The sequence below is a fragment of the Streptacidiphilus sp. PB12-B1b genome, assembly GCF_014084125.1.
GTDB lineage: Bacteria > Actinomycetota > Actinomycetes > Streptomycetales > Streptomycetaceae > Streptacidiphilus.
The window spans coordinates 4954928-5012598 of the sequence record NZ_CP048405.1 but is presented as its reverse complement, the minus strand read 5'-3'; the positions used below and the strand labels follow the sequence as shown (position 1 = coordinate 5012598).

Annotated in this window: 37 protein-coding genes (2 of these 37 running past the window's edge); 17 read left to right on the top strand and 20 right to left on the bottom strand. The window is 73.8% G+C overall.

Annotation, left to right across the window (positions count from 1 at the left end; translation table 11 throughout):
* The 11 genes from GXW83_RS22040 to GXW83_RS21990 form a co-directional block, all read left to right on the top strand.
* Positions 1-5711: the 3' portion of a non-ribosomal peptide synthetase gene (locus tag GXW83_RS22040; RefSeq protein ID WP_182444769.1), read on the top strand. It extends 2509 nt beyond the left edge of the window; only the last 5711 of its 8220 coding nucleotides appear in the window; the start codon falls outside the window, past its left edge; it ends in the stop codon at positions 5709-5711.
* Complete coding sequence (locus GXW83_RS22035; RefSeq protein ID WP_182444767.1) at positions 5708-13591, top strand: non-ribosomal peptide synthetase; 7884 nt, start codon at positions 5708-5710, stop codon at positions 13589-13591. The genes GXW83_RS22040 and GXW83_RS22035 overlap by 4 nt, the downstream gene beginning before the upstream one ends.
* Positions 13588-19200 carry a non-ribosomal peptide synthetase gene (locus tag GXW83_RS22030; RefSeq protein WP_182444766.1) on the top strand — a complete coding sequence of 1871 codons (5613 nt, stop codon included), beginning with the start codon at positions 13588-13590 and terminating at the stop codon, positions 19198-19200. The genes GXW83_RS22035 and GXW83_RS22030 overlap by 4 nt, the downstream gene beginning before the upstream one ends.
* Before the next feature lie 203 nt (positions 19201-19403).
* The gene (locus tag GXW83_RS22025) at positions 19404-21977 is read left to right on the top strand and encodes an amino acid adenylation domain-containing protein (RefSeq protein WP_304940971.1); all 2574 of its coding nucleotides are present in this window, start codon (positions 19404-19406) and stop codon (positions 21975-21977) included.
* 73 nt (positions 21978-22050) lie between these two features.
* Complete coding sequence (locus GXW83_RS22020) at positions 22051-23016, top strand: TauD/TfdA family dioxygenase (protein WP_182447495.1); 966 nt, start codon at positions 22051-22053, stop codon at positions 23014-23016.
* 35 nt (positions 23017-23051) lie between these two features.
* Complete coding sequence (sbnB, locus tag GXW83_RS22015; protein ID WP_182444764.1) at positions 23052-24083, top strand: 2,3-diaminopropionate biosynthesis protein SbnB; 1032 nt, start codon at positions 23052-23054, stop codon at positions 24081-24083.
* A 45-nt stretch (positions 24084-24128) separates the two neighbouring features.
* A complete protein-coding gene (gene sbnA, locus GXW83_RS22010; protein ID WP_182444763.1) occupies positions 24129-25127 on the top strand; it encodes a 2,3-diaminopropionate biosynthesis protein SbnA in 999 nt (332 codons plus the stop codon).
* Positions 25128-25173: 46 nt separating this feature from the next.
* Positions 25174-25389: an MbtH family protein gene (locus GXW83_RS22005; RefSeq protein WP_182444761.1), complete on the top strand. Its 216-nt coding sequence runs from the start codon at positions 25174-25176 to the stop codon at positions 25387-25389.
* On the top strand, positions 25379-25909 hold the full coding sequence (locus GXW83_RS22000; RefSeq protein ID WP_370466749.1) for a YbaK/EbsC family protein: 531 nt from the start codon (positions 25379-25381) through the stop codon (positions 25907-25909). Before GXW83_RS22005 ends, GXW83_RS22000 begins: the two co-directional genes overlap by 11 nt.
* Before the next feature lie 18 nt (positions 25910-25927).
* A complete protein-coding gene (locus GXW83_RS21995; protein ID WP_182444759.1) occupies positions 25928-26983 on the top strand; it encodes a TauD/TfdA family dioxygenase in 1056 nt (351 codons plus the stop codon).
* An 87-nt stretch (positions 26984-27070) separates the two neighbouring features.
* Positions 27071-27844, top strand: coding sequence for a response regulator transcription factor (locus GXW83_RS21990; protein ID WP_182444757.1), 774 nt, complete (start codon positions 27071-27073; stop codon positions 27842-27844).
* A gap of 91 nt (positions 27845-27935) precedes the next feature.
* Here the strand turns inward: GXW83_RS21990 and GXW83_RS21985 are convergent, their stop codons facing one another.
* From GXW83_RS21985 to GXW83_RS21975, 3 genes are read right to left on the bottom strand one after another with little or no spacing between them, the layout of a single operon-like run.
* Positions 27936-28487 carry a hypothetical protein gene (locus GXW83_RS21985; RefSeq protein WP_182444756.1) on the bottom strand — a complete coding sequence of 184 codons (552 nt, stop codon included), beginning with the start codon at positions 28485-28487 and terminating at the stop codon, positions 27936-27938.
* Between the two features lie 58 nt (positions 28488-28545).
* The gene (locus GXW83_RS21980; protein ID WP_182444754.1) at positions 28546-28860 is read right to left on the bottom strand and encodes a chorismate mutase; all 315 of its coding nucleotides are present in this window, start codon (positions 28858-28860) and stop codon (positions 28546-28548) included.
* Between the two features lie 2 nt (positions 28861-28862).
* Complete coding sequence (locus GXW83_RS21975) at positions 28863-29285, bottom strand: hypothetical protein (RefSeq protein WP_182444753.1); 423 nt, start codon at positions 29283-29285, stop codon at positions 28863-28865.
* A 560-nt stretch (positions 29286-29845) separates the two neighbouring features.
* Here GXW83_RS21975 and GXW83_RS21970 point away from each other — a divergent pair.
* Positions 29846-30055 (top strand): hypothetical protein, encoded by a 210-nt coding sequence (locus tag GXW83_RS21970; RefSeq protein WP_182444751.1) that lies wholly within the window; start codon positions 29846-29848, stop codon positions 30053-30055.
* Between the two features lie 29 nt (positions 30056-30084).
* On the opposite strand, the gene GXW83_RS21965 is transcribed toward GXW83_RS21970, so the two are convergent.
* The 6 genes from GXW83_RS21965 to GXW83_RS21940 form a co-directional block, all read right to left on the bottom strand.
* Positions 30085-30885, bottom strand: coding sequence for a CHAP domain-containing protein (locus tag GXW83_RS21965; protein WP_182444749.1), 801 nt, complete (start codon positions 30883-30885; stop codon positions 30085-30087).
* A 144-nt stretch (positions 30886-31029) separates the two neighbouring features.
* On the bottom strand, positions 31030-32751 hold the full coding sequence (locus tag GXW83_RS21960) for a hypothetical protein (protein WP_182444747.1): 1722 nt from the start codon (positions 32749-32751) through the stop codon (positions 31030-31032).
* Entirely contained in the window at positions 32748-33641 is an 894-nt protein-coding gene (locus GXW83_RS21955) for a nucleic acid/nucleotide deaminase domain-containing protein (protein WP_182444746.1), read from the bottom strand. Before GXW83_RS21955 ends, GXW83_RS21960 begins: the two co-directional genes overlap by 4 nt.
* A gap of 186 nt (positions 33642-33827) precedes the next feature.
* On the bottom strand, positions 33828-34262 hold the full coding sequence (locus GXW83_RS21950; RefSeq protein ID WP_182444744.1) for a hypothetical protein: 435 nt from the start codon (positions 34260-34262) through the stop codon (positions 33828-33830).
* Positions 34263-34377: 115 nt separating this feature from the next.
* Positions 34378-35352: an alpha/beta hydrolase gene (locus GXW83_RS21945; protein ID WP_182444742.1), complete on the bottom strand. Its 975-nt coding sequence runs from the start codon at positions 35350-35352 to the stop codon at positions 34378-34380.
* A 126-nt stretch (positions 35353-35478) separates the two neighbouring features.
* A complete protein-coding gene (locus GXW83_RS21940) occupies positions 35479-35955 on the bottom strand; it encodes a MarR family winged helix-turn-helix transcriptional regulator (RefSeq protein ID WP_182444740.1) in 477 nt (158 codons plus the stop codon).
* A 176-nt stretch (positions 35956-36131) separates the two neighbouring features.
* Here GXW83_RS21940 and GXW83_RS21935 point away from each other — a divergent pair, with 176 nt between their 5' ends.
* The 5 genes from GXW83_RS21935 to GXW83_RS21915 all read left to right on the top strand — a co-directional run bounded on the left by GXW83_RS21935 (position 36132) and on the right by GXW83_RS21915 (position 40850).
* Positions 36132-36959, top strand: a complete 828-nt coding sequence (locus GXW83_RS21935; RefSeq protein WP_182444738.1) for a LytTR family DNA-binding domain-containing protein — start codon at positions 36132-36134, stop codon at positions 36957-36959.
* Positions 36960-37140: 181 nt separating this feature from the next.
* Positions 37141-37410, top strand: coding sequence for a hypothetical protein (locus GXW83_RS21930; RefSeq protein WP_182444736.1), 270 nt, complete (start codon positions 37141-37143; stop codon positions 37408-37410).
* 173 nt (positions 37411-37583) lie between these two features.
* Positions 37584-37865, top strand: coding sequence for a hypothetical protein (locus GXW83_RS21925; RefSeq protein WP_182444735.1), 282 nt, complete (start codon positions 37584-37586; stop codon positions 37863-37865).
* A gap of 34 nt (positions 37866-37899) precedes the next feature.
* Positions 37900-39636 (top strand): cation acetate symporter, encoded by a 1737-nt coding sequence (locus GXW83_RS21920; protein ID WP_182444733.1) that lies wholly within the window; start codon positions 37900-37902, stop codon positions 39634-39636.
* On the top strand, positions 39633-40850 hold the full coding sequence (locus GXW83_RS21915) for a sensor histidine kinase (protein ID WP_182444731.1): 1218 nt from the start codon (positions 39633-39635) through the stop codon (positions 40848-40850). The genes GXW83_RS21920 and GXW83_RS21915 overlap by 4 nt, the downstream gene beginning before the upstream one ends.
* A gap of 8 nt (positions 40851-40858) precedes the next feature.
* On the opposite strand, the gene GXW83_RS34335 is transcribed toward GXW83_RS21915, so the two are convergent.
* The 11 genes from GXW83_RS34335 to eccB form a co-directional block, all read right to left on the bottom strand.
* Positions 40859-41599: a MinD/ParA family protein gene (locus tag GXW83_RS34335; protein ID WP_225447166.1), complete on the bottom strand. Its 741-nt coding sequence runs from the start codon at positions 41597-41599 to the stop codon at positions 40859-40861.
* Positions 41596-42063 carry a hypothetical protein gene (locus GXW83_RS34330; protein WP_225447165.1) on the bottom strand — a complete coding sequence of 156 codons (468 nt, stop codon included), beginning with the start codon at positions 42061-42063 and terminating at the stop codon, positions 41596-41598. Before GXW83_RS34330 ends, GXW83_RS34335 begins: the two co-directional genes overlap by 4 nt.
* Positions 42064-42189: 126 nt before the next feature.
* Complete coding sequence (locus GXW83_RS21905) at positions 42190-53010, bottom strand: hypothetical protein (protein ID WP_182444714.1); 10821 nt, start codon at positions 53008-53010, stop codon at positions 42190-42192.
* Between the two features lie 71 nt (positions 53011-53081).
* Positions 53082-53381: a hypothetical protein gene (locus GXW83_RS21900; RefSeq protein ID WP_182444712.1), complete on the bottom strand. Its 300-nt coding sequence runs from the start codon at positions 53379-53381 to the stop codon at positions 53082-53084.
* Between the two features lie 68 nt (positions 53382-53449).
* The gene (locus GXW83_RS21895; RefSeq protein WP_182444710.1) at positions 53450-53896 is read right to left on the bottom strand and encodes a YbaB/EbfC family nucleoid-associated protein; all 447 of its coding nucleotides are present in this window, start codon (positions 53894-53896) and stop codon (positions 53450-53452) included.
* A 99-nt stretch (positions 53897-53995) separates the two neighbouring features.
* On the bottom strand, positions 53996-55423 hold the full coding sequence (locus tag GXW83_RS21890; RefSeq protein WP_182444709.1) for a hypothetical protein: 1428 nt from the start codon (positions 55421-55423) through the stop codon (positions 53996-53998).
* A 21-nt stretch (positions 55424-55444) separates the two neighbouring features.
* On the bottom strand, positions 55445-55870 hold the full coding sequence (locus GXW83_RS21885; protein WP_182444708.1) for a hypothetical protein: 426 nt from the start codon (positions 55868-55870) through the stop codon (positions 55445-55447).
* 60 nt (positions 55871-55930) lie between these two features.
* Positions 55931-56353: a hypothetical protein gene (locus GXW83_RS21880; protein ID WP_182444707.1), complete on the bottom strand. Its 423-nt coding sequence runs from the start codon at positions 56351-56353 to the stop codon at positions 55931-55933.
* Between the two features lie 8 nt (positions 56354-56361).
* Positions 56362-56676, bottom strand: coding sequence for a WXG100 family type VII secretion target (locus GXW83_RS21875; RefSeq protein ID WP_182444706.1), 315 nt, complete (start codon positions 56674-56676; stop codon positions 56362-56364).
* Between the two features lie 72 nt (positions 56677-56748).
* On the bottom strand, positions 56749-57102 hold the full coding sequence (locus GXW83_RS21870; protein ID WP_182444705.1) for a WXG100 family type VII secretion target: 354 nt from the start codon (positions 57100-57102) through the stop codon (positions 56749-56751).
* A gap of 85 nt (positions 57103-57187) precedes the next feature.
* On the bottom strand, positions 57188-57671 hold the 3' end of the coding sequence (gene eccB / locus GXW83_RS21865) for a type VII secretion protein EccB (protein ID WP_182444704.1). 950 nt of this gene lie beyond the right edge of the window; 484 of the gene's 1434 nt are visible here — the last part of the coding sequence; its start codon lies beyond the right edge, outside the window; its stop codon occupies positions 57188-57190.

Here is a 57671-nt window from a genome sequence, read left to right as displayed (position 1 = left end):
GCGACGGCGGCTCGGTCCGCTTCACCCTGGACGCCGGGCTGCAGCAGCGCCTCACCGCACTGGCCCTGAGCACCGGCAGCACCCTGTTCATGGCCGTCCAAGCCGCCCTGGCCGCGCTGTTCACCCGCCTCGGAGCGGGCACCGACATCCCCCTGGGCACCGCCGCCGGCGGCCGCTCGGACGAGGCGCTCGACCAACTGGTGGGCTGCTTCGTGGACACCGTGGTCCTGCGTACCGACACCAGCGGCGACCCCAGCTTCCGCGAGGTGCTGCGCCGGGTCCGCAGCGGCGACCTGGCCGACTTCGCACACCAGCGACTGCCGTTCGAACGGCTGGTGGAGCACGTCAACCCGGCCCGCTCGCTCGCCTACCACCCGCTGTTCCAGACCATGCTGACCTTCCAGGGCGCCGAGCGCGCCGAGTTCCGGCTGCCCGGACTGGACGTCCGACTCAGCACCGCCGACAAGCAGGCCGCCAAGGTGGACCTGTCCTTCCTGTTCCACGAACGCGCCCGACCCGGCGAGGCCGACGCCGGACTGGACGGCACACTCGAGTACGCCGCCGACCTCTTCGACGCCTCCACCGCCCAGGCACTGGCGGACCGGCTGGTCCGGCTGCTGGAGGCCGCAGTCGCCCGCCCGGACCTGCCGATCGGCGATCTCGACCTGCTCGCCCCCGAGGAACGGCGGCAACTGCTGGTCGAGTGGAGCGGCCCCGCCCGCACCCTCGCCGACGCCACCCTGCCGCAGCTGTTCGAGGCCCAGGTGCGGCGCACGCCCGACGCCACGGCCGTCGCCCACGCCGGGGCCACCCTCAGCTACGCGGAACTCAACCGCCGGGCCAACCGGCTGGCCCGGCGGCTGCTCCGGCGCGGCCTCGGCCCGGAGCGGTTCGCCGCCATCGCCGTCCCGCCCTCGCTCGACCTGGTCGTGGCGCTGCTCGCGGTGCTCAAGACCGGCGGCGCCTACCTGCCGCTCGACCCCGGCCACCCCGCCGACCGCCTCGCCGCCCTGCTGGCCGAGGTCCGACCGGAGGTGCTGCTGACCGTCCCCGCCCTCGCCGGGACACTGCCACAGACCGTCCCGCAGCTGCTACTGCCCGCCGACGGCAGCGACCCGGCCGACGAAAGCGACCTGGACGACGAACGCGACCTGGACGACGCCGAGCGGACCGCGCCGCTGCGCCCCGAGCACGCCGCCTTCGTCATCTACACCTCCGGCTCCACCGGCCGCCCCAAGGGCGTCGTCGTGGAACACCGCTCGGTCAACCTCTACCTGGCCTGGGCCCGGCAGGCGTACGACAGCGTCTCCGGCCGCGCCCTGGTCCACTCCCCGGTCTCCTTCGACCTCACCGTGACCGGCCTGTACGCCCCGCTCACCTCCGGCGGCTGCGCCCACCTGCTCGCCGTGGACGGCAGCGCCCCCGCCGCCGAGGTCACCGGCCCGGCCCGGCCGACCTTCGTCAAGGCCACCCCCAGCCACCTACCGCTGCTGCTGGAGCTGGACGGCGGCTTCTCGCCCACCCGGCAGCTGGTGCTCGGCGGCGAGTCGCTCATGGGCGAGGTGCTGGACGAGTGGCGGCAGCGCAACCCCGACGCCGCGGTGATCAACGAGTACGGCCCGACCGAGACCACCGTGGGCTGCACCGAGTTCCGCATCGAACCCGGCGATCCGGTGCCGTCCGGCGTGGTGACCATCGGCCGCCCGGTCTGGAACACCCGCATGTACGTGCTGGACGCCCGGCTGCAGCCGGTCCCGGTCGGCGTCACCGGCGAGCTGTACATCGCCGGCGAGCTGGTCACCCGCGGCTACCTCGGCCGCCCCGAGCTGACCGCGGCACGCTTCGTGGCCGACCCGTTCGGCCCGCCGGGGGCCCGCATGTACCGCTCCGGCGACCTGGGCCGGTGGAACCCGTCCGGGCTGCTGGAGTTCGTCGGACGCGTCGACCACCAGGTCAAGCTCCGCGGGTTCAGGATCGAGCTCGGCGAGGTGGAATCCGTGCTCGGCACCCACCCCGATGTGCTGCAGGCCGCCGCCGTGGTCCGCGAGGACCGGCCCGGCGACCGGCGGCTCGTCGCCTACGCCGTCCCGGCGCGCCCCGGCCTGGACCCCGGCGAGCTGCGCCGCCACGCCGCCGCGCACCTGCCGGACTACATGGTCCCGGCCGCCGTCGTGCTGATCGACCGGTTCCCGCTCACCGCCAACCGCAAGCTCGACCGCGACGCCCTGCCCGCCCCCGAGGCGGTCACCGTGCAGGAGAGCGGTCGGCCGCCGCGCACCGCCCGCGAGGAGATCCTGTGCGGCCTGTTCGCCGAGGTGCTGGGCCTGGAGCGGATGGGGGCGGACGAGAACTTCTTCGACCGTGGCGGCCACTCGCTGCTGGCCACCCGGCTGAACGGCCGCATCCGCTCGGTCCTGGGCGTCGAGAGCTCGCTGCGCGCGCTGTTCGAAGCACCCACTCCGGCGCAGCTCAGCGCCCGCCTGGACGAGGCGCGGACCGCCCGCACCCGGCTGGACCCCCGGCCCCGCCCGGCACGCATCCCCCTCTCCCCGGCCCAGCAACGGCTCTGGTTCCTGCGCACCCTGGACGAGTCGGCCGCCACCTACAACGTGCCGATGGCCGTCCGGATCGACGGCACGCTGGACGAGACCGCCCTGCGGGCCGCCCTCGGCGACCTGCTCGACCGCCACGAGAGCCTGCGCACCCGCTTCCCCGAGGCCGACGGCGAGCCCGTCCAGGAGATCCTCCCGGCCGGCCGCACCACCGCCCCACTGGACGTGGTGGACCTGTCCGAAGGGCAGTTGGACGACGCCCTGGCGTTCGGTTCCCGGTACGGGTTCGACCTGGGCGGCGAACTGCCGTGGCGGGTGACGTTGTTCCGGGTGGCTCCGGGGCGTCAGGTGCTGCTGTTGGTGTTGCACCACATTGTTGCGGACGGGTGGTCCACGGCGCCGCTGTTGGGTGATCTGTCGGCGGCGTATGCGGCGCGGTTGGGCGGTGTGGCGCCGAACTGGTCGGCGCTGCCGGTGCAGTATGCCGACTATGCGTTGTGGCAGCGTGAGCTGCTCGGTGAGCCGTCCGACCCGGACAGCCTGTTGTCGCGGCAGACCGACTACTGGCGCGAGCAACTGGCCGGTCTGCCGGAGCTGTTGGAACTGCCCCTGGACCGGCCGCGTCCCGCCGTCGCCGACCACCGCGGCGCCCAGACCCAGTTCACGCTCCCGGTGGGTGTGCATGCGGGGTTGGTGGGGTTGGCGCGTGGGTGTGGTGCGTCGTTGTTCATGGTGGTGCAGGCGGGTTTGGTTGCGTTGTTGTCGCGGTTGGGTGGTGGTGTGGATGTGTCGGTGGGGACGGCGGTGGCGGGTCGTGGTGATGAGGCGTTGGACGGGTTGGTGGGGTTCTTCGTCAATACGTTGGTGTTGCGTGCGGATGTGTCGGGTGATCCGGGGTTCCGTGCGTTGGTGGAGCGGGTGCGGGAGGTGGATCTGGCGGCGTTCGGACAGGCGGACGTGCCGTTCGAGCGGTTGGTCGAGGCCGCCAACCCGGTTCGGTCACTGGCTTACCACCCGCTGTTCCAGGTGATGTTGGTGTTGCAGAACGCCAGCGGCGGGCTGTCGTTGCCGGGGGTGTCGGCTGCGGCGGTCGAGGATCTGAGCGCGGGGGCGGCGAAGTTCGATCTCACGTTCAACCTGCAGGAGGGCCCTGAGGGGATCTCGGGGACGCTGACGTACGCCACCAGCATCTTCGACCGCAGTACGGCCGAGGGTCTGGTCGACCGCCTGGTGCGGCTGCTGGAGGCGGTGGTTGCTGACCCGGAGCTGCCGGTCAGTCGACTGCCGGTGCTGGGCGCGCCCGAGCGCGAAGCGGTACTGGTGAAGTGGAACGCCACCGACACGGCTGTCCCTGCGGCCTCGCTGCCGGAACTGTTCCGCGTCCAGGCCGCCCGCACCCCGCAGGCGATCGCCCTGCGGCTCGGCGATGCCACCCTCAGCTACGCCCAACTGGACAGCCGCGCCAACCGGTTGGCGCACCGGCTGATCGCGGCCGGCGTCGGCGCGGAAACCCGGGTCGTCCTGCTCCAGGAGCGTTCCTTCGACGCCGTCGTCGCCATCCTCGCCGTACTGAAGGCTGGCGGGACCTACCTGCCGATCGACTCGCGCTATCCCGCCGAACGCATCCAGATGATCCTTGAACAGAGCGGGGTCGACCTGGTGCTGACCGACCGGAGCACCGAGGCGGTCGCCCTGCCCGCAGGCGTGACGGTGCTGGACGTCCCGGCGTTGACCGCTGACGCCGAGGGGCCCGACCACGACCCCGGCCTGCCGATCCAACCGGATCGGCTCGCCTACGCCATGTTCACCTCCGGCTCCACCGGCGTCCCCAAGGGCGTGGCGGTGACCCACCGCAACATCGTCGCCCTGGCCAACGACACCGCCTTCCGCGCCGACGCCCACCGGCGGGTCCTGCTGCACTCGCCGCTGGCCTTCGACGCCTCGACCTACGAGCTGTGGATTCCGCTGCTCTCCGGGGGCGAGGTGCTGATCGCACCTCCCGGCCCGGTGGATCTGGACGCACTGCGCGACCTCCTGCTGACCCAGCGGCCGACAGCGGTCTTCCTCACCACCGCACTGTTCAACCTGCTGGCCGAGGACGCGGCCAGGCCGCTCTCCGCCCTGCGCGAGGTGTGGACCGGCGGCGAGGCAGGCTCCCTCCCCGCCCTGCGCAGCGCCGTGGAACAGCACCCCGAGCTGCTCGTCCGGCACGTCTACGGACCGACGGAGACCACCACGTTCGCCACGTTCCACGCGCTGGCCCGGCCCTTCGACTACCAGGCCGTCCCACCCATCGGCGCCCCCATGGACAACACCACCGCCTACGTCCTCGACCAGCACCTGCAACCCGTGCCGGTCGGCGTCCCCGGCGAGCTGTACCTCGGAGGCCACGGCGTGGCCCGGGGCTATCTGGGGCGTTCGGCGTTGACGGCGGGCCGGTTCGTGGCCGACCCCTTCGGCGGGCCGGGGTCGCGGTTGTACCGGACCGGGGATGTGGTCCGGTGGCGTGGCGAAGGCGGGTTGGAGTTCGTCGGGCGTGCGGATCACCAGGTGAAGGTGCGGGGGTTCCGTATCGAGTTGGGTGAGGTGGAGTCGGCGCTCGCGGCGGTGGCGGGTGTGGGTCAGGCGGTGGTGGTGGTCCGGGAGGACCGTCCCGGTGACCGGCGTCTGGTCGGCTACCTGGTCCCGGACCGTGCGGACGCGGATGTCGAACTGTCGATGGTGCGGTCGGTGGTGGCTGCTCGGCTGCCGGAGTACATGGTGCCCTCGGCTCTGGTGGTCCTGGAGGCGCTGCCGCTGACTCCCAACGGCAAGACCGACCTCAAAGCCCTGCCGCTTCCCGATACCGCCCCGCACGAGGTCGGCCGCCCCCCGCAGAACGCCCAGGAGGAGATCTTGTGCGGCCTGTTCGCAGAACTCCTGGGCCTGGAGCGGATCGGGGCGGACGAGAACTTCTTCGACCGTGGCGGTCACTCGCTGCTGGCCACCCGGCTGATCAGCCGGATCCGCGCGGTGTTCGACGCCGAACTGTCGATCCGCGCCCTGTTCGAGAACCCCACGGTGGAGGCCCTGGCCGGCCGCCTGGTGGGAGCAGAGAAGGCACGCCCGAAGCTCAGGCCGATGCGTCGGCCCCAGAACACCCCTGAGGAGACGTCATGATCCCGCTCTCGTACACGCAGCAGCGCCTGTGGTTCCTGCACCGGATGGAGGGTCCGAGTGCGACGTACAACGTGCCTTTGGCGGTGCGTTTGGCGGGTGAGGTGGATGAGGGGGTGATGCGGGCTGCGTTGGGTGATCTGGCTGGGCGGCATGAGGTGTTGCGGACGGTGTTTCCCGAGGTGGACGGCGTGCCTCGGCAGGTGGTGCTGCCGGAGGGGGAGTGGGAGCCCGTCTTCGACGTGGTGGACGTGTCGGAGGACCAGCTTGAGCATGCCCTGGCGGCCGGTGCGCGGTACGGGTTCGTGCTGGGCGGTGAGGTGCCGTGGCGGGTGACGCTGTTCCGGGTGGCTCCGGGGCGTCAGGTCTTGCTGCTGGTGTTGCACCACATCATTGCGGACGGCTGGTCGGTGGGTCCGCTGTTGGGGGATCTGTCGGCGGCGTACGGGGCGCGGTTGGGTGGTGTGGCGCCGGGATGGTCGCCGCTGCCGGTGCAGTACGCCGACTATGCCCTCTGGCAGCGGGAGGTGTTGGGGGAGGAGTCCGACCCTGAGAGCTTGCTGTCGCGGCAGTTGGGTTTCTGGCGTGAGCAGTTGTTGGGTGTGCCGGAGTTGTTGGAGTTGCCGTTGGATCGGGCGCGTCCGGTGGTGGCTGATCATCGGGGTGCTGAGGTGGGGGTGCGGTTGTCGGTGGGTGTGCATGCGGGGTTGGTGGGGTTGGCGCGTGGGTGTGGTGCGTCGTTGTTCATGGTGGTGCAGGCGGGTTTGGTTGCGTTGTTGTCGCGGTTGGGTGGTGGTGTGGATGTGTCGGTGGGGACGGCGGTGGCGGGTCGTGGTGATGAGGCGTTGGACGGGTTGGTGGGGTTCTTCGTGAATACGTTGGTGTTGCGTGCGGATGTGTCGGGTGATCCGGGGTTCCGTGCGTTGGTGGAGCGGGTGCGGGAGGTGGATCTGGCGGCGTTCGGGCAGGCCGATGTGCCGTTCGAGCGGTTGGTCGAGGCGGTGAATCCTGCGCGGTCGTTGGCGTACCACCCGCTGTTCCAGGTGATGTTGGTGTTGCAGAACGCGGGTGGTGGTGGGTTGTCGTTGCCGGGGGTGTCGGCTGCGGCGGTGGAGGATCTGAGTGCGGGGGCGGCGAAGTTCGATCTGACGTTCAACCTGCAGGAGGGGCCTGAGGGGATCTCGGGGACGCTGACGTACGCCACCAGCATCTTCGACCGGAGCACGGCCGAGGGTTTGGTTGATCGTCTGGTGCGGTTGTTGGAGGCGGTGGTTGCTGATCCGGAGCTGCCGGTGAGTCGTCTGCGGGTGTTGGGTGCGTCGGAGCGTGATGCGGTGCTGGTGGAGTGGAACGCTACTGAGACGGCTGTGCCTGTGGCTTCGTTGCCGGTGTTGTTCGAGCGGCGGGTTGCGTTGTCGTCGGGTGCGGTGGCGGTGGAGTTCGGTGGGGTGTCGTTGTCGTATGGGGAGGTGAATGCGCGGGCGAATCGGTTGGCGCGGGTGTTGGTGGGGTTGGGGGTGGGGCCGGAGCGGTTGGTTGCGGTGGCGTTGCCGCGTTCGGTGGAGTGGTTGGTGTCGGTGTTGGCGGTGGTGAAGGCCGGTGGTGCGTATCTGCCGGTGGATCCGGCGTATCCGAGGGACCGGATCGGTTACATGCTGGACGACGCCCAACCCGTCTGCGTCCTCACCAACGCGAACGCCGTCGGGGTGCTGCCCGACACCGTAACCCCGCTGCTGGTCGACAGCCAGGAGACGGCGGACCGGCTGGCCGGCCTCTCGGAGGTGGACCTGTCGGATGCCGACCGGTTGGCGCCGTTGCTGGTGGCGAATCCGGCCTGGGTGATTTACACCTCCGGCTCGACCGGACGCCCCAAGGGCGTGGTCGTCACCCACGAGGGCTTGGCCAGCCTCTCCCTGTCCCAGATCAACGCCCTGCGGGTGACTTCCGAGAGCAGGGTGCTGCAGTTCGCCTCACCCAGCTTCGACGCGGCCTCCTGGGAAGTGGTCATGGCGTTGTTGTCGGGGGCGCGGTTGGTGTTGGCGTCGGCGGAGGAGCTGCTGCCGGGTGAGGGTCTGGCGGGGGTGTTGGCGCGGCACGGGGTGACGCATGCGACGTTGCCGCCTGCGGTGCTGTCGGTGCTGCCGGAGGACGGTCTGCCTGCCGGGATGACGTTGGTGGTGGCGGGTGAGGCGTGTGCACCCGGGTTGGTGGAGCGGTGGTCGGTGGGTCGGCGGATGGTGAATGCGTACGGGCCGACGGAGACGACGGTGTGCGCGACCATGAGCGGTGCGCTCTCGGGGGCGGTGGTGCCGCCGATCGGTGGTCCGATCGTCAATGCGCGGGTGTATGTGCTGGACGACCGGTTGCAGCCGGTGCCGGTCGGGGTTCCTGGTGAACTGTATGTGGCGGGCGCGGGGTTGGCCCGGGGCTACCTGGGGCGTTCCGCGCTGACGGCGGGCCGGTTCGTGGCCGACCCCTTCGGCGGGCCGGGGTCGCGGTTGTACCGGACCGGGGATGTGGCCCGGTGGCGTGGCGAAGGCGGGTTGGAGTTCGTCGGGCGTGCGGATCACCAGGTGAAGGTGCGGGGGTTCCGTATCGAGTTGGGTGAGGTGGAGTCGGTGCTCGCGGCGGTGGCGGGTGTGGGTCAGGCGGTGGTGGTGGTCCGCGAGGACCGTCCCGGTGACCGGCGCCTGGTCGGCTACCTGGTCCCGGACCGTGCGGACACGGATGTCGATCTGTCGACGGTGCGGTCGGCGGTGGCCGGTCGGCTGCCGGAGTACATGGTGCCCTCGGCCCTGGTGGTCCTGGAGGCGCTGCCGCTGACTCCCAACGGCAAGACCGACCTCAAGGCGCTTCCCGCACCGGACACCTCGGCGCGTCCGGCCGGGCGGGCACCGCGCAGTGCACGGGAGGAGGTGCTGTGCGGTCTGGTCGCCCAGGTGTTGGGCGTGACCCAGGTCGGTCCCGACGACGGCTTCTTCGAACTCGGCGGTCACTCGCTGCTGGCCACCCGGCTGATCAGCCGAATCCGGGCGGTGTTCGGCGTCGAACTGCCCCTCCGCACCGTCTTCGAAGCGCCGACCCCGGCCGCCCTGGCCGAGCGGCTGGACAGCGCGGACCAGGCCCGTACGTCGCCCCGAGCCGTTCGCCGGCCGGACGTACTCCCGCTGTCCCACGCCCAGAACCGCCTGTGGGTGCTGAGCCAGGTCGAGGGTCCGAGTGCGACGTACAACGTGCCGTTGGCGGTGCGTTTGGCGGGTGAGGTGGATGAGGGGGTGATGCGGGCTGCGTTGGGTGATCTGGCTGGGCGGCATGAGGTGTTGCGGACGGTGTTTCCCGAGGTGGATGGTGTGCCTCGGCAGGTGGTGCTGCCGGAGGGGGAGTGGTCGCCGGTCTTCGACGTGGTGGATCTGTCCGAAGGGCAGTTGGACGACGCCCTGGCGTTCGGTTCCCGGTACGGGTTCGACCTGGGCGGCGAACTGCCGTGGCGGGTGACGTTGTTCCGGGTGGCTCCGGGGCGTCAGGTGCTGCTGTTGGTGTTGCACCACATTGTTGCGGACGGGTGGTCCACGGCGCCGCTGTTGGGTGATCTGTCGGCGGCGTACGGGGCGCGGTTGGGCGGTGTGGCGCCGAACTGGTCGGCGCTGCCGGTGCAGTATGCCGACTATGCGTTGTGGCAGCGTGAGCTGCTCGGTGAGCCGTCCGACCCGGACAGCCTGCTGTCGCGGCAGACCGATTACTGGCGCGAGCAGTTGGCGGGTGTGCCGGAGTTGTTGGAGTTGCCGTTGGATCGGGCGCGTCCGGTGGTGGCTGATCATCGGGGTGCTGAGGTGGGGGTGCGGTTGTCGGAGGGTGTGCATGCGGGGTTGGTGGGGTTGGCGCGTGGGTGTGGTGCGTCGTTGTTCATGGTGGTGCAGGCGGGTTTGGTTGCGTTGTTGTCGCGGTTGGGTGGTGGTGTGGATGTGTCGGTGGGGACGGCGGTGGCGGGTCGTGGTGATGAGGCGTTGGACGGGTTGGTGGGGTTCTTCGTGAATACGTTGGTGTTGCGTGCGGATGTGTCGGGTGATCCGGGGTTCCGTGCGTTGGTGGAGCGGGTGCGGGAGGTGGATCTGGCGGCGTTCGGACAGGCGGACGTGCCGTTCGAGCGGTTGGTCGAGGCCGTCAACCCGGCTCGGTCACTGGCCTACCACCCGCTGTTCCAGGTGCTGTTGACCCTGCAGAGCCACACCCCCGGCGACCTTGCCTTCCCCGGGATCACCGCCGAGGTGACTGACCTGGACCCGGCCGCCGCCAAGTTCGACCTGGGCCTCAGCCTGCGCGAACACCGGGACGCCGACGGCGAGCCCAGCGGCATCACCGGCAGCCTGGTCTTCGCCACCAGCATCTTCGACCGCAGTACGGCCGAGGGTTTGGTTGATCGTCTGGTGCGGTTGTTGGAGGCGGTGGTTGCTGATCCGGAGCTGCCGGTGAGTCGTCTGCCGGTGTTGGGTGCGTCGGAGCGTGATGCGGTGCTGGTGGAGTGGAACGCTTCTGAGACGGCTGTGCCTGTGGCTTCGTTGCCGGTGTTGTTCGAGCGGCGGGTTGCGTTGTCGTCGGGTGCGGTGGCGGTGGAGTTCGGTGGGGTGTCGTTGTCGTATGGGGAGGTGAATGCGCGGGCGAATCGGTTGGCGCGGTTGTTGGTGGGGTTGGGGGTGGGGCCGGAGCGGTTGGTTGCGGTGGCGTTGCCGCGTTCGGTGGAGTGGTTGGTGTCGGTGTTGGCGGTGGTGAAGGCCGGTGGTGCGTATCTGCCGGTGGATCCGGCGTATCCGAGGGACCGGATCGGTTACATGCTGGACGACGCCCAACCCGTCTGCGCCCTCACCGATTTGTCGCACAGCGCGGCCATCGGCGAGCACGTCGCCCAGGTGCTCGCGGTGGACGCACCCGAACTGTCGGACGCCCTGGTAGGCCTCTCGGAGGCGGACCTGTCGGATGCCGATCGGTTGGCACCGTTGCTGGTGGCGAACCCGGCCTGGGTGATCTACACCTCCGGCTCGACCGGACGCCCCAAGGGCGTGGTCGTCACGCACAGCGGTATCTCCAGCCTGGCTGCCGGACAGATCGAGCGCTTTGGTGTCACCCCCGAGAGCAGGGTGCTGCAGTTCGCCTCACCAAGTTTCGATGCCGCTGCCTCCGAGGTCTGCATGGCGTTGTTGTCGGGGGCGCGGTTGGTGTTGGCGTCGGCGGAGGAGCTGCTGCCGGGTGAGGGTCTGGCGGGGGTGTTGGCACGGCACGGGGTGACGCATGCGACGTTGCCGCCTGCGGTGTTGTCGGTGCTGCCGGAGGACGGTCTGCCTGCCGGGATGACGTTGGTGGTGGCGGGTGAGGCGTGTGCACCCGGGTTGGTGGAGCGGTGGTCGGTGGGTCGGCGGATGGTGAATGCGTACGGGCCGACGGAGACGACGGTGTGCGCGACCATGAGCGGTGCGCTCTCGGGGGCGGTGGTGCCGCCGATCGGTGGTCCGATCGTCAATGCGCGGGTGTATGTGCTGGACGACCGGTTGCAGCCGGTGCCGGTGGGTGTGTCCGGTGAACTGTATGTGGCGGGCGCGGGGTTGGCCCGGGGCTACCTGGGGCGTTCCGCGTTGACGGCGGGCCGGTTCGTGGCCGACCCCTTCGGCGCGCCCGGGTCGCGGTTGTACCGGACCGGGGATGTCGTCCGGTGGCGTGGCGAAGGCGGGTTGGAGTTCGTCGGGCGTGCGGATCACCAGGTCAAGGTGCGGGGGTTCCGTATCGAGTTGGGTGAGGTGGAGTCGGCGCTCGCGGCGGTGGCGGGTGTGGGTCAGGCGGTGGTGGTGGTCCGCGAGGACCGTCCCGGTGACCGGCGCCTGGTCGGCTACCTGGTCCCGGACGGTGACGCGGATGTCGATCTGTCGACGATGCGGTCGGCGGTGGCCGGTCGGCTGCCGGAGTACATGGTGCCCTCGGCCCTGGTGGTCCTGGAGGCGCTGCCGCTGACTCCCAACGGCAAGACCGACCTCAAGGCGCTTCCCGCACCGGACACCTCGGCCCGTCCGGCCGGGCGTGCACCGCGCAGTGCACGGGAGGAGGTGCTGTGCGGGCTGGTCGCCGAGGTGTTGGGCGTGACCCAGGTCGGCCCCGACGACGGCTTCTTCGAACTCGGCGGGGACAGCATCCTCTCCATCCAACTGGTCAGCCGGGCCCGGCGCGCCGGGCTGCGCTTCAGTGCGCGGGACGTGTTCACGCACCAGTCGCCGGCCGCTCTGGCCCAGATCGCCGAGGAGGTGGGCGCGGCGTCCGAGCCCGCGCTCGAACCAGACTCGGGCGACCCGGTGGCCACGCCGATCATGCACTGGTTGCGCGAACTGGGCGGTGACCACGACGGGTTCAACCAGTCGATGGTGGTGCACACCCCCGTCGGCGCGGACCTGCCCCGTCTCGCCGCCGCGCTCCAGATGCTGGTGGACACCCACGAGGCCCTGCGCACCCGCTGCACGCTCGACCACGACCACGACCACGACCACAACGGCCGTGCTGGCTGGCGGCTGACCGTGGCCGAGCCCGGTGCCGTCAGCGCCGGGGACTGGCTCCGCCGGGTGGACGTGGCGGGCCTCGGCTCCGCCGACCTGGACGCGGCCGTCGCCGAGGCGGGCCGCCAGGCGCAGGCCGAACTCGCCCCCGGCGCAGGCGTCCTGGCCCGGTTCGTCTGGTTCGACGCCGGTCCCGACCACACTGGACTGCTGCTGCTGGTCATGCACCACCTCGCCGTGGACGGCGTGTCCTGGCGCATCCTGCTGCCCGACCTGGCCACCGCCTGGCAGGCCGTGACCGACGCGGACGCGGCGAACCCCGACGCAGCCGGCCGCGCAGGGCTGGAGCCCGTGCCGACCTCCTTCCGGCGCTGGTCCCAGCGGCTCGCCGAGGCCGCGTCCGATCCGGCGCGCACGGTCGAACTCCCGCTGTGGCAGGGCATCCTGGACACCCCGGACCCGCTGCTCGGCCGACGGCCGCTGGACCCGGAGCGGGATCTGGCGCGGACGGTGGAGTCGCTCACGCTGCGGCTGCCCGCCGAACTCACCGAGGCACTGCTGACCAGCGTCCCGGCCGCCTTCCACGCCGGGGTGAACGATGTGCTGCTCACCGGGCTGGCCCTGGCGGTGCACCAGTACCGTCGGCGGCGCGGGATCGGCGGCGGCTCCGCGCTGCTGCTGGACCTGGAGGGGCACGGCCGCGAGGAGGTCGTGCCCGGGCTGGACCTGTCCCGGACGGTGGGTTGGTTCACCGCGCTGCACCCGGTCCGGCTGGACCCGGGCGACCCTGCCGACGACGAACTGTCCGCTGCCGGACCGGCGTTCGGGAACGCGCTGAAGCGGATCAAGGAGCAGCTGCGGGAGTTGCCCGACCACGGCCTGGGCTACGGGCTGCTGCGCCACCTCTGCCCGCAGACCGCGTCCGTTCTCGCCGGGCGCGCAGCACCGCAGTTGGGCTTCAACTACCTCGGCCGCTTCCCCGCCGCCGCGAAGCCCGACCCCGGCTCGATGACGACCCCGCAGGCAGTGGCCTGGGAGGTGGCGCCCGGCGTGAGCGGGCCGCCGCCATTCGACCCGGGGCAGCGGGTCGGTCACGCGCTGGAGGTCAACGCGATCACCGAGGATCTGCCGCACGGTCCGGAGCTCAGCGCCTGCTGGAGCTGGCCCCGGGAGTTGTTCGACCACGCCGAGGTGGAGGAGCTGGCGTCCGGCTGGTTCCGGATGCTGCGGCTGCTCGCCGACCACGCCGAGGCCCCCGACGCCGGTGGCCACACCCCGTCCGACCTGTCGCTGGTCTCCCTGAGCCAGGACGAAATCGACGACCTTGAAGCCGAATTGAGGGACATCGCATGAAGACATCCGGTATTGAGGACATCCTGCCGCTGGCACCCCTGCAGGAGGGGCTGCTGTTCCACACGCTGACCGACGAGTCCGACGCCGAGGTCTACAACACCCAGCTGGTCATGGAGTTGGAGGGGCCGCTGGACGCCGGGCGGCTGCGGGGCGCGGCGCAGGCGCTGCTGCGGCGCCACGCGAACCTGCGGGCGGCCTTCCGGCAGCGCAAGAACGGCCAGGCGATCCAGGTGATCGCCCGGGACGTGCCGCTGCCGTGGTCCGAGACCGATCTGAGCGGGCTCCCGGCCGGGGAGCGCGAACCCGGGCTGATCGAAATGCTGGAGGCCGACCGGGTGGCCCGGTTCGACCTGGCCGCCGCCCCGGCGCTGCGGTTCACCCTGGTCCGGCTCGGTGAGACCGACCACCGGCTGGTCATGACGGCCCATCACATCCTGATCGACGGCTGGTCCGCGCCGCAGCTCCAGCGCGAGCTGCTGACGCTGTACGCCGATCGCGGGGACAGCGGCGGGCTGCCGCCGGTCACCCCCTACCGCGACTATCTGGGCTGGCTGAGCCGCCAGGACCCGGAGGCGACCAGGGAGGCGTGGCGCCGGGCGCTCGAGGGCCTGCCCGGTCCGAGCCTGGTGGTCGGCCCGGGCCAGGACCGGCCGCCGGTGCTGCCCGGACTGCTGGCCGAGGACCTCCCGGAGCAGCTGACCGACACGCTGCTGAGTGGCGTCCGGGGGATCGGCGTCACGGTGAACACCCTGCTCCAGGGCGTGTGGGCGCTGGTGCTGGCGGAGCTGACCGGGCGCACGGACGTGGTGTTCGGCTCGGTGGTCTCCGGCCGTCCGCCGGAGCTGCCCGGTGTGGAGACCATGGTCGGGATGTTCATCAACACCGTTCCGGTCCGGGTCAGGCTGGAGCAGCAGGAGACGCTGGCCGCCAACCTGGTTCGGCTCCAGCGGGAGCAGGCGCTGCTGCTGGGGCACCAGCACGCGCGCCTGGGCGACGTGCAGCGGCTGGTGGGCCGGGGGGATCTGTTCGACACGGTGCTCACCGTCGAGAACTACCCCGGCGGAGAGGCGGCGCGCGCCGAGTACGGCGGGCTGCGGGTCGCCGGGGTGTCCGGCCGGGACGCGGCGCACTACCCGCTGCGGCTGATCGCCGGCCTGGCCGGTCGGCGTCTGCTGCTGCGGCTGGAGTACCGCCCCGACCACTACTCCGAGGCCGCCGCACGGACCGTGCTGGACCAGGTCGTCCGGCTGCTGGAGGCCGTGGCCGAGCGGCCCGGCTCCGCGCTGGGGGCGCTGCCGGTGTTTCCCGCCGAGCAACAAGCAGCGCTCCGGGCCCCCGCCCTGGCTGCCGCACCCGCGCCCGCCGACGCGCCCGCCGCCACGGCGCCGCAGGCGCCGACCCGGGACGCGCCGCAGGCGCGCGAGCTGAGCCCCCGGGAGGAGATCCTCTGCGGCCTCTTCGCCGAGGTGCTGGGCCACCCGCAGGTCGCCCCCGACGACGACTTCTTCGCGCTCGGCGGCCACTCGCTGTCCGCGATCAAGCTGCTGGGGCGGGTGCGGGCCGCCTTCCAGGTGGCGCTGCCGGTCCGGGAGCTGTTCGAGGCGCCCACGGTCGCCGCCCTGGCCCGCAGGCTGGAGCGGGCGGTCGGCGGCCCGCAGACCCGGCCGCTGCGCGCCGCCGACCGCCCCGAGCTGGTGCCGCTCTCCTACGCGCAGCGGCGGCTGTGGTTCCTGCACCGGATGGAGGGGCCCAGCCCCACCTACAACATCCCCATGCCGCTGCGGCTCACCGGGCAGCTGGACCTGGACGCGCTCACCGCCGCCCTGGGCGACCTGACCGACCGGCACGAGATCCTCCGCTCGGTCATCCGCGAACAGGACGGCGTCCCCTACCAGTTCGTCCGCCCGGCCGAGTCGGCCCGGCCGGTGCCGGTGCTGCTGGAGGCCGCCCCGCAGGACGGGCCCGGGCTGCTGCTGGAGGCGTCCCGGCACTGCTTCGACCTGTCCGAGGAGCTGCCGCTGCGGGCGACCGTGCTGCGGCTCGGCCCGCAGCAGCACGTCCTGCTGCTGCTGGTGCACCACATCGCCGGGGACGGCGCCTCGGTCGCCCCGCTGCTGCGGGACCTCGCCCGCGCCTACAACGCCCGGCAGGCCGGCGGCCCCCCGCAGTGGGAGCCGCTGCCGGTGCACTACGCCGACTACGCCCTGTGGCAGCGCGAGCAACTCGGCGACGAGCAGGACCCGGACAGCCCGCTCGGCCGCCAACTCGCCTACTGGCGTCAGGCCCTGGACGGTGCGCCGGAGCTGCTGGAGCTGCCCGGCGACCGGCCGCGCCCGGTGGTCGCCGACCACCGGGGCGGCACGGTGGAGTTCGCCCTGGACGCCGAGGCGCACCGGGGGCTGGCGGAGCTGGCCAGGGCCGCCGACTCGACCCTGTTCATGGTCGTCCAGGCAGGGATCGCGGCGCTGCTCAGCCGCCTGGGCGCGGGGGCGGACATCCCCCTGGGGGCGGCCGTCGCGGGCCGCTCCGACCCGGCCCTGGACGAGCTGGTCGGCTTCTTCGTCAACACCCTGGTGCTGCGCACCGACACGTCCGGCGACCCGTCCTTCCGGGCGCTGCTGGAGCGGGTCCGCGAGAGCGACCTGGCCGCCTACGCCCACCAGGACGTGCCCTTCGAGCGCCTGGTCGAGGAGCTGAACCCGGTCCGCTCCGCCGCGGCCCACCCGCTGGTGCAGGTGATGCTGACGTTCCAGAACAACGCCGAGCCGCAGATGCGGCTGACCGGCCTGGACGTCGGCTTCGAGGAGTTCGGGGTGGGGGTGGCCAAGTTCGACCTGTCCTTCAGCATCGCCGAGACCCGGGCGGCCGACGGCACCCCGACCGGGCTGCGCGGGGTGGTCGAGTACGCCGCCGCGCAGTTCGACCGCGACGGCGCGGCGGCCGTCGCCGACCGGCTGTCCCGGCTGCTGGCCGCTGCGGCGGCCGATCCGGCGCGCCCGATCGGCTCGCTGGAGCTGCTCTCCGAGCAGGAGCGGCGCGCCCTGGCCGCCGACTGGCAGGGCGAACCGGCCCCGGCGCCGCGCACCCTGCCGGAGCTGTTCCAGGCGCAGGCGGCGGCCGTCCCGGACGCCCCGGCGGTGCAGTGCGGCGCGGAGACCGCCAGCTACGCCGCGTTGAACGCCCGCGCCAACCGGCTGGCCCGCAGGCTGATCGCGGCCGGGGCCGGGCCGGAGACCTTCGTCGCCATCGCGCTGCCCCGCTCGGTGGACATGGTCGTCGCGGTGCTGGCGGTGGCCAAGGCGGGCGCGGCCTACCTGCCGCTGGACCCGGCCTACCCGCCCCGGCGGCTGGCGCTGATGCTGCAGGACGCCGCGCCGATCGCCGTCCTCAGCACCGCCCAGGTCGCCGCCGACCTGCCCGGCACCGATGCGCCGGTGCTGCTGCTCGACCACCCCGGCACCGCCGCCGAGGTCGGCGGGTACCGCAGCGAGGACGTCACCGACGCCGAACGCCGCACACCGCTGCGGCCGGACCACCCCGCCTACGTCATCTACACCTCCGGTTCGACCGGCACGCCCAAGGGCGTCGTGGTCACGCACCGCGGCCTGGCCGGGCTGACCGCCAACCGTGCGGCCGCGCACGGCGCGGGCCCGGGCAGCAGGGTGATCCAGTTCGTCTCGCCCAGCTTCGACGTCTCCGTCTCCGAGCTGGCCATGGCGCTGTTCACCGGGGCCTGCCTGGTGGTGCCCGAACACGCCCCGGTGGGTGCGGAGTTGGCGTCCTTCCTGGCCGAGCAGCAGATCACCCACGCGCACATGCCGCCCGCGGTGCTGGCCGGGGTGCCGCCGGTGGAGCTGCCCGCGCTGGCCACGCTGATCACCGGCGGCGAGGCGTGCGCGCCGCAGTTGGTGGAGCGCTGGGGCCGGGGCCGTCGCCTGGTCAACGGCTACGGCCCGACCGAGACCACGGTCGAGGCGGCCTGCGCGCTGAGCGACCCGGACGCGGGTCTGGTCCGGCAGCCCATCGGACGGCCGCTGCCGGGCGTGCGCGTGTACGTGCTGGACGAGCGGCTGCGGCCGGTGCCGCCGGGCGTGCCCGGGGAGATGTTCCTGGCCGGGGCCGGGGTCGCCCGCGGCTACCTGAACCGCGCGGCGGTGACCGCCGGCCGGTTCGTGGCGGACCCGTTCGGACCGGCCGGGTCGCGCATGTACCGCACCGGCGACCTGGGCCGGCGCCGCCGCGACGGGCAGCTGGAGTTCCTCGGCCGGACCGACGGGCAGCTGAAGCTGCGCGGCTTCCGGATCGAGCCGGGCGAGGTGGAGGCCGCGCTGCTGGGCTGCCCGGGGGTGGCCGCCGCCGCCGTCGTCGTCCGCGAGGACCGCCCGGGCGACCGTCGGCTGGTCGGCTACGTGGTGCCGCAGGGGGCCGACCTGGACCCGGCGGAGCTGCGCGAGCTGGTCCGGGCCGAACTGCCCGACCACATGGTCCCCTCGACCGTGGTGCAGCTGCCCGGCCTGCCGCTGACCCCGACCGGCAAGACCGACCTGAAGGCCCTGCCCGCGCCGCAGCAGGCGGCCGCCGCCGGACGGCCGCCGCGCTCCGCCCGCGAGCAGGTGCTGTGCGCCCTGTTCGCCGAGGTGCTGGGGGTGGCGGAGGTCGGTGTGGACGACAACTTCTTCGACCGCGGCGGCCACTCGCTGCTGGCGTCCAGGCTGACCGCCCTGGCCGGGCCGGTGCTCGGCGCGGACATACCGGTGCGGGCCGTGTTCGAGGCGCCGACCCCGGCCGCGCTGCTGCGGCGGCTGGACGGCGAGGGCGCGGCCGGCGGCTTCGACGCGGTGCTGCCGCTGCGGACCACGGGCTCGCTGCCCCCGCTGTTCTGCCTGCACCCGGTCGGCGGCCTCAGCTGGTGCTACTCCGGCCTGCTGCGCACCCTGGACCCGGACCGGCCGGTGTACGGGCTGCAGACGCGCGGCCTGGACGGCGCCGACGCGTTCGCCGGGTCGCTGCCGGAGCTGCTGGCCGACTTCACCGCCCGGATCCGCTCCGTCCAGCCGACCGGCCCGTACCACCTGCTGGGCTGGTCGCTGGGCGGCGGCCTGGCCCAGGCGCTGGCGGCCGAACTGGAGCAGCAGGGCGAGAAGGTGGGCCTGCTGGTGCTGCTCGACTCCTACCCGGTCGCCGCCGAACTGCGCCGGACGCAGTCCGTGCAGCAGGTGCTGGCCGACATGTACGAGGCGTACACCCGCATCCACGGCGATCCGCAGCAGCTGCCGGACGACCCGGCCGTGGTCCGCGCCAGGATCGTGGACTACCTCGGGCGCAGCGACGGCGAGACCCGTCACCTCAGCGCCGACCAGCGCGGCCTGGTGCTGGACGCCACGGTCAACAACGTCCGGCTGCTCCAGGCGGCCGAGCCGGTGCCGGTGGTGGCGCCGACCGTGCTGGTCCGGGCCACCGAGAACGTCCGGGACTGGGCCGATCCGGAGTCCTGGGAGCCGTACCTGGTCGGCGGGCTGCGGATGCATGAGGTGGCCGCGACCCACGAGGGCATGATGGCGCCGGAACCGGCGGCGCTGATCGGCAGGCTGCTCAGCGGCCTGCTCTGAGCGGTCCGGCCCCGGCCGGTCCGTGCCCGTCTGGCGGCTTCCCCCTGGGGAGGCCGCCAGACGCGTGTCCGGGCACCCGCGCACGGGCCCGGAAGTCGATCGATACTCCGACAATAATCCGCCTCCCTAGGGTCGGTCTCGAAACTCCGGGTGGGCCAGTGACCCATCGGACCGACCGATTTCCAAGGTGGAGGGTGGGGCTCGTGACGGACGCGATGGACCAGGACGGAGCCGTCGGCCGCCGCTACTGGCGCGAGATCCTCGACGCCGCCGGCTGCACCCGACTCCCGCGGCCGGTCAGGGTCGTGGACACGCCCCGGGCGGCAGCGGCAGCGGCAGCGGCAGCGGCCGAGAGCCGGGTGCCGATCCCGGAGCGGGTGCTGGCCGGGCTGAGCGAGCCGCTGCTGCTCGCCGCGCACGCCAAGGTGGTCGCCGCGCTCACCGGGGACGGCGAGACCGTCACCGGCTGGCTGCCGACCGCCCCCGCGCCAACTGCCCCCGCGCCAGCGGCGTCCGCGCCCACCGCGTCCGGGCCGCAGGCCGAGCCGCTGCCGGTGCGGATCACCGTGGCCGACGGCAGCTGGCAGCAGCTGGCCGCCGCCGCCGGGAACGCCCGGGAGCAGGTGCTGCGTCATGCCGCCGCCGCGCCCACCGCGGCCATCCGGGACCGGGTCCGCACCGACGGGCTGTTCGAGAGCGTGCTCTCCCGCGCCGAGGGCCTGCCGCCGGCTGGAGCCCTCCCCGAGGGCGTCCTGCTCTGGATCGCGGTGGACGGCGCCGAGTTGGTGCTGCGCTACCGGCCGGACGCCCTGGACGGACCGGCCGTGGACCGGATCGCCGGCTACTGCCTGCGGGCGCTCGGCCATGCGGTGACCGGCCCCAACCGTGGCCACCACACCCGCAGCCTGCTCTCCGAAGCCGAACTGCACTACCAGCTGCACGAGTTGGCCGGGCCGGTGCGCGAACTGCCGGAACGGCCGTTCCACCAGCTGTTCGAGGAGCAGGCGCGGCTGCGCCCGGACGCCGTCGCCGCGGTCCAGGGCGGCCGCAGCTGGACGTACGCCGAGCTGAACCGGCGCGCCAACCAGGTCGCCTGGGCCCTGTGCCAGGACGGCCCGCAGCACGAGCAGCCGGTGGCGGTCGTCGCCGAACGCAGCCTGGAGTGGCTGGCGGCGGTCGTCGGGGTGTTCAAGGCGGGCGCGGTCTACCTGCCGGTCGAGCCGCACTTCCCGGCCGCCCGGATCGCCTCCATGCTGCGCCGCAGCGGCTGTTCGCAGGCGCTGACCGGCACCGGGACCGCGCCGGGCCTGGCCCCGGCCCTGGCCGAGCTGGGTCCGGAACAGGAGGTGACGGTGCGTCAACTGACGTCCCTGCTGGCCGGGGACGGCCGTCAGGACGATCCGGGCATCCCGGTCGGGCCGGACCAGTCGGCCTACATCTACTTCACCTCCGGCTCGACCGGCGAGCCCAAGGGCGCGGTGTGCGAGCACGCCGGCTTCCTGAACCACCTGCTGGCCAAGATCGAGGACCTGGGCGTCACCGAGGGCACGGTGGTGGCGCAGACCGCCCCGCAGTGCTTCGACATCTCGCTGTGGCAGCTGGTGGCCGCCCTGCTGGTCGGCGGGAGCACGCTGATCGTGGAGCAGGAGGCGGTGGCGGACATCGCCCGCTTCGTGGAGACGGTCCGGGCCGGCCGGGTCGGGGTGGTCCAACTGGTGCCCTCCTACCTGGAGGTGCTGCTGACCTACCTGGACGGCGACCCGGCCCGGCTGCCCGGGCTGCGCTGCGTCTCCACCACCGGCGAGGTGCTCAAACGGGAGCTGGCACAGCGCTGGTTCGCCGCCTTCCCCGGGGTGCGGCTGGTCAACGCCTACGGGCTGACCGAGACCAGCGACGACACCAACCACGAGGTGCTGACGGCGGTTCCCGCCTCCGGCGGCATCCCACTGGGGCGGCCGGTACGCAACGTCCGCGCCTACGTGGTGGACGCGTGGCTGCGGCCGGTGCCGCTGGGCGCGCCGGGGGAGATCGTCTTCTCCGGGGTCTGCGTCGGGCGCGGCTACGTCAACGACCCGGAGCGGACCAGGGCGGCGTACTGCGCCGACCCCCACCGCCCCGGCGAACGGCTGTACCGCACCGGCGACTTCGGCCGCTGGTCGGCCGAGGGCAAGCTGGAGTTCCACGGCCGCCGGGACGCCCAGCTGAAGATCCGCGGCTTCCGGATCGAGATCGGCGAGATCGAGGACCGGCTGCTGCGCGCGCCCGGGGTCCGCGACGGCGCGGTGGTCACCGCCGGGGCGGGCGAGGGCCGGCACCTGGTCGGCTTCTTCAGCGGCCCCGCCGACCCGGAGCAGGTGCGCGGCGTGCTGGACGCCTCGCTGCCCGCGTACATGGTGCCCACCCGGCTGGTCCGCCGGGAGAGCCTGCCGCTGACCGCGAACGGCAAGACCGACAAGAAGGCGCTGACCCGGCTGGCCGAGGCGGAGCTGTGCGCCCTGCCCGCCGCCGACGCCGAGGGGAGCGCCGCCGAGCTGCGGCTGGCCGCCCACTGGGCCGAGGCGCTGAAGACGCCGGTGGACCGGATCGGCCGCCGGTCGCACTTCTTCGAGCTGGGCGGCACCTCCCTGTCCGCCATCCGGCTGGCGATCCTGCTGGACCGCGCGGTCAGCGTCAAGGACATCACCCGGACCCCCGTCCTCGCCGACCTGGCCGCGCTGCTCGAACAGCGCTCCGGCGGCGGGGCGGACGCCACCGCCCCGGCAGCGGCCGTCGGCTGACCGCCGCGCGCCAGGGCCAACCCGACCGCCGCCAGGACCGAACCCGACCGCGACCCAAGGAGACACCGTGACCATGACCACCCTGCTCACCGACGACACCCTGCGGGTGGAGCACGCCCACGGCGTGAGCGGACCGGGCGCGGGCGCCCGCTGGGCCGCCGCCGAACGCGTCCGCGTCCGCTCGCTGCTGGCCGAGCACGGCGCCGTGCTGCTGCGCGGCCTGGGCATACGCTCCGCCGCCGAGGTGGCGCAGTACGCCCTCGCGCTCGGCATCACCCCGATGGCCGAGCGGGAGCGCTTCGCCACCCGCCGGGAGTACCCGGACGGCGGCCAGTCCGCCTCCGAGTGGCCCCCCGACGAGCAGCTCTGCCTGCACCACGAGCTGAGCTACGCCGCCGAGGTCCCCTCGGTGCTGCTGTTCGGCTGCCTGACCGCCCCGGCGGCCGGCGGCGCCACCGTGGTCGCCGACGGCGCCGAGGTGCTGCGGCTGCTGCCGCCCGAACTGGCGGCCCGGTTCCGCGCCAAGGGCTGGCAGCTCACCCGCAACTACCGCGAGGTCGGCGTATCCCTCTACGAGTCCTTCGGCACGGAGGACCCGCAGGCCATCGGCGCCTACTGCCGGGCCGAGGCCATCGGCTTCGAGTGGCTGCCGGACGCGGTGCTGCGCACCCGCCAGCGCCGGGCCGCGGTGCTGACCCATCCGGCCACCGGCGAGGAGGTCTGGTTCAACCAGGCCGCCTTCCTCAACGAACTCACCCTCGACCCGATGATCCGCGCCTACCTGACCGAGGTGTACGGCCCGGACGCCATGCCGTTCACCACCGCGTACGGGGACGGCACGCCGATCCCGCCGCAGGACGTCGCCGCCGTCAACGAGGCGTACCGGCTGGCGACCCGCCGCGAACCGTGGCAGCAGGGCGACCTGCTGCTGGTCGACAACCTGCGTACCGCGCACGGCCGCGAGCCGTACGAGGGCGAGCGGGAGGTGGCGGTGGTCCTCGGCGATCCGGTGCGACTGCCCGACCACGTCCTGAACTGACTGTCCATCACCTGACATCCGTTGTGGAGTCCGCTATGCCTCCCGCCCAACTCCCTTCCTTCGCCGTGATTCCCGGCGCCCAGGTGCACCGCACCCTCGAGGGTCGGCACCGCGAGGTGGTCGCCCTGATCGAGGACGCCTACCGCATCCACGGCGCGGGCGACACCGTCAACCCGCCCTCCTACTTCCTGCGCTTCCCCGACCGCCCCAGCGCGCGCATCATCGCCCTGCCGGCCTCCATCGGCGGCGACGTCCGCACCGACGGGCTGAAGTGGATCTCCAGCTTCCCGGAGAACGTGGCCTCCGGGCTGCCGCGCGCCTCCGCCGTGCTCATCCTCAACGACCACGACACCGGCTATCCGCTGGCCTGCCTGGAGAGTTCCATCATCAGCGCCGCGCGCACCGCTGCCTCGGCGGCGCTGGCCGCGGACCGGCTCAGCGCCGGGCGCGAGCGCCCGACGCGGATCGGCTTCGTCGGCACCGGCCTGATCGCCCGCTACATCCACCAGTTCCTGCGCGGCACCGGCTGGACCTTCGCGGAGACCGGGGTGTTCGACCTGTCGGCCGAGCACGCCGAGGGCTTCGCCGGCTACCTGGCCGGCGCGGACACCGACACCGCCGTCGTCGTCCACGACAGCGCGGAGAAGCTGATCCGCGGCTCCGACCTGGTGGTCTTCGCCACCGTCGCCGGAACCCCGCACATCAGCGACGCCTCCTGGTTCGACCACCACCCGCTGGTGCTGCACATCTCGCTGCGCGACCTCGACCCCGGCCTGGTGCTGCGGAGCTTCAACATCGTCGACGACGTGGAGCACTGCCTGAAGGCCGACACCTCGGTGCACCTGGCCGAACAGCGGTCGGGCCACCGGGAGTTCATCGACGGCACGCTCCACGACGTGCTCACCGGGACGGTCCGCGCGCCGGCCGACCGCACGGTGGTGTTCTCGCCGTTCGGCCTCGGCGTGCTGGACCTCGCCCTCGGCAGACACGTGTACGACCGCGTGCTCGCCGAGGGCGAACTGGCCGTTGTCGACGGCTTCTTCCACGAGACCCGCCGCTACGGATGAGCGTCCGGCCTCACCTCATCGCCCACCGCGGACCCGGGAGGACGCGTGCCGATCATCTCGGCCCCACATGAATTCAACGAGGACGACCTCTTCGTCGACCTCACCGACACCCTCGGCGCCTCCCTCTACCTCAAGTGCGAGGGCTTCAACTTCTCCGGGTCGATCAAGCAGAAGGCGGCCCGCGCCATGGTCGAGGCCGCCGAGCGCAGCGGCACGCTGCGACCGGGATCGGTCCTGGTCGAGTCGTCCTCGGGTAACCTCGGCGTCGCCCTGGCGGTGATCGCCGCCAGCAAGGGCTACCGCTTCCTGTGCGTCACCGACTCCCGCTGCAACCTGGCCACCCGCCGACTGATGGAGGCCCTCGGCGCCGAGGTGCACGTCGTCACCGACCCCGACCCGGAGGGCGGCTTCCTCGGCGCCCGGCTGGCCCAGGTGCGCCGGCTCTGCGCGAGCGACAGCCGCTACCTGTGGCTCAACCAGTACGTCAACGCCGACAACTGGCGCGCCCACTACCGGTGGACCGCCCCCGCCATCGCCCGCCGCTTCCGCGACCTCGACCTGCTGTTCGTCGGCGCCGGAACCACCGGGACGCTGATGGGCTGCGCCCGCTGGTTCCGAGAGCACCGCCCCGGCGTGCGGATCGTCGCCGTGGACAGCATCGGCTCGATCACCTTCGGCGGCCCGCCGGCCCCGCGGATGATCCCCGGCCTGGGCTCCGCGGTCCGGCCGGAACTGCTCGACCCGAGCTATGTGGACGACGTGGTGCGGATCGCCGAGGCCGACACCATCCGCACCTGCCACCGGCTCGCCGCGCGCGGGTTCGTCTTCGGCGGCTCGACCGGCACCGTCGTCGCCGGGGCGCTGTCCTGGCTGGAGGCGGACGCGGCCGAGCGGGGCGGCCTGGCCGCCAGGACCGCCGTCGCCATCTCGCCCGACCTGGGCGAGCGCTACCTCGACACCGTCTACCACCGCAACTGGGTCCAGGGCGTCTACGGCGCCGAGGCCCTGGAGCAGACCGGCCCGCTGATGGCCGAGACCGCCTGACCACCGAACCGCACCATCCACACCCTGTACCGGGAGGAACCCCGTCATGGCCAACCCCTTCGAAGACCCCGAGGGCCGCTACCTCGTCCTTGTCAACGACGAGGGGCAGCACTCCCTCTGGCCCACCTTCGCCGACGTCCCGGCGGGCTGGACGATCGCCCTGGCCGAGTCCGGCTACGACGAGAGCCTGGCCTGGATCACCGAGCACTGGACCGATCTGCGTCCGCGGTCGGTCGCCGAGGTGATGGACCGTGCCGCCTAGCCCCGAGGGGACCGGCCACGCCCGGCTGATGGCAGCGCTGTCGGCCGGGCGCGCCCGGTACCGGCTGCTGGAGCACCCGCCGGAGGGCCGCACCGACACGGCCAGCCGGCTGCGCGGCCACCCGCTGCACCAGGCCGCCAAGTCCCTGGTGATCCGGGTCGCCCTGGGCGGCAGGACGTCCCGGTACGTGCTCGCCGTCGTCCAGGGGGACCGCCGCGTCGACCTGGACGCCGTCCGGGACTGCGTCGGCGGCACCCGCGCCGGGATGGCCGACCGTGCCACCGCCGAGCGGCTGACCGGCTGCGTCAGCGGCTCCATCATCCCGTTCTCCTTCGACCCGGCGCTCACCCTGATCGCCGACCGGGACCTGCTGGAGCAGGAGGAGATCTACTTCAACGCCGCCCGCCTCGACCTGTCGGTGGCCCTGCCGGTGCCCGCCTACCGCGAGATCGCGGCACCCCTCAGCGCCCGGGTCGCCCTGCCGGCGGCCGAGGCGGCGCCCGCCGCCACCGCGGCCTGAACGAGAGAGGAGACACCCATGCCAGTCACCTTCGAGTCGAGAGCGACCCCCGGGCTGGAACCGGGCCCGGAACCCGGCCTGAACCCCGACCTGGAACCCGGTCTGGAGAGCGAAGCCGGTATCCCGGTCGTCCCGGTCGACCGGGAGAGCCGCGCCCAGGTGCACGCCGTGGCCGACCGCCTGTGCTCCGCCGCCGGCGGAGTGATCGACGATCCGCGCTGGGCCGCCGCCGCGAGCGACGCCTGGTCCGACCTCCCGGCCGGACTGCGCCGCGACCTGCTCCGGTTCCGCCGGGACAGCGGCCCCACCGGCACCCTGCTGGTGCGCGGCCTGCCGGTGGACGAGCAGGCGCTGCCGGGCACCCCGGCCGTGCCCGGCTCGGTGCAGCGCCAGGCCACCGTACCGGCCGGGACGCTGGTGATGATCGCCGCCGGGCTCGGCGACCCGGCGGCCTTCCGCCCGGAGAAGTCCGGCGCCCTGGTGCAGGACGTCGTCCCGGTCCCGGGCCAGGAGGAGTTCCAGGGCAACGCCGGATCGGTACGGCTCGGCTTCCACAACGAGAACGCCTTCCACCCGCACCGCCCCGACTTCGTGATGCTGCTCTGCCTGCGCAGCGACCACGAGGGCATCGCCGGGCTGCGCACCTCCTGCGTCCGGCAGGTGCTGCCGCTGCTGACCCCGGACGCCCGCACGGCGCTGTCCGCACCGGAGTTCGTGACCGCCCCGCCGCCCTCCTTCGGGGCCGGCAGCGGCGGCACCGAACCCCACGCGGTGCTGCACGGCGCACCGGACGACCCCGACCTGCGGGTGGACCTGGAGGCCACCCGGCCGCTCACCGGCCGCGCCGCCGACGCCCTGCTGGAACTCCAGCGGCTGTTCGACCTGACCGCGTCCACGGTCCTGCTCACCCCCGGCGACCTGGCCGTCGTGGACAACCGGGTGACCGTCCACGGCCGCACCGGCTTCCGGCCCCGCTACGACGGCCGCGACCGCTGGCTGCAGCGCAGCTTCGTCCTCGCGGACCTGCGCCGCTCCCGGCCGCACCGGACCGGCGACGGACACGTCCTCGACTGACCGACACCACCGGGGGAGCACACCCGTACATCCACCGGACCGACCAGGGGCCCGCGTCCGCGCGGGCCCCTCAGGAGGGAGCACGCCATGCGCCTTGTCGTGGCGGAGGGCAGCGCCGTGCTGCGCTCGGGTCTCGCGCAGGTACTCGACGGCCAGGGCCACCAGGTGGTCGCGGCCGTTCCGCATGCCCGGCAGCTGCCGGAGCTGGTCGCGGCGCACAGACCGGACGTGCTGCTGCTCAACGCGGTCCTCGCGCCGGCCCGCCCCGACGGGGGGCTGCGGGCCGCCCTGGCGGCGGTCCGGCTGGCCCCCGGCACGGGCGTGCTGATGTTCGCCGCGGCGCCCCGGATACGGGACGCCGCGGCGCTGTTCGCCGGGGCCGACAACGGCGCAGGCTACGTGCTCCAGGAGCGGGTGTCGGACACCGCCGAGCTGCTGGACTCGCTGGCCCGGGTCGCGGCCGGGCAGACCGTGCTGGACCCGAGCGTGGCCGGGGCCCTCGCCCCGGCCACGTCCCCGCGCGAGCGGCACGACACCCTCGGCGGGCTGACCCCGGCCGAGGCCGGGGTGCTCGGGCTGATGGCCCAGGGCTGCTCCAACCAGGCCATCGCCGAACAACTGCGGGTCTCCGAAGGCACGGTGGAGAAGCGGATCGCCACGGTCTACACCAAGCTGGGGATCGCCGCCGACGGCGGACGGCACAACCGGCGGGTGCTGGCGGTGCTGCGCTTCCTGGCCCAGCAGCAGCCGGCGCCGACGCCCTACCCGCACCAGCGGCAGCCGGAGCCGCGCCGCCGCCCCGGCCCGCCCACCGGACCGGTCCCGGTCCGGGTCGGCAGCCGGAGCTGCGGAAACCGATGAGCCGTCGCCCCGGAGGCCAGTGCGGCCTTCGGGGCGACGGCTCGGCCGTTCCCGCGCCGTCGGGGCGCGGAGGCGGGCGCGAAGACGGGGGTCAGCTGGGGATCTCGTCGGCCCTGGCCCCGATCAGCTTGCGGTCCACGCCCAGCTGCCAGTGGTTGATCCGCACCACCGCCCACGGCACCAGGAAGAACGCCAGCACGCCGGCCGAGAAGTGCAGCAGCACCGCGCCGAACGCGGTCGGGCCGCCCCAGGCCGGGTCCGGGTAGGGCGCCCAGCCCCAGATCGGGTAGCTGAGGTTGCGGATGGAGACGATCACCCATCCGGCCACCAGCAGGAACATCACCCCGGTCAGCACCAGGTTGAACAGGAAGAACAGCGCGCCGCGGCCGATCCTTCCGCGCCCGCGCCGACGGCCGATCTCCTCGCCGAGCACCAGCCGGGCCCGCAGCCGCTCGTAGCCGGGGCCGATCAGCGCCACCGCGACCACGACCACGATCAGCAGCAGCCCGTTGTGCGAGTTCTGCCCGCCCGGGCCGGGACGCAGGGCGAACTGGGTGCCCTCCAGCGCGGCGAAGCCGAGCGGCCCCAGCGCGGCGAACAACAGGTGCCGCCAGGTGGTCAGTTGGAACGGAGCCCGGAGCACCCCGCCTGCGCGGCGCAGGGGAGCGGACGAGCCCCGGGTCTCGGGAACAGGGAGGGGGTCATGACGGGGTCCTTTCGACGGGCACGGGCACGGGGTGGGGTAACGGTTCGGGGGTGGCGGCGGCGCCGGTCCGGGCCAGGGCCAGCAGCTCCAGCGCGATGCCGGTCCCGGGGCTGCCGAGGGCCTCCCGGTAGCGGGCCAGCAGCCGGTTCTCGCCGACCAGTTCGGAGGCCGGCAGCGAGCGGGCGCTGCGCAGCGCCCGCAACTGCCCGGCGGCCAGCCGGCGTTCCTGGAGCAGCGCGATGATGGCGTCGTCCAGCCGGTCGAGCTGCTGCTGCCGCTCGGGCACTCCCAGCGGTGGGGTTCCGGACATCGTCAGTCCTCCTCGGTCTCGGTCGGTCGGGCAAAGGTGCGGCGGCTCCGCAGCAGCGGGACGGTGATGCCGGAGGTGACCAGTGCCATGATCACCAGGACGGTCAGCCCGGTCGAGCCGATCAGGTGGAGCTGTCGGCCGATCCGGGCGACCACCAGATCGGTGACGCCCCGGCAGTTCACCAGCGGGCCGTGGTGCAGGGCGCCCGGGCCGAACCGGGCCGGGCGCCGGTGGCCCACGGTCAGCAGCTTCCCGGCGGCCGCGCCACCGCAGACCGCGAGGGCGATGCCGGCCCGGGCCCGCACGGGCAGCGCGACGAGGGCGAGCCCGAGGACGAGGACGACCGCACAGCCGGGTCGATACCCGTCCGCGCCCAGGGGCATTCCCGGCGCCGCCGCTGCCAGGGCCGGCAGCCCGAGCAGCACGCCCGGACCGGTGCGGCCCGGACGCGGCCGGCGGAGTTCCGGGCGGCGGAAATAGCGCCCGCCCTTTCCCCGGTTCTCGCAGCGGATTCCGCCGTGACGGCCGAAGAAATACGGGACAGTGCTGAACGCTGCTCCACCGGCGCCCCTGCGGTCACCGAAAGCTGCCTGGGGGTCGGCGGCACGCGTCCACCCCGCAGTGCCACCGTCGACAAGCACGACTGACTGGATCACGCTGCGTCTCCTGGCGCCGGGAAGCGGCCACGGGGAACCGGCCGGTGCCATCACGGTAGTCGGCGGCCTTTTTCTTTCGTTATCGGTCCGCCGGACCCGGCCCGGACCAGGAAGGACGCCGCTCGGCGGGCGGTGCCGATCTCGGCGGAGCAGCATCGTCCGTTTCGAGAGCGCTCTCGGATACCCGCGTTCCGTTCGGAGCCGACTGATCCGTTTTCTCGGATATCGGCCGCCCGGTCACCCGAAGCGAAAACGATAAGCGTTCGAAGTCGGGTCTTCCTAATGTCTTCCTCGTACCAACCGAGCCGAACAAAAAAGGACGATTTCGCATGGACGCCGCAATTGCCGCCACATCCCGCCGCCGCATCGCCGCCACACTCGGCACGGCCACCCTGCTGCTGACGCTCTGCACTGTCCTCGGCGGCGGCACCGGCCACGGCCCGGACGTCCGGCACCGCGCAGCCGACCCGGTCGCCGCCACCGCCACCCCGACGCCGGGCAGCGGCAGCGCCCAGCCCAATGACGAGGACTGGGGCTGACCCCCGCCGCAGCCCCGGGCGCCGGTCGGTCAGGACGGGTCCGGGCAGGAGAGACTGGGCGCGGACAGCGGCGCGCCGCCGCCGCAGCCGAGGTCCGGGACGGCGTCCGGGCCCGCGTCCGGGCCCGCGTCCGGTGCGGCGCCCTTGGCGGCGGACACCGGGGTGGTGTAGCCGGCGATGTAGTAGCCGTCCGCGGTGTCGACCGTGGTCGGCTCGGAGCCCACCGACCGCTGCGCGGCCGGGACGGTGATCGCCACCACCTTGGAGCGCACCGCGTAGGTGGCCATGGAGACGTCGTTCACCGACGGGCCGTCCCAGTCGCCGTTGGCGGTCACCACCGAGCCGTCCGGGTTCACCGCCGTCACGATCGCCACATGGTCGATCCGGCCGGAGTCCTCGGTGCTGCCGAACTCGACCGCGTCGCCCGGCTTCGGCTGGTAGCCGGTGCCGGTGTGCTGGGTGCCGTTGGCCTCGCCGTAGGAGATGAAGGTCGCCGCCTCCGGCGACAGTCCGTCGGTGGACAGGCCGGAGTGCTGCCAGACCCACTGCACGAAGTCCGCGCACCAGTACTCGGGGCCGCCGGTGTAGCCGCCGGCGCAGCTGGTCTCGAACTGGCTGCCGCCGAGGCTGTTGCGGGTCGGCGGCAGCGCGCAGGTGCCGGCGCCACGGCCCAGGTTGGCGACGGCCAGCGCGGCGGCGGCCCCGCCGGTGCCCGTGGCGGCGCCGGCGCCGGGCGTGTCGGCGGCCGGGCCGGTGAACGCCAGCACCCCGGACGCGGCCAGGGCCGCCCCCGCGCCGTACCAGCGGCGTGCGGAAGTCGTGAGCTTCATGGTCCCTCCTCCTGTCCGGGTGACGCGTACGAAGGCTAGGAGAGAGGTTCGGGCGACCGTTCCCCATCGCTCGGCCTGTCGCCCGGTCAGACCCGAACGGCCGCACCGGAAGGCGCGCCGACGGGGCGCGCCCACCGGGCGCGGTTACAGGGCGGCGGGGTCGGTGCTGAGGGCGAGCGTGCCCTGGGGGCCGCCGCACAGCAGCAGGCCCTCCGGGGTCAGCGCCAGCGCGTCGACGTCCTGGAGCAGCGGGATCGCGGCGAAGCGGCCCTCGGCGAGCCGCCACAGGTGCAGCCGCCGGTCGGACCAGGCGACGGCCAGCACCGGCCCCGCCGCCGTGCGGGCCGCGGCCAGGGCGGTCGGCAGGGCGCCGCGCTGCTCGACCGGGTCCGGCATGGACCGGCGGGTGGCGGAGTTCCACAGCCGGACCGATCCGTCCGCCCGGCCGGTGACGACCAGGCACAGGCCGTCCCGGGCGTCGGGCAGCACCAGGCAGGCGATGGCGGTGATCGGCGCCTGGTACGGACTGTGGCCCCGGACCGTGGCGGGCGGGGCCGCCGCGTGCAGCAGGTGGAACCAGCCCCGGGCGTCGGCGACGGCCACGCTGCCCGAGTCGGCGGCCACCGCGGTGACCGCCGCCGCCGTACCGGCCAGGACGGCGGCGTTGTGCTGCTGGACGAACGGGCGGAGCCCGGCCGCCGCCGGGGCCGCCGCCGCGCCGCCGGGACCGGCCGGGGGAGTGCGCAGCAGTTGCAGGTGGCCGACGGCGTCGACGGTGAGCAGCTGGCCCGCGCCCGCCGAGGCGATGCGCGCGGGCCGCTGGCGCGGGTCGGTGGCCAGGCGGGCGACGAGCGAGCCGTCCGCCGGGTCGTGGGCGTGCAGCCGTCCGGCCGGGTCGGCGACCAGCAGGCCGTTCCCGGTCAATGCCAGCCCGGCGGTGCGCAGACCGGGCCGGGACCACGCGGCGGTCCACAGGTGCTGCTCGGCCAGCGGCCGCAGGTACCGCGCCAGCCGTGGATCGGCGGTCAGGGCGGCGGCGTGCAGCACGGCGGCGCGCTCGGAGTCGGACATGCCGCCCTCGCCGAGCGCCGGTCCGGCGGCGGCCCAGACGGTGCGCAGCCGGGGCGGCACGGCGATCCTGCGGTCGGCGAGGGCCGCGGTGACGGCGACGGCCGAGCCGAGGGCGAGGTAGCCGGGGTCGGCCAGCAGCCCCGGCGCGGTGCCGTCGCGCACCGCCTGGTCCAGGGCGGTCTCGCGGGCGGCGGCCGAGGCCCACCGCCAGTCCCCGCCCGGACCGGGCGCGTCGGCGCCGGAGGCCGCCGCCGGGTCGGCGGGCGCGTCGCCCCCGGTCGGCAGGGCGAGCACCAGCGGATCGGCCACCGGCAGCAGTTCGGCCCGGTCGACCTCGACCGCCGCGCGCACGCCGGGCAGGGCCAGCAGCGGCTGCAGCAGCTCGGTGACGACGGCGGCGGGCGCGGCCGACGGCAGGTCGGCCGGGCCCCGCCCGGCCAGGTGCAGATCGGCGACGACCAGCCGCAGCGGCCGGTCGTCGGTCCGCAGCCGCTCCAGCAGCGCGCCGGGATCGAGGGGGCCGTAGCCGAGTTGGCGTCCGAGCTCCCAGGACAGCGTCTGCGCGGTGTGCCCCCGGGCGGGCGCCGCGGCGTGCACGGTGGGGACCGGCTGCCGGGTGGAGTCGGTCAGCAGCCAGGCCAGCAACCGGCTCTTGCCGGTGCCGCGTCCGCCGGTGACCAGGCAGACCCGGGGGCAGGCCGGGTCGTCGCGGGAGGCCCAGTCCAGCAGGGCCGGGGCGAGCAGCGCCGCCGGGCCGTCGAGCGGCGGACGGTCGCCGGTCTGTGCCTGTGTCACGTCGCCCCTCCGGCCTGCCGGACCGCCGTGGCGCGGAGCCGGTCCATCCCCTCGGCGCGGGACGCGGCGGTCGCGCCGTAACGGAAGCTGTGGGTGCGCCGCGCCCGGGGAAAGAGCGCGGCCAGCCACAGCGAGCAGTAGTGGCCCGGCAGGAAGCAGGCCTCCAACTCGGTGTGCACGCCGGTGACCTGGGCCGCGGTGATCCCGGCGCTGTGCAGCGAGGCCCACAGCCGCTCCTCGGGGTGCAGCCCGATCGTCCCGGTGGCGGTGTGGACCGTCTTCTCGCCGTCCTCGCCGGTGATCTCGAACGCGGCGGCGTTGTCGGCGCCCGCGGTGTCCCGCAGATCGTCCAGGACCAGCGGCCACCAGCTCTCCCGGTCCGCGAAGGCCGCCGGATCGGCCTGCTGGAGCCGGAGTCGGAAGCCGTCGAAGGCGGCCCGGGCCTGCGCCGGACTGTCGGTCGCGCCCAGGGCGTCGAGCAGCGAGTCCAGGCCCAGCAGGGCGGCGGCGAAGGCCTCCGGGCTGGAGCTGACGAACCGCAGCGGCTCGCGGTAGCCGAGGTGCAGGGCGTGGACCCGCCCCTGGGGGTCGGCGACGATCTCGTACGCGCGGTCGTGGCCGAGCCGGGACCAGGCCAGCTGCTCGGCGGCGGCCAGCGGTTTGGCGGCGGCCAGTGCGTAGCCGCGCAGCGCGGCAGACGCGCCGGGCGCGGTGCGGAAGTACGGCCCGACCTGCAACGGCAGGGTCAGCGCGGCGATCCGGGCGAGTGCCGCGGCCTCCGGCGCCGCCGGATCGGCCGCCGCCGGGGCCTGGGCGAAGCGTCGCACCCCCGCCTCGCCGAAGCGGGCGGCCAGGGCGGCGTCGAGCGCGGCGCGGTCCTGCCCGTTCACTCCCCGGACGTCCTTGCGCGCGCCGGGGCAGGGAGCAGGGCCGGGGCTATGAGCGGGGCCGGGGACGGGGCCGGGTCGGCGGCGGGAGGGACCGACTCCACCGGAGCCCGGTCGGCTGTCGGGGGCATGCGGTGCATCCTATCGGCTCCGGTGCGCAGGTCCGACGGCCGCCGGGCGCCCCGGGGTTCACTCCCCGTCAGGGGTCAGCGCGTCCAGGTAGGCGCGCACCGCCGGGTTGCCGCCGCCGCGCGCGGCCCCAGCGGCGGCCCCGTGTGCGGCCTGCGTCAGGAAGCCGCTGAGCCAGGCGGCGCGGTTGGCGCTGTCCGTGCCCGGCAGCCGCTCGGCCGGGAGCCGGGCCGGGCCGCCGGGCACCCCCTGCTGCAGGAACGGGACGCCCAGGGCGCGTTCGGCCTGCGCCGGGTAGCGGTCGCGGGCCACCAGGGCGAAGCCGTCCGGGTCGTCCGGGAAGTCCGGGCCGTCCGGACCGGCCGACTGCTGCCGGGCGAGCCGGGCGGCGGCGGCCAGCGCGGTGCCGCCGACCCGTACCTCGGCCGACTCCACCTGCGGGCGCGGCTCGCCCGGCCCGATCACCGGCAGCTCGTACCGGTCGTCCTCGGCCATCCCCGCTCCCTGACGCGTCGGCGTGCATTGTCTGCGGCCAGCCTAGCCGGGCGGGCGGGGCGCGGTGAGGGGCGGTCAGTCCACGGCCACCAGGACCGTCGCCGCCCGGCGGGGGTCAGGACGAGGGGTGCAGGGCGGCGCGCAGGGTCTCGCCGGCCAGGGCGGTGGCCGTCCTGGAGGCGTGGGTTCCGCTGAGCGCGTTGAGCATCACGAAATCGTGGATCGTGGCCTGGAACCGCACCGCGGTGACCGGCACCCCGGCCTGGCGCAGCTTGTTGGCGTACGCCTCGCCCTCGTCGCGCAGCACGTCCGCCTCGCCGGTGATCACCAGCGCCGGCGGCAGGCCGGACAGCTGCTCGGTGGTGGCGCGCAGCGGGGAGGCGGTGATCTGGGCGCGCTCGGTCTCGTCGGTGGTGTACTGGTCCCAGAACCACTGCATGCCGTCGCGGCGCAGGAAGTAGCCCTCGGCGAACTGGTGGTACGAGCCGGTGTCGAAGCCGGCGTCGGTCACCGGGTAGAACAGCACCTGCTGCACTAGGGCGACGTCGCCGCGCTCCTTGGCCATCAGGGTGAGCGCGGCGGCCATGTTGCCGCCGACCGAGTCACCGGCCACGGCGATCCGGGCGGCGTCCAGCCGGTGCGCCGTGCCCTCGGTGACGACCCAGCGGGCGACGGCGTAGTTCTGCTCGATGGCGACCGGGTAGCGGGCCTCGGGGGAGAGGGCGTACTCGGGGAAGACCACCGCCGCGCCCGCCCGCACCGCCAGCTCCCGGACCAGCCGGTCATGGGTGTGGGCGTTGCCGAAGACCCAGCCCGCGCCGTGGATGTAGAGCACCACCGGCAGCGGGCCGGTCGCGCCCTTGGGCCGGACCAGGCGGGTGCGCACCGAGCCGGTGGGGCCGCCCTGGACGGTGATCCACTCCTCGTCCGTCTCGGGCTTGGCGATGTCGCCGGACTGCACCTCGTCGACGGTCTTGCGGCCCTCCTCCGGACCGAGGTCGAACAGGTAGGGCGGCTTGGCGGTGGCGGCGGCGAACTCGGCCGCGGCGGTCTCCAGCACGGGGGCGGTGGGAGTGTAGTCCTCGGGCATGGGTCATCTCCTCGGGACGTTCGGTGCCGCGTCCGTTCGTCCACGACATATCCCGATTCTAGGTTCCCGAAATGGCATCCGCGCGGGCGCAGTTGTGCTCCGCGTGCCCTGCGGCGCCCAGCGGTGTCAGCGGCGGGCGGCCGTCCGGGCGGCGACGTTGGCGGTGAGCCGGCGCAGCGTGGCCCGGGTGCGCTGGAACTCCTCGTCGTCCAGGCCCATGGCGTCGCCGATCTCGGTGGGGACGGCCCGGGCGCGGGCGCGCAGGGCCGCGCCCTCCTCGGTCAGCACGATCCGGACGGTGCGCTCGTCGTCCGCGCGGCGTTCGCGGCGCAGCAGCCCGGCCGCCTCCAGCCGCTTGAGCAGCGGGGTGAGCGTGCCGTAGTCGAGCTGCAGGCTGGCGCCCAGCTCCTTGACCGAGATCTCGTCCTGGTCCCACAGCACCAGCAGCACCAGGTACTGCGGGTAGGTCAGACCCAGCTCCTCCAGCAGCGGACGGTACAGCGCGGTGACCGCGCGGGAGGCGGCGTACAGGGCGAAGCACATCTGGTCGTCCAGCAGGAGGGACTCCTCCGGGCCTGCTGGCTCCCACGTGGGGCTGGTCATCGCGCTCCGTTCGGCGCCGGGCGGCGCGGTTGCGCGGCGGTTGCGGTCGGAAGCAGCCTAGCTCTCCGTGGCCAAGATATCCACGGGGGCACTTAACGCGTGCACGAGGAAACGCGGGGGGGCTTCGCGTACGCCCTATGGCGGCCCGCCGGAGCCGTGGCCTATAGTCCGGCGCCATGCTGAGCGTACTGGCCGTGGACGACGAGCCCCCGGCGCTGGAGGAACTGCTGTTCCTGCTGCGCGGGGATCCGAGGGTGGAGCGGGCCGAGGGCGTCGGCGACGCCACCGAGGCGCTGCGCCGGATCGGCCGGGCGCTGGAGCCGGACGCGGACCCGGCCACCCGACTGGACGTGCTCTTCCTCGACATCAGCCTGCCCGGGCTGAGCGGGCTGGACCTGGCCAGGCTGCTGGCGGGCTTCAGCAAGCCGCCCGCCGTCGTCTTCGTCACCGCCCACGAGGGCTTCGCGGTGCACGCCTTCGACCTGAAGGCCGTCGACTACGTGCTCAAGCCGGTGCGCCGGGACCGGCTCGCCGAGGCCGTGCGCCGGGTCACCGAGCTCATCGAGAGCGCGGCCCCGGCCGGTGCGCCGGAGCCCGACCCGTGGCAGCGCCCGGCCGGGTCGGCCGCCGCCTCCGGGCCGGGCGCGCAGGCCGCGGACCCGGTGATCACGGTCGAGTTGGGCGGGGTCACCCGCTTCATCACCCTCGGGCAGGTCCGCTTCGCCGAGGCGCAGGGCGACTACGCCCGGCTGCACACCGCCGAGGGCAGCCATCTGGTGCGCATCCCGCTGTCGGCGCTGGAGGAGCGCTGGGGCCCGCACGGATTCGTCCGGATCCACCGCCGCTACCTGGTCGCCCTGCACTGCATCGACGAACTGCAGACCAACGCCGGCGCCCTGATGGTCCGGGTCAGCGGGCAGCTGCTGCCGGTCAGCCGGCGCAACGCCAGGGAACTACGGGAACTGGTGGTGCGCAGGGCCCACGACAGCGGCCATCTGGACTAGACCTCCGCCCCGTCGGACCGTTCATCGACGGGCACGCGCCGTACGGCGCAGCGGGCCTGCCGCCCGGCGACCGCGCCGCCGCCGCCCCGCCCGCGCGGCGGCGCGGGACCTACGCTGGTCGTCGGTCCCGCTGGACGAGGGGATGCCGAGCCGTTCGAGGACCCCACGGGTGGAGGCCGGGTTGTCCGAGCTCGATGAGCTGCTGTTGGAAGTGTCGCGGCTGTCCGACGTCGCGCCGTCCACGCCCAGTGAGCTCGTCGCCCACCTGGCCAGGCTCAAGAAGGTGGCGGCCCGCTGGGCCGACCTGCTGCTGTCGGTGGCCGAGGTGAGCAGCTCCCTGGGCGAGGCCCGGACGGCGGCGGCGGTGGAGATCGCCTTCCAGCGGGCCGAGCAGTCCTTCGTGGAGCTGGAGATCGCCCACAGCACCTACCAGTCCCGCCGCTCCCGCTGACCGGGCTGCTGACGCCGGCCGGGCTGCTGACCTGCTGTCCGGATGCGCCGATCCTGCAAGGAACTGTGCGGGGACTGCACACTTATCAACAAAGAAAGCATAGTTGATGACCGCGAGTTGAATTCTCCGTACACTCGTTCCCCTGGGCCTGTCAGGATGCCGGGGGTGCGTGAGTGACGGCAGAGTCGCCGGAGGGTGTCGACCGGACCCGGCTGATCATGCGCGCCCAGCTGCGGTCCGCGCTCAAGGCCGGGGCCGTGATAGCCGTCCTCTTCGGATCGCTACCCCTGCTCTTCGCCCTCGCCCCCGGGCTCAGCGGCTGCAAGGTCGACGGCGTCGGCCTGGCCTGGATCCTGCTCGGCGTCCTCGCCTACCCCGTGCTGTGGGCCGTCGGCCGCTGGTACGTCGCCATGGCCGAGGCCGCCGAACGCCGCCCGCGGCCCGGCGGGGCGTGACCGTGGCACCCTCCGCCCCCGCCCGGAGCCGCCGGTGACCGGCGCCTACGGCATCGCCGCCGTCGTGCTGGTGGTCCTGGCGACCGTCCTCATCGGAGCCCTCGGACTGCGCATCTCCCGCACCACGTCCGACTTCTACGTGGCCTCGCGCTCGGTGCGGCCCCGGCTCAACGGCGCGGCCATCAGCGGCGAGTACCTCTCCGCCGCCTCTTTCCTCGGCATCGCCGGGCTGCTGATGCTGCACGGCGCCGGCATGCTCTGGTACCCGATCGGCTACACCGCCGGCTACGTGCTGCTGCTGCTCTTCGTGGCCGCGCCGCTGCGCCGCTCCGGCGCGTACACCCTGCCCGACTTCGCCCACCTGCGCCTGGGCACCGTGCTGGTCCGCCGGATCGCCGCCGTCTTCGTGGTCGGCATCGGCTGGCTCTACCTGATGCCGCAGCTCCAGGGCGCCGGACTGACCCTGCAGACCGCGACCGGCGCCCCCGACTGGGTCGGCGGGGTGCTCGTCTCGGTGGTGGTGGTCGCCAACGTCGCCGCCGGCGGCATGCGCAGCATCACCTTCGTCCAGGCGTTCCAGTACTGGCTCAAGCTCACCGCGATGCTGGTGCCGCTGGTGTTCCTGCTGCTGGTCTGGCACTCGGACGGCGCGCCCGGCGTCACCGACCGGCCCGCGCGGCTGCAACGGCCCGCCGTGGTGCGGATCGACCAGCGCATCCGGGTGGTCAGCGCCGCCCCGGTGGCGGTCACCGCCACCGGCGGCGTCGACGGCCGGGAGTACCACGGCACCCGGCTCACCCTGACCCGCGGCGACCACACCTTCGACGCCGGCGCGCGGATCGGCTTCCCCGCCCACGCGCAGGTCCCCACCGCCGTCGGCGCGGTCGCGCCCAGCGCCCTGCAGTGGTCCAGCCCGCTGGTCAACGGCGTCGGCTCGCACCCGCTGTACGACACCTACGGGCTGATCCTGGCCACCTTCCTCGGCGCCATGGGCCTGCCGCACGTGGTGGTCCGCTTCTACACCAGCCCGGACGGCCGGGCCGCGCGCCGCACCACCCTGGTGGTGCTCGCCCTGCTCGGCGCCTTCTACCTGCTGCAACCCCTGTACGGGCTGCTGGCCCGGATCTACGCCCCCGACCTGGCGCTGACCGGCGACACCGACTCGGCCGTCCTGGTGCTGCCGGAGCGCCTGGTCGGCGGCCCGGCCGGGCTGGCGCTCGGGGCGCTGCTGGTGGGCGGGGCCTGCGCGGCCTTCCTGTCCACCTCGTCCGGGCTGGCCGTCTCGCTGGCCGGGGTGCTCTCCCAGGACGTGCTGCCGTCGGTCGGGGTCCGCTCCTTCCGCTGGGCCACCGTGCCCGCCGTGGCCGTGCCCATGCTGCTCACCCTGGCCGGCGCGCACCTGCCGGTCGCCGCCGTGGTCGGGCTGGCCTTCGCGGTCGCCGCCTCCTCCTTCTTCCCGCTGCTGGTGCTGGGCATCTGGTGGCGCGGACTGACACCGCCCGGCGCGGTGCTCGGACTGCTGGCGGGCGGCGGCGGGGCGCTCGCCGCCGTCAGCGTCACCATGATCGGCTGGTTCCCCACCGGCTGGCCCAACGCCCTGCTGGCCTGGCCCGCGGTGTGGAGCGTGCCGGTCGGCTTCGTCGTCATGGTGGTCGCCTCGCTGGCCACCGCCGACCGCATCCCCGGCGGCACCGACGAGATCATGGCCCGGCTGCACCTGCCCGGGCCCGACGAACGCGGCGGCGCGGTCCGGACGGAGGAGGCCAGATGACCGCACTCGAGCTGTCCGCGCAGATCCTGGGCGCGCTGCTGTGCGCGGCGGCCGGGGCCGCCGGGCACTGGGCGTTCGCCCGCCGCCGTCACCGGGGCACCGAGGAGCGCCTCGGCACCCGCGTCGAGCAGGCCACCTTCGACACGCTGCACCGGGCGTCCCTGGCCGCGCCGCCGCTGCGCGCCGGGCTCACCCCGGAGACCGCCCGCAAAGCCGCCCGGCGGCTGCGCTCGCTGCTCGGCACCCCCGTGCTCTGCCTGACCAGCGCCGACGACGTGCTGGCCTGGGACGGCAGCGCCGAACACCACCGCGCCTCGGTGATGGCGCTGGCCGCCGCCACCCTCAAGGACGGCCGGCCGCGCGCCGTCTCCGCCCCCTGCGACCAGCCCGGCTGCGCCGTCCAGCGGGCGGTGGTGGCCCCGCTGACGGTCGACAGCAAGGTCCTCGGCTGCCTGGTGGCCCTCGGCCCGCAGGAGACCCCGATGCTGCTGCGCGCCACCGGCGAGGTGGCTCGCTGGGTGTCGGTGCAGCTGGAGCTGGCGGAGCTGGAACGGGCCCGCTCCCGGCTGATCGAGGCCGAGATCCGCACCCTGCGCGCGCAGATCTCGCCGCACTTCATCTTCAACTCCCTGGCCGCGATCGCCTCCTTCGTCCGCACCGACCCGCAGCGCGCCCGGGACCTGCTGCTGGAGTTCGCCGACTTCACCCGCTACTCGTTCCGCAGGCACGGCGACTTCACCACGCTCGCCGACGAGTTGGGCTCCATCGACCAGTACCTCAACCTGGTCCGGGCCCGCTTCGGCGAGCGGCTGCAGGTCACGCTGCGGGTCGCCCCCGAGGTGCTGCCGGTGGCGCTGCCGTTCCTGTGCCTGCAACCGCTGGTGGAGAACGCCGTCAAACACGGCATCGAGGGACGCCCCGGGCGCAGCCGGATCACCATCACGGCCGACGACGACGGCGCGGAGGCCCGCGTGGTGATCCGCGACGACGGCGTCGGCATGGACCCGGAGCGGCTGCGTGCCGTGCTGAGCGGCGAGGGCGGGCCCAGCACCGGCATCGGCCTGGGCAACGTGGACGAGCGGCTGCGCCAGGTCTACGGGCCCGACCACGGCCTGGTGATCGAGACGGCGGCCGGGGCCGGCATGAGGATCACCGTACGGCTGCCCAAGTTCCACCCCGGGGTGCACGCCGACGGCCCCGACCGGCAGCGCTGAGCCGGGCCTCAACTCTCCTGCTGCGATCGGGACATGCCCCGGGAGACCAGGGCGGTCAGGTCGAAGTACGCGGCCCGGGTCCGAGGCCGCAGCCGGGCCAGGTCGAACTCCGCGCCCGCGGCCAGCTGTTCGTCGAACGGCACCACGACCACCCCGGCGCAGCGCGTCTCGAAGTGCCGGACCAGCTCCTCGGTGCGCACCAGCCGCCCCGACTCGCGCACCCCGGAGACCACCGTCACACTGCGGCCCACCAGGTCGGCGTAGCCGTTGGCGGCCAGCCAGTCCATGGTGGTGCTGGCGCTGATGGCGCCGTCCACGCTGGGCGTGGTCGCCACCACCAGCTGGTCGGCGAGGTCCAGCACGCCGCGCATGGCGCTGTAGAGCAGGCCGGTGCCGGAGTCGGTCAGCACCACCGGGTACTGGCTGCTCAGCAGGTCCATCACCCGGCGGTAGTCCTGGTCGCTGAAGGTCGCGGTGACCGCCGGGTCGACGTCGTTGGCGAGGATCTCCAGTCCGCTCGGGCCCTGCGAGGTGAACGGCCGGATGTCCATGTAGCTGTGCAGCCGGGGGACGGCCGTCAGCAGGTCGCGGATGGTCGAGTCGGTCTCCTGCCGGACCCGGCGGCCCAGCGTCCCCGCGTCCGGGTTGGCGTCGACGGCGATGACCCGGTCGGCCCGCTCGGCCGCCAGCGTGGAGCCGATGCCGAGCGCGGTCGAGGTCTTGCCCACACCGCCCTTGAGGCTGATCACCGCGATCCGGTAGCAGCTGCGCAGCGGCGTGCGGATCGCCCGCAGCTGCTCCGCGCGCCGGTCGCCGCGGTCCGCGGAGCGGCGCAGCCGGGGGCGAACGAGCGGCGCCCGGCCCCGGTGCGCAGCAGCCGCGCCGAGGTCAGCTCGACCGACGCGGCATAGCCCAGCGGCGTCCCGGCGGGCTCGGACCCGGCGGCGGGGTCCGGCTCGGTCTGCGGTCCGGGCCCGGACTCCGCGAGGGCGTCCGGGCCGGGGTCCGGCGCCGGCTCCGGGCCGGGCGCGCGGCCCGGGCCCAGCCGGGCGCCGAGCAGGTCGACCGACTCGCCCCACCCGGTGGGGCTGCCGATCGGCGGCGGCGGGTCCTCGCCCGACCAGGCGTCAGGGAAGGACTCCGCCTCGCCCGGCCGCGCGGTACGGGTGTCGATGCGCTGGATCAGCGCCAGACCGTGGCCCTCGTGCTGCATCGCTGCCTCCTGCCCCTGTCGCGGTTCGGCCCGCCCCCGCAGGTGCGGACCGCGGCCGGGCGGCGCCCGCGCGCGTGGGCGCCGGCCGGCCACTGCTGGGGAGCACGTGCCGCGGGCCCCGCCGGTTCACCCGTGCCGCACGGCGCCGGACAGGATCGAGCGGATGCTGCTGTGGTCGGTCTCCGGCTGCTCCTGCCGGTGCTCCTGGTGCGGGTGGCCGTGCCCGGCCTCGGCGCTCTCCGGTTCGGGCAGCTCCTGGAGCGGCGGCAGGCCGGTCGCCGGGGGGCGGCCTGCGCCGCCGGAGGCGGTGCCGGGGCCGAACCCGGCCGAGCGGGCGGCCGGGGGCAGGCTCGCCGCTCCGGTCCGGCCCCGTCCGCTGCGGCCCAAAGTGAGCGGGAGGGACGGCAGTCGGCCGTCGCCGGGGGTCTCCTGGCCGGTCGGCGGGCGGGAGCCGGAGGCGCCCCAGGTGACCAGCTGGACCGGCGGCAGCGCGCCGGCCCCGTCGGCCACCGGGTGGGGGTTGGCGGGCTGTCCGAGGGCCGGGCCGAGGCCCTGCCGGAGCGCACCGACCAGGTCGCTGCCGAGCGGGACCGGTGCGGCCGCCCCGTCGAACAGCGTCCACTGGCCCGGCTGCCAGCTGGACTCCAGCGGCGCGTTGGCGGGACCGGCCCCCAGGCGTCCGGCCAGGACCGCGCCGTCCGGGGTGGTGACGGCCTGGCCCGAGGTGGCGATGACGTGCACGCCCCCGTGGTTGGCGGCGATGACCTCGGCCGGGCTGGGGCCGGTGCCGACGGGCGAGGCCGCGTCGCAGCCGACCAGCACCAGCGCCTGTCCGGGCTGCAGGTTGTGCCGGGTGAGGACCTGCTGGTCGAACTGGGTCGGGGTGAGCGAGGCGTTGCCGACCACGAAGTTGCCGGGCGTGGTCGGGTCGTTGTGGACGTGCACCACCAGGGCGTTGCCCACGGTGGGGAAGGAGTACGCGGCCTGCAGCTGCCGGGGGCCGTCGTCGGGGACGGCGGCGTGGCCCTTGGCGGGGATGAACACCCCGGACGGTGTGGGGGTGCCGTTCTGGTGCAGGGCCTGGGAGTCGAGCCGTTGCAGGGCCAGCTCCGGGCTGACCGCGAACTCCAGGCCGTGCCGGACGTGGAAGGCCATCCGGGTGGTTCCGCCGGGGATGTCGATCGGCCCGCGCCGGTTGCGCGCCGTGACGGTGATCCTGACCACGGCGTCGGAGCGCAGGGTCAGCCAGGGCACGTTGCGGTTGCGGGAGATGACCCGGCGCATGTCCTTGTGGACCGTGAAACTGGAGTGCCCGCGCCTCTGGCCGAAGCCCACGCCCACGTTCTCCTGCGGGTTGCGTTTGTCGTGCGAGCCCGGCGGCAGTTTCGGGTCCATGCTCCCGGCGGTCTCCTTCAGCCCGACGGAGGTGCTGAAACCCCAGCCCTCGCCGTCGGACTTGTTCTGGCTGGACTCCACGAAGCGGTAGGAGTTGGACTCCAGGCCGCCGGTGAAGTGGTTCCCGGCGAGCCCGTCGAACGGCTCGACCTCGATCTTCATCACCGCATGGGTGTCGGTGAGCAGGCCGCCCTCGCGGACCAGCGTGGGGGAGACCAACCCCTTGTCGGAGATGGCCAGTTCCAGCTCGTTGGTCATCATCGGGTGGGACAGCATGGTGAAGATCGCGTCGCGGGACCGCGAGCCGTGCGCGACCATCCGCTTGACGGCGGCGTCGGCCGAGTTGTCCCGGGTGGCCGTGTTCCCGGCCAGCCGCTTGAGCACCTCGTCGCTGAGCACCCGGAGCTTGTCGTGGTCGAAGCCGAGGTTGAATGCCTTCCGGTCGAGCAGGTCCTCCTTGGTGATGCCCAGCGGGGTGCCCAGCGTGGCTGCGGTGGCGCCGAAGTCGACCTCGCTGACCGCCACATGAGTGTTCAGGGGCGTGTACGGCTCGATCGGCGGATGCTGCAACTGCTCGGGTATCTGCACCCGTTCGGTGAGCATCACCCGCGCGGTGCCGTCGGCCCGGCTCATGTCCAGCTTGTTGTTGTACCAGAGCATCACCTTGTCGGGGATGGTCAGCAGGCTGTTGGCGAGCCGCGAGGGGTTGGCGGTGCGGATCACCGTCACGTCCACGGCCAGGTCGCCCGCGTAGCGGTTGGTGGGGCCGCCGACGAACAGGGTGTTGCGGCTGGCGTCCACCCCGCTCACCGCGTCGCCCTCGCTCGCGGACTTGGAGATGCTCCCGCCCGGGGCGACGGTGATGGAGTTGAACCGGTCGGTGACGTCGGGGGATTCGGCCACCCGGGTGCTGCTGGACCACTCCGTGCTCTCGTCCACGGAGCGGCTGGTGCCGTCGGCGTTGAGCCGGAAGTGGTAGCGCGAGGTGGTGGCGCCGTTGACGTCCTCCAGGTAGTAGTAGCCGTTGTTGTTCGGGTCGCGGGTGGCCCGCAGCAGCAGCCAGATCCGGTCGTTGTGCAGCACCCCCGGATCGGTGGTGTGCAGGATCAGGCCGGGGCCGAGCAGGGTGTCCAGCAGGGCTTCGGAGGAGCCGGTGTTCAGCAGGGTGGACAGCTTGGTCGGCAGCGGCCGGTGGACCCCGACGCCGAGGTCGGCGATCTGCCAGTGGTCGTCCATCACCCCGGGTGCGTGTCGTTGCAGCAGCGACTGCACGCTGTCCACCAGCGGGTTGCCCTGTCCGGTCATCTCGAAGCGCCCACGGGCCGTGCCGGGCGGCACGATCAGGCGCTCGGACGCCGCCGCGTGCGGGACCAGCGGGCGGACCCCCAGCTTGCGCCCCTGGGCGCCCAGGGCCAGGTCCTCCGGGGTGGCCGGGAAGGTGTCGATCTCGAGGTCGGTGTTCCGGCGGGGGCGGGCGTCGGCGGCCGCGCCGGTGTGCGGCAGCCCGGTGCGGATCAGCGTCGGCCGCCCGTTGGGCGCGGGCGCGGCGGCGCTGCGCAGCGCCTGGGTGTGCGGGTCTGCCGGCGCGGCCGTGGCCCGCAGGTAGCGGATGCCGCCGTTGACCTCGAACAGTCCGCTGGCGACCCGGGGCGTGGAGGAGCCGAAGACATTCTTCTTCTGCGTGATCACGGTCACCCGGTAGAGCATGTGCGCCCGGTGCTCGGTGAAGTCCGCGTTCAACTGGGTCAGCCGTCCGGAGACCGGGCCCAGTGTGGTGCTGCTCGACCGGCTCTTGTTCTTGACGAAGGGGAGGTCCCCCTGGCGGTTCAGCCCGGGGAAGACCGACTGACCGCCGTGGTCGGTGCCGGCCGCGGCGCCGAAGGAGACGCCGACCTTGTAGTAACTGGACCGGCCCCAGCCGTCGCTGCCGGAGACGTTGCTGCCGCCCTCGGCGACGTCCATCTTCAGGGTCTGCAGGTGCAGGGGGGTGGCCCCGCCGTCCAGCGGGAAGCCCTCGATCCGGACCACCGTGTGGCCGTCCTGGAGCAGGCCCTGCCGGACGAAGGTGGCGGTGATCGGCGAGGGGCCGCGCACCTGCGCGCCGGTGAGCATCTCCGTCCCGGTGGCCGCCCAGGCGATGTCCCCGGCCCGGTCGGGGCTGATCCCGACCTGGTTCAGCAACTCCACCACCTCGGCCTCGACGTGGTGCGCGCCGATGGTCTCCATCACCACGTCGTCGCCGTTCAGCGGGGTGTGCCGGCGCTGCAGCTCGGCCGGGATGTCGGGCAGGCGCACCAGCGGCAGGGTGGTCCTGCTGTGGGTGTACCTGTCCACCACCTGCGGCCCGCGCAATCCCCGGAAGTTCCGCGGTACCCGGGTGCCGATCCCGGTGACGTCGGGCCGCGCGGTGTGGGTCAGCTCCTCCGGCACCACCAGCCGCACCTGGTGCGGCGCCCCGGCCGGGCCGGTCACGTGCCGGGTCACGCTGCGCTCGCGGGCGATCGTCGCCAGCAGTGGGTTCTCGGCGGGCGGCAGGACCAGCGAGCGGAGCTTCCGGTACGCCAGCGCCGGCCAGTCCGTGGGGTTGGTCTCGACGACGTGCTTGATGCCGACCTTGACCTGGTAGGTCACGTCGTAGTCGAAGGTGCGGGCCGCGCCGCCGTACAGCATCGCCTGCAACTGGAAGCCGGACGAGCCGCCGCCGCTGCTGTCCGACTTGGACAGCGTCCCACCGACCTCCAGCGAGGGCCCGAACTGCCGCAGCGCGCTCTTGGTCAGCCGCCCGATCCCGGCCGTACCGGAGAAGTTGAACGCCAGCGTGCTGGAGGCCGACAGCGAGTCGTTGCCGCCGTGCCCGGCGAAACCGGCCGGCATCAGCTCCAGCTTGGCGTTGGTGACCCGCCCCTGGGCTGTCGGCTGGGCGCTGCGCACGGCCTTCACCTCGATGGTGATCACCTCGGTGCCGTTGCCGACCGGGCGGTACAGCTTCTCCTTCACCCCGCCCGGCTGGAACAGCGCGCTGCCGCGGTTGATCAGCGCCTCCTTGCTGAACTTGGCCAGCAACTGCCGTCGCAGGTAGGACGCCTCCATGGGGCCGCGTCCGGGGGCCCAGCTGCGGGACGCCTCCACCTCCTTCAGCTGGCCCTCGATCTGCGGCAGGATCTTCTCCGCCCCGGAGAGCCGGCCGATGGCGGAGAAGCCGATGCCCTGGTTGGCCTCCACCGAGACCGGCGGGAACCGGTCGGCGGCCTGGGCGGGCGGCACCTGGGCCGGCCCCTGGCCGTTGGGCGCCACGTCGCGGTCGCGCGGGACGAGCGTGTTCGCGTGCAGCCAGGCGGGGGAGCCCACGTCCCCCGCCGTCTCGCGGGCGATCAGCGCCTCGAACCGCGCCGCCTCGTGCAGCGGCACCCGGACGAAGGTGGTGACGTCCTCCTCCGCCAGCGCATCCGGCCGGTTGGCGTAGTGCCGCATGTCGCTGCTGACGTGCACGGACATCCGGGTGGTCAGCCGGTACAGCCGGCTGTGGTCGTTGTAGACCAGCCCGCGCACCTCCCCCGCGCCGGTGTTCTCGTTGGTGGTGCGGGTGCTGCCCACGTGCATGCCCAGGCTGAAGCCGCCGCCGACCGAGTGGTTCAAGCCGAACGCCGCCTCCGGGTCGCCGACGGTGTAGCCGACGCTGCCCTTGATCGGGGTGATGCCGACGCCGCCGGAGTCGCTGCTGCTGCTGTTGGTGTTGACCCAGCGCTGGCTCTCCTCCTTCATGGGCACCGCTGAGTCGCTCACCCGCTCGGCGCGGAGCATCCGCGAGACCACGTTCAGGTGCGCCCGGGCGTCGCCGTCCGCGGTGCGGTACGAGGGCGAGAGCGTGCCGACAGTGTTCAGATCGCCGTAGTTGCGCAGCAGGTTGGGCTCGCTGATCCAGTGCTGGATGCCCTCGTACAACTCAGAGCCGAGCTGGACGCTGCGGTTCGGCAGCCCGGCGATGACGCTCCGGCGCAGCCGCTCCAGGCCGGAGATGGACTCCGGGATGTGCATCACCTGGTGCAGCGCCGAGTGCACCCGCTCAGCTACGGCCCGGTCGGCGGGGGTGTGCGAGGCGATCTGGGCGTCGTCGAGGCCCAGCCGGGCGGCGCCGGCGCCCGGCCGGTTCGCCGCGGTGGGCAGGATCGGGCCGCCGCCCGCGGGCTGCTCGGGCGTCAGCTCCTTGGGGAAGCCCAGCCGGGCAGGCGCGCTGACGGTACGGCTGAGCGGCGCCTCCGGGCTGCCCAGGCCGCCGATGGACACGGTCAGCTCGGCGTCGCCGAAGTGGAACCTCGACTCCTGGCCGCCCATGTCCAGGAAGCGCTTGGTCGCCGACACCCCGTCGTTGCCGAAGGCCCAGCTCTGCGAGCTGTCCCCGGACATGTTCAGCTCGGCAGTGGCCGACAGGATCTTCCTGGGCAGCTCCCCGAAGGGCTGCACCACGTTGACGGCGGCGTTGAACGACCGGCTGTTGGAGCCGGTGATCCTGGTCCCGGCGATGTTCTCGTGGTCGGACTCCACCGCGCCGTGGTGCTTCTGCCCGAACACGGTCTGCTGCGACGCCGGGGCGCCGCCCTCGTCGCGCTGTGCCTCCAGCGAGGGCAGGTAGTGCGCCTGCGCGTCGCTGCCGAGGTCCAGCCGGACGTTGACGTCGTACGTCCGCCGCCCCACCCGCACCGGGAGCCGCAGCCCGCCCTCCAGCATCCGCTGCGCGGAGGCCCGGTTGCCCAGCGCGACCAGCCGCTCGCGCACCGCGGACCGGGTGGCGTCGCGGACCGGCTGCAGGACGGCGGCCGGGAGGGAGTCACGCACCAGGTCGGCCATGGCGTCGTTGTCGCCGAACCAGACGTCGCCCAGACGCATCACCCGGCCCCGGTAGCCGAGCGGGAAGCCCTGGACGGCGCCCGTCGCATCCGTTTCGGCGAAGCCGGGCGGCAGTTGGCGCGGCGGGTCGGCCTGCAGCTGCTCCAGCCGCGCGGCCTCGGTGCGGATGCGCCAGGCGGCCGCCGTCTCGGCCGGCCGCCGCACCGGGTCCGCGATCCGGTCGTGCTCCTGGCCGCTGGAGGCCTCGCCCGCCTTGTGCGCCGTGGAGATCCGGCCCTGGTGGGCGCTCCGGACCTTCGCCCAGGTCAGCCGGTCGTGTATGTCGGGCATGAACACCCGCCCGGCGTGGCGGTCCAGCGCTGCGTTACGGGCCCGGTCGCGGGCCGCCTGCACCCGCTGGGTGGCGGCCGGGTCCTCGGCGACCAGCCTGTTGCGGCGCTGCTCGGCCGCCTGCCGCAGATCCTCCCGGACCGGGTCCGGCAGGTGCAGCGGGCGCGCCGCGCGCTCGGCCACCGACTGCTGCTGGGCGGCCTGCTCGCCTTCCGTCTCCTGGTCCTGGGCGGCGTTGGCGCGCAACTGCCCGATCCGGGCGCGGATGCCCTGCGGCAGCGCCGTGTGCTCGGCGGCGAGCTGCTGTTCCAGATCGTGGTAGGCGCGGGCGCGCACCACCGTCAGGGCGTGCGGATCGGGCGCGACCACGGGGCCGCCGCCGGCCAGCTCCGACTGGAACGCGGTCAGCTGGTCCTGCTCGGACAGCGGGCCGGTGGAGGTCAGCTGCTGGTGCCTGGCCGCGACATTCTCCAACCGCTCCAGCTCGTCCAGCGCCTGGTCGTCCCCCTCCAGCGCCCGCCGGGTCAGCAGGTTCACCGCGGTGCGCTCGCCGCCGAGCAGGGTGTCCAACCCCTGGCGCACGGCCCGAAGCCGCGCGGCGGAGGCTCCCTGGACGAGCTGTCGGGCGACGGCCGGGTTCTCCAGCACTTCCTGGCCGGACTGCCGCACCCGGGCCTGCTCGGCCTTGGTGAGCTCGCGGTTCCACACGGACGGCGCGACCGCGCCCTGGCGCCCCTGCCCCCGGATGGGCAGGGGGTGCACCTGCTCCCGGGTGGGCACCGGCACCGCCGCCGCTACGGTCTGGTCCCGTTGGGCGGGGACGAAGTGGCTCTCGCCGACCCGGGCCAGCAGCAGCGGCTGGCCGCTGTGGTGCGGCCCGGTCACCTGGCCGAGGCGCTCGGGGATGCCGTGGACGCCGACCACGCCCAGGTCCAGCCGGAACAGGTCCGCCGCCAGGTGCGGGGCCAGCACGCCCAGCGTCGCCGACCAACGTCCGCGGGTGGCCAGGTCGTTGAGGACGCCTGCGACCGTGTCGGTCTGCGCCAGGAACCTCCCGTAGGACGAGGGCGCGGCGGTGGGGTCGGCCGCCTGCCGGGTCAGGTCGTCGCGCAGCGCGTCGTGCAGGGCGGCGCGCAGCTGGACCTCGGTGGGCGCGGTCCCGAAGATCCGGGTCAGCTCGGTGTTGGCGACCTCCCGCAGCGAGGCGACGAAGGAGTCGGCCTCCTGCCCGGCCGGGGGGCCGGTGCGGACCGGCGCATAGCCGTGCGCGTTCAGGGCTTTGCTCTGGGCGTCGGTGATGCCGTGGACGAAGCCGACCGCGTCGTGCGGAGCCGGTCCGGCGCCGAGCCCGCGCGCGCCCAGCAGCGACCACGCCTGCTTGAGCGAGGCGGTGCCCAGCGAGCGCGGGACGCCGTTCTCGTACACCGTCCAGTCGCCGTCGGGCCGCACGACCGGGCGGCCGCTCGCGGTGTCGATGCCCACGACCCCGGAGATCACGTCGCCGTCGGTGGTGACGATCGCCTCCCGGGTCGGGCCCAGGGTCGGTTTGCCGCTGGCCAGATGGGCCGCCAGAGCCAGGGAGGAGCCGTCCTCGCCGGGCTTGGCCGCGTAGCAGCTGATGAAGGCGTGGGCCGCCGCGCCCGAGTCGTGCGCCAGCACGGCGTCCGCGCCGACCAGTCGGCCGTCCAACTCCATCGCGCCCTGCTCGCCGTGCCCGACGAACAGCTGCCAGCCCTCGGCCCCCGGCACGGCGTGCGCCGCCGCGCGCTGGAGCGGGCTGCCGTCCCGGCGCGGGAACCACACGCCGTGGTCGGTGGCCACCACGGCGGCCCGGTCCGGCCCAGCCGCCGCCGCAGAGCCGTCACCCGGCCCCGACCCGGCCCCGGCCCGAACGCCGCCGGACCCGGGTGCGGGAACCTCCGCGCGGCCCTGCTCCGCCCTGCCCGGCTCAGCGGCCCCGGCCGTCCCCGCTCGGCCGGGCTCGGGCGCGGCCGTCTCCACCCTGACGGGCGCGGGTGCGGGCCGGTCGGTGCCTGCCTCGGCGGTACGGGCGCGCTGCGGCCCGGGCAGGCCGCGCCCGGTGGCCGAACGCGCGGCTCCGGCGCCGGTGGTGGCGGCGTTGGCATTGGACGGAACCGGTTCCGGCTGGTCGCCCGCCCGTGCTTCTGGTGCGGATTCGGAGCCCCGGGCCGTCCGTGCCCCGGGCAGGGCCTCGCCGACCGACCCCGCCCCGGTGGTACGGCTTGGCTGCTCGGCGATGGTGGCGGTGGCCAAGGCCGGTTCCTGATTGTCCTGTTGGGCCTCTGGCTCGGTTTCGGAGCCCCGGGCCGTCCGTGCCCCGGGCAGGGCCTCGCCGACCGACCCTGCTCCGCCGCTGGTCGCTGGGCGCTCCCAGGAGCCGGTGGTACGGGCCGACTGCTCGGCGGTAGTGGCGGTGGCCAGGGCCTGTTCCTGTGCGGCTGGTTGGGCTTCCGGCTCGGCTTCGGCGCCCTGGGCTGCCCTTGCCTCCGGCAGTGCCCCGCCGACCGACCCTGCTGCGCCGCCGGTTGCGGGGCGCTCCCAGGAGCCGGTGGTACGGGCCGGTTGCTCGGCGGTGGTGACCAGTCGGGGGGCGTCCTGGCCCGGCGTGCCCGGCTCCACCGGTCCGCCCCGGCCCTCGGACGCCATGGGCCCGGCGTTGGTCGGGCGGGTTTGGCCGACACCGAAGACGCGCTGACCGAGCGTCAGTTCGCTCTGCTGCGGAGGGGTGTACGGCGTGGATGCGGACCCGCCTGACCGGGAGGTGGAATGACTGGTCGTCAGTTCGCCTCCCTGTCCGGAGAACTGGCTGCTCGGGTCGCCGGTGGCGGCTGTTCGGGCCTGGGAGGACTGCTGGGTGGGGGAGATGACGTGCCAGCCGCCGTCCGTGGGCTGCTGCGTGCCGGGGGCCGTGCGCAGCACCGACAGGCCGCCGGGGCTGGTCTGGACCGTGCCGTCGGGGGCCAGCACGTCCACGCCGTGGCCGTCGGCGAAGGCTTGCAGGCCCGGGTAGTCGGCCGGGCTCACCGGGGAGGTGAGCAGCACCCGGATGGGCATGGACGCGTCGGCGGGCAACTGCTCGCCGACCCCGCTCCAGACGTTCTCCAGGTGCCCGCCCAGCCCGCCGACCGGTACCGGCTGCCCGTCCGGACCGACCGGTACCTCGTCCGGGGTGCCGACGACCAGGGTGTCCGGCAGCTTCTGCACGGCGGTGAGGAAGTCCCCCTGCCCGCCGCCGACCCGCACGCCGTCGCCTGCGCCCACGTCCACGGCGTCCCCCGCGGCCTGCTGATCGCCGCCGGAGTGCACCACGTAGGAGCCGTAGGCGTTGGGCTGCACCCACAGCGGTGAGCCCTCGGCGTCCCGCAGGCCCGATCCGGCGGCGAAGCCCTCGGGGACGCGCGGGGCGGTCTCGGGGGCGCTCTCCGCGCCGGTCTCCGGCAGCGGCATGCCCTTGTCCAGCAGCGCGGCGACGTCCGCGTCGAGCGCGCTGCCGGGGCCGAGGTAGTTCTTGGCGCCGTCGATCAGGCCGTGGCCCAGCGTGCCGATCGCGCCCCCGGCCGCGCCGTTGACGAAGCCCAGGTAGTTGAAGTCCACCTGGCCCTGGATGCCCGACATCACGATCTGGCTGACGTAGTTGGAGGCCCCGCCGACCACCACGCCGTTGACGACCTTGCCGGTGAAGGTGTGCGAGAAGTCGCCCATGAGCTTGCTGCCGCCGAGGCCGAAGCCCGCGCCGATGGCCCCGGCCAGCGCGCCCATGCCCGCCGACTCCAGGGTCTCCTTGAAGTCGAAGCTGGACCGGTCGCCCTTGGCCATCTCGATGAGCTGGGTGAGCATGTCCATCCCGCCCATCATCGCCGCGCCCTTGGCGATCTCCTGGAGGGCCATCCGGCCGATGGAGATCACCACCGACTGGGTCGCCTCGATCATCGCCGGGACGGCGGCCTCGCTCGCGCCCGCGGTGAACGGCGCCATCGCGGCGGCCCACAGCAGTTCCGCGAGCAGCCAGGCGAGCATCTCGATGATCTGCAGCTTGGCGGTCTCCACCGCCAGCGCGGTCTGGTTGAGGCCGTCGGAGACGCTGTACAGCTCCTGCTGCATGGCGGCCAGCGCCTGCGGGCCGCTGGCGGACATCTGCGCGATGTACGCGTCGAACGCGGCCCCGCCCTGTCCGCCGACTGCGCCCCGGGCCCCGGCCAGGGCCACCGTCACGTCGTTGGAGAGGTCGCCGAGGTCGTCGCCGAAGGAGGAGGCGGTGGCCCCGAGCGTCCTGGTCTCGGTCTCGCTCAGCTTCGGCCAGGCGCCCGCGACGTACTTCGCCACGTCCTGGAGGAAGGTGGGAAGCTGCAGGTCCAAGGCGGCCTCCGGCGGTCAAGGGCGGTGCTGTGGGCGGGGGTTGCTGGGTACCGGCTGCCGGGCGGCCGGGATCACTCGCCGGCGGCGTGGTCCGCGGCGCTGTAGGAATCGCGGGTGGTCTTGATGCCGGTCGAGGTGCCGTCGACGCTGTCGCCGAGGCCCTGGATGCCCTGGGCCACGCCCTGCAACGACGGCTTCAGCCACGCCTGCAGGCCGTCGGAGTACGGGTCGCCGGCCTCGCCCGGAACGTACATGGCGTCGGTGAAGTTGGCCGTGGTGCTGCGCAGTTTGCCGCTGACAGCCTCCAACTTGGCCATGGCGGCGGTGAGGTTGGCATGGTCGGCGTAGACGGCGCCGGTGTCGTCGGACACGGTGGCTCCTCTCGGGGCAGCTCTGCGGGGTGGCGTACGCCAGTGGTCGGCGTCGGTCCTGGTCGGCGTCAGTCCTGGTCGGTGTCGGCCTCGGCGTCGGACTTCAGCTGGAGCGTCAGCAGCTCGCGGACCTGCTCCGGGGTGCGCGGGCTCTCCGGCAGCAGCCGGTCCCAGTCCAGTTGGCCCTTGGACAGGTCGTCGAAGGAGGTGCCCTGCGGCAGGAAGGGGGCCATGATCCTGCCCGTCTCGGCGCGGACCGAGGCCCGGGCCTTCTCCAGGGTGCCGAGGATCAGCGCCGACAGCTCGCCCGGCTCCATCGACTGGTAGTCCTTGTTGTCGAACTTCAGCGTCTTCAACTGGCCCAGGGCGTCGACCGTCACGCTGACCTGACGGTCGCGCGAACGGATGGTGGCCTCGGTGGTGGAGAGCCTGCGGCGCATCTCCATGATGCCGTCGCGCTTCTGCCGGTAGCTGTCGATGACTCCCTGGAGCCGCTGCTCCGCGTCCTGGCTCATCCGTCCGCCTCCCGCCGTGGGCCGACCGGCGCCCGCAGGGGCCCGGCGCTGTCCGTCTCCGTGTCCTGTTGCACGGCCGGTCGGCGCACGCGGTTCATGTCAGTCCTCGTCCTCGTACTCGGAGCGGCCGATGGCGCCCAGCAGGACGCCGCCCGGCAGCCCCCAGACGTCCCGGTCCTCCTCCAGCCAGGTGGTGCGGGAGCGGTCGTTCTGCTGGCCGCCCGCGCCCATGCCGCCCATGCCCATGCCCGGCATGTAGGGCATGCCCTCGCCCTCGGCGCCCTCGGCCGCGCTCTCGCCGAGCGCGCCGTCTCCGGAACCCGAGCCCGAGCCCGCGCCGGAACCGCCCGCGCCCGAGCCGTAGCCCGAGCCCGTGCCGCCCCGGCCCACGGGCAGGCCGTCGGCGCCGAGCTGCTCCCCGCCCAGGCCCGCGCCGCCGACGCCACCGCCGCCCACGCCGCCGAGCTTGCCGCCGACCCCGCCGAACGAGTCCGCGCCGCCGCCACCGGGCAGGCCCCCGGCTCCGCCGAGGCCGTCGCCCCCGCCGAAACCGTCCAGGCCGTCCCCGCCGCCCAGCCCGTCCCCGCCGCCGAGGCCGCCGAGGCCGCCGACGCCCTCCGGGCCGCCGGGGTCGATGCCGTCGACACCGCCGCCGCCGACACCGCCCACGCCGCCGCCCAGACCGCCCAGGCTGCCCACGCCGCCGCCGACGCCGGTGCCGCCGCCGTCCAGGCCGCCCGGCAGGCCGCCGGGGTTGTCGCCGGGCAGGCCGCTGCCGACGCCGCCCACGCCCACCGAGCCCGGCAGGCCACCGCCGACGTCCCCGGCACCGCCCGCGCCGATCGCGCCCAGGGTGCCGCCGGTGCCGGTGCCCAGCGGGTCGAGTGCGGACAGGCCGCCCGGGTCGCCGGTGTCCAGGCTGCCCGTCCCGGAGCCCGGTTGGACGAAGTCGTCCTGGGCCCCCGGCAGGCCGCCGGTCAGCGGCATCGCCCCGGCACCGCTCGCGTCGGCGCCGCCGCCGGACGTCAGCCCGGTGTCGCCGGGGAAGCCGCTGCCGCCGGTGGCCAGGTCGTCCTGGAGGCCGCCGGTGTCGCCCGCGCCGCCGAGATCACCGGCCCCGCTCAGGTCCGGGTCGCCGCTGGCGGCCGGCGGGGTGAACGAGTTGGGGTTGCTGGTGTCCGGGAAGTCGGTGTCCGGCGTGGGGTAGGTGGTGGAGTCGGTGGGGTCGAAGTTGGGATTGGCCGGAGCGGGTTTGAAGGAGGGGGCGGTGGTCTCCTTCAGCTGGGCCTCGACGCTCTTGTAGCTGTCCGCCAGCTGCTGGATCAGCTGCCGCGACTGCGACACCAGCTCCGGGGAGCGCTCGGCATGCGTGATCGTCACCGAACCGTCGAACTGGGCCCAGGAGCTGGCGATCGGCGTGGGCAGCTGCAGCTCGGTGCTCTGGGTGATGGGCGAGTCGAACACCGAGGTGTCCGGCATGGTGGGCATGTCCGTCGACGGGCCGCTGGTGTCGTCGGTCGAGGCCATCGGGGCGTACCTCCCTTCCTGCTACTTCTGCGCCCGGGTGTACTTCGGCGCGTGGGCGGACGTGTACGAGTTGACGGCGTTGTTGGTCAGCGCGCCCAGGGCCAACTGCGCCTGGTAGAGCTGCTGGCCGGACGCGCCCATCAGGGCGTTGTACTCCTGGCCGATGAGTTTCACCGTGGACACCAGCCAGGTGAGGATGCCGTAGACGATGGCGGCGAACTCGTCGGCGGCGTCGCCGGTCCACAGCGGCTCGCCGGTGGTGCCCATCAGCTGCGACATCTGCGAGACGATGGTCTTGCCCGCGTTGGACAGCGCCGTGGCCGCCTCGGCGAAGTCCTGCGCCGCGTTGTAGATCGTCTGCGGGTCCACCACCTGGGCGTCCGGGTCGTTGGAGAAGCCGCCCCAGATGGCCTGGACCACCTGCTCGTAGCTGTAGCTGCCGTACACGCCGACGGCCCCGGGGGACCGTCCCCTACAGTGCTGAATCCCATGGTGCTGCCCTCCTCGTCACATGGTGGGGATCTGGGTGGACGGCTGCGCCCCGGTGATGTTGGGGAAGTACGTCTCCAGGTCCGGCCCGATGGCGTTCCACATGTCCTGCGCCGACGCCTTGGCCAGCGCGTCCGCGTTGGCGTACTGCCCGGCGAAGGTGATCAGGTCGGAGCAGAGCGTGCTGATGCCGTTGATCAGCGCCTCGATGTTGTCGGCGGCGGTCCCGGCGTACTGCACGATGGTCTGCTTGAGGTTGTCCCCGTCGGGCAGCATGCCGCGCCCGCCGAAGGTGATGTTGGTGTCCACGCCCAGCAGGTTGACCCGGGCGGACGCCAGCGAACCGCTGTCCAGCGAGGTCGCCAGGGACTGGATGTTGTTGGCGAACGTCTTCAGCGCCTGCGGGTCGACCGAGATGGTGCCCGTCGAACTGGTGGCCACGGCTCCCCCTAGCGCATGCTCTGCCAGGCCGAGGCGACCTGGGCGTCGACGGTGCCGTAGAGCGTGCTGGCCTGGTTGACGGTGATGCCGGCGCCCTGGAGCAGCGCGGCCATGTCGGTGCAGGCCGCGTTCCACTCGGTCTGGCAGGCCGTGTACATGTCCTTGGCGTTGCCGTCCCAGGAGTTGAGCATCGGACGGATCTGCTGGTCCAGGTCGTCCAGGATGGCGCGGAGCTTCTGCTCGGCGATCATCAGGTCGTCCATGGCCTGGTTCATGGTGGGGATGTGGGCGTAGAAGCCCGAGCCGCTGTCGCCGGTCGCCATGACGGTTCCTCATTTCTTGTTGTCTGCGGGCGGTTTGCTGGTGCTGCGGTGCGGTTCTGCCTGCGCTGGCTGCTACTTGGGGATCTGCGGCGTCAGGCCGGACAGCGTCCTGGCGAAGTCGCTGGTGAGCCCGATGGCCTCGTACTGCTGCTTGTCGTAGCTGAACTTGGTCTGGGTGAGCTGCGCCTCGATGCGCTCCAGCGCGGCGATGACGTTGACCATGTCCTGGTCCCACTGGCCCATGATGTTGGTGAAGGCGCTGGCGGCGTCGCTGGTCCAGCCGCCGCTGAGGGAGGTGACGGCCTCGTTGGTGGCGACCAGGATGGTCTTCACCTCGCCGATCTTCCCGTTGATGATCTGGGCGCCCTGGGCCATGACCGCCGGGTCGCCCCGCAGGACGCTGCCGCTGCCCGAGGGTGTCGTCATGGTGGTCTCCTTCGTGGTGGGTGTGCGGTGGGGTTCTGTCTGGTTTCACGTCCGGCCCGGCGGATGCGTTCAGTGCTGCGCAGGGTCAGTTGGACGGGGGTTGCGCGGCTGCCAGACCGGGGGCGTCCGGGTCCAGCACCGGACCGGTGGGCAGCAGTTTCAGCAGGGTGGACGGGAGTTGCACGGGTGCGGTGGCCCCGTAGCCCAGCATCTTGGCGGTGGTGCCGGCGGCGAGCGGGTACTTGGCGCCGGTATCGGTGACCAGGTACTCGGCGCCGCCCGGCCCGGCCTGGGCCAGCAGCCCGCCGCTGGCCGGTACGCGGACGTGGTCGGCCGTCCCGAGCAGGTGCGCGGCGGCCGTGCCGCCCGCCGGGAGCTGCGCCTGCAGCGCGTCCGGGGCGCTCTCCAGGCCCACCGCCATCGCGGGCCCGGCGGCGGGGCCGGGTGTGGCGGTGAAGCACGGCACGGCGCCACCGGCGCCGGTGGCCCCGACCGCCCGGGGCACGGTCGGCGGGTAGGCCAGCGTCATCGAGGAGGCGGCCGAGTGCGGTGCGGCGGCCAGCGCGGCG

What these genes read in the sequence shown, in the direction of transcription:
- GXW83_RS21940 (WP_182444740.1), bottom strand. Translation starts at nt 35,955, where the DNA reads ATGACCAGCCCCACGTGGGAGCCAGCAGGCCCGGAGGAGTCCCTCCTG.
- GXW83_RS21945 (WP_182444742.1), bottom strand. Translation starts at nt 35,352, where the DNA reads ATGCCCGAGGACTACACTCCCACCGCCCCCGTGCTGGAGACCGCCGCG.
- GXW83_RS21995 (WP_182444759.1), top strand. Translation starts at nt 25,928, where the DNA reads ATGCCAGTCACCTTCGAGTCGAGAGCGACCCCCGGGCTGGAACCGGGC.
- GXW83_RS21970 (WP_182444751.1), top strand. Translation starts at nt 29,846, where the DNA reads ATGGACGCCGCAATTGCCGCCACATCCCGCCGCCGCATCGCCGCCACA.
- GXW83_RS21990 (WP_182444757.1), top strand. Translation starts at nt 27,071, where the DNA reads ATGCGCCTTGTCGTGGCGGAGGGCAGCGCCGTGCTGCGCTCGGGTCTC.
- GXW83_RS34330 (WP_225447165.1), bottom strand. Translation starts at nt 42,063, where the DNA reads ATGCAGCACGAGGGCCACGGTCTGGCGCTGATCCAGCGCATCGACACC.
- GXW83_RS22035 (WP_182444767.1), top strand. Translation starts at nt 5,708, where the DNA reads ATGATCCCGCTCTCGTACACGCAGCAGCGCCTGTGGTTCCTGCACCGG.
- GXW83_RS21890 (WP_182444709.1), bottom strand. Translation starts at nt 55,423, where the DNA reads ATGGCCTCGACCGACGACACCAGCGGCCCGTCGACGGACATGCCCACC.
- GXW83_RS22005 (WP_182444761.1), top strand. Translation starts at nt 25,174, where the DNA reads ATGGCCAACCCCTTCGAAGACCCCGAGGGCCGCTACCTCGTCCTTGTC.
- GXW83_RS22020 (WP_182447495.1), top strand. Translation starts at nt 22,051, where the DNA reads ATGACCACCCTGCTCACCGACGACACCCTGCGGGTGGAGCACGCCCAC.
- GXW83_RS21875 (WP_182444706.1), bottom strand. Translation starts at nt 56,676, where the DNA reads ATGGCGACCGGCGACAGCGGCTCGGGCTTCTACGCCCACATCCCCACC.
- GXW83_RS21980 (WP_182444754.1), bottom strand. Translation starts at nt 28,860, where the DNA reads ATGTCCGGAACCCCACCGCTGGGAGTGCCCGAGCGGCAGCAGCAGCTC.
- GXW83_RS21950 (WP_182444744.1), bottom strand. Translation starts at nt 34,262, where the DNA reads ATGGCCGAGGACGACCGGTACGAGCTGCCGGTGATCGGGCCGGGCGAG.
- GXW83_RS21965 (WP_182444749.1), bottom strand. Translation starts at nt 30,885, where the DNA reads ATGAAGCTCACGACTTCCGCACGCCGCTGGTACGGCGCGGGGGCGGCC.
- GXW83_RS21915 (WP_182444731.1), top strand. Translation starts at nt 39,633, where the DNA reads ATGACCGCACTCGAGCTGTCCGCGCAGATCCTGGGCGCGCTGCTGTGC.
- GXW83_RS21895 (WP_182444710.1), bottom strand. Translation starts at nt 53,896, where the DNA reads ATGAGCCAGGACGCGGAGCAGCGGCTCCAGGGAGTCATCGACAGCTAC.
- GXW83_RS21870 (WP_182444705.1), bottom strand. Translation starts at nt 57,102, where the DNA reads ATGACGACACCCTCGGGCAGCGGCAGCGTCCTGCGGGGCGACCCGGCG.
- GXW83_RS22030 (WP_182444766.1), top strand. Translation starts at nt 13,588, where the DNA reads ATGAAGACATCCGGTATTGAGGACATCCTGCCGCTGGCACCCCTGCAG.
- sbnB (WP_182444764.1), top strand. Translation starts at nt 23,052, where the DNA reads ATGCCTCCCGCCCAACTCCCTTCCTTCGCCGTGATTCCCGGCGCCCAG.
- GXW83_RS21935 (WP_182444738.1), top strand. Translation starts at nt 36,132, where the DNA reads ATGCTGAGCGTACTGGCCGTGGACGACGAGCCCCCGGCGCTGGAGGAA.